Source organism: Bradyrhizobium sp. LB13.1 (genome assembly GCF_054056815.1).
Window position 1 is genome coordinate 2,562,276 of the sequence record NZ_JBSRYQ010000001.1, and the last position, 56,202, is coordinate 2,618,477.

At 60.4% G+C, this 56,202-nt stretch carries 51 protein-coding genes and 7 pseudogenes (2 of these 58 running past the window's edge); 34 read left to right on the top strand and 24 right to left on the bottom strand.

The features are described 5' to 3' along the window. The 8 genes from ACVWYI_RS12130 to ACVWYI_RS12165 all read left to right on the top strand — a co-directional run. A protein-coding gene (locus ACVWYI_RS12130) for an FAD binding domain-containing protein (RefSeq protein WP_456662118.1) crosses the window boundary here: on the top strand, nt 1–542 show its 3' portion. 289 nt of this gene lie to the left of the window's left edge; the window shows 542 of its 831 coding nt (coding positions 290–831); its start codon lies off the left edge, out of view; the stop codon is at nt 540–542. Further along, nucleotides 539–1,039, top strand: coding sequence for a (2Fe-2S)-binding protein (locus ACVWYI_RS12135; RefSeq protein ID WP_456662119.1), 501 nt, complete (start codon nt 539–541; stop codon nt 1,037–1,039). Before ACVWYI_RS12130 ends, ACVWYI_RS12135 begins: the two co-directional genes overlap by 4 nt. Continuing rightward, complete coding sequence (locus ACVWYI_RS12140; RefSeq protein ID WP_456662120.1) at nt 1,036–1,641, top strand: SRPBCC family protein; 606 nt, start codon at nt 1,036–1,038, stop codon at nt 1,639–1,641. Before ACVWYI_RS12135 ends, ACVWYI_RS12140 begins: the two co-directional genes overlap by 4 nt. A gap of 117 nt (nt 1,642–1,758) precedes the next feature. Then, entirely contained in the window at nt 1,759–2,814 is a 1,056-nt protein-coding gene (locus tag ACVWYI_RS12145) for an ABC transporter substrate-binding protein (RefSeq protein ID WP_456662121.1), read from the top strand. Nucleotides 2,815–2,876: 62 nt separating this feature from the next. Beyond that, nucleotides 2,877–3,749: a branched-chain amino acid ABC transporter permease gene (locus ACVWYI_RS12150; protein WP_456662122.1), complete on the top strand. Its 873-nt coding sequence runs from the start codon at nt 2,877–2,879 to the stop codon at nt 3,747–3,749. Beyond that, on the top strand, nt 3,749–4,786 hold the full coding sequence (locus ACVWYI_RS12155) for a branched-chain amino acid ABC transporter permease (protein WP_456662123.1): 1,038 nt from the start codon (nt 3,749–3,751) through the stop codon (nt 4,784–4,786). The genes ACVWYI_RS12150 and ACVWYI_RS12155 overlap by 1 nt, the downstream gene beginning before the upstream one ends. Then, nucleotides 4,779–5,534 carry an ABC transporter ATP-binding protein gene (locus ACVWYI_RS12160; RefSeq protein ID WP_456662124.1) on the top strand — a complete coding sequence of 252 codons (756 nt, stop codon included), beginning with the start codon at nt 4,779–4,781 and terminating at the stop codon, nt 5,532–5,534. Before ACVWYI_RS12155 ends, ACVWYI_RS12160 begins: the two co-directional genes overlap by 8 nt. Continuing rightward, nucleotides 5,531–6,253: an ABC transporter ATP-binding protein gene (locus tag ACVWYI_RS12165; protein ID WP_456662125.1), complete on the top strand. Its 723-nt coding sequence runs from the start codon at nt 5,531–5,533 to the stop codon at nt 6,251–6,253. Before ACVWYI_RS12160 ends, ACVWYI_RS12165 begins: the two co-directional genes overlap by 4 nt. A 356-nt stretch (nt 6,254–6,609) precedes the next feature. Here ACVWYI_RS12165 and ACVWYI_RS12170 read toward each other — a convergent pair whose 3' ends face one another. From ACVWYI_RS12170 to ACVWYI_RS12180, 3 genes are all read right to left on the bottom strand, one after another. After that, complete coding sequence (locus ACVWYI_RS12170) at nt 6,610–7,176, bottom strand: hypothetical protein (protein ID WP_354053232.1); 567 nt, start codon at nt 7,174–7,176, stop codon at nt 6,610–6,612. Between the two features lie 535 nt (nt 7,177–7,711). Then, entirely contained in the window at nt 7,712–8,248 is a 537-nt protein-coding gene (locus tag ACVWYI_RS12175) for a hypothetical protein (RefSeq protein ID WP_456662126.1), read from the bottom strand. A gap of 469 nt (nt 8,249–8,717) precedes the next feature. Then, nucleotides 8,718–10,223: a DUF5939 domain-containing protein gene (locus ACVWYI_RS12180; RefSeq protein WP_456662127.1), complete on the bottom strand. Its 1,506-nt coding sequence runs from the start codon at nt 10,221–10,223 to the stop codon at nt 8,718–8,720. A gap of 791 nt (nt 10,224–11,014) precedes the next feature. On the opposite strand from ACVWYI_RS12180, the gene ACVWYI_RS12185 reads away from it, so the two are divergent. Next, a complete protein-coding gene (locus tag ACVWYI_RS12185; protein ID WP_247447013.1) occupies nt 11,015–11,182 on the top strand; it encodes a hypothetical protein in 168 nt (55 codons plus the stop codon). 1,010 nt (nt 11,183–12,192) lie between these two features. Here the strand turns inward: ACVWYI_RS12185 and ACVWYI_RS12190 are convergent. The 3 genes from ACVWYI_RS12190 to ACVWYI_RS12200 all read right to left on the bottom strand — a co-directional run bounded on the left by ACVWYI_RS12190 (nt 12,193) and on the right by ACVWYI_RS12200 (nt 16,185). Further along, on the bottom strand, nt 12,193–14,586 hold the full coding sequence (locus tag ACVWYI_RS12190; RefSeq protein ID WP_456662128.1) for a peptidase domain-containing ABC transporter: 2,394 nt from the start codon (nt 14,584–14,586) through the stop codon (nt 12,193–12,195). A gap of 3 nt (nt 14,587–14,589) precedes the next feature. Continuing rightward, complete coding sequence (locus tag ACVWYI_RS12195; RefSeq protein WP_247447011.1) at nt 14,590–15,840, bottom strand: HlyD family efflux transporter periplasmic adaptor subunit; 1,251 nt, start codon at nt 15,838–15,840, stop codon at nt 14,590–14,592. A gap of 150 nt (nt 15,841–15,990) precedes the next feature. Beyond that, entirely contained in the window at nt 15,991–16,185 is a 195-nt protein-coding gene (locus ACVWYI_RS12200; protein ID WP_247447010.1) for a hypothetical protein, read from the bottom strand. A 787-nt stretch (nt 16,186–16,972) separates the two neighbouring features. Here ACVWYI_RS12200 and ACVWYI_RS12205 point away from each other — a divergent pair. The 7 genes and pseudogenes from ACVWYI_RS12205 to ACVWYI_RS12235 all read left to right on the top strand — a co-directional run bounded on the left by ACVWYI_RS12205 (nt 16,973) and on the right by ACVWYI_RS12235 (nt 27,401). Further along, nucleotides 16,973–17,584, top strand: a complete 612-nt coding sequence (locus tag ACVWYI_RS12205; protein WP_354068638.1) for a sigma-70 family RNA polymerase sigma factor — start codon at nt 16,973–16,975, stop codon at nt 17,582–17,584. Between the two features lie 132 nt (nt 17,585–17,716). Beyond that, nucleotides 17,717–18,268 (top strand): hypothetical protein, encoded by a 552-nt coding sequence (locus tag ACVWYI_RS12210; protein WP_247447008.1) that lies wholly within the window; start codon nt 17,717–17,719, stop codon nt 18,266–18,268. A 73-nt stretch (nt 18,269–18,341) separates the two neighbouring features. Beyond that, a complete protein-coding gene (locus ACVWYI_RS12215) occupies nt 18,342–22,466 on the top strand; it encodes a hypothetical protein (protein WP_456662129.1) in 4,125 nt (1,374 codons plus the stop codon). A 55-nt stretch (nt 22,467–22,521) separates the two neighbouring features. Next, nucleotides 22,522–23,304 carry a hypothetical protein gene (locus ACVWYI_RS12220; RefSeq protein WP_456662130.1) on the top strand — a complete coding sequence of 261 codons (783 nt, stop codon included), beginning with the start codon at nt 22,522–22,524 and terminating at the stop codon, nt 23,302–23,304. Beyond that, nucleotides 23,231–24,343, top strand: a complete 1,113-nt coding sequence (locus ACVWYI_RS12225; protein ID WP_456662131.1) for a type I secretion system permease/ATPase — start codon at nt 23,231–23,233, stop codon at nt 24,341–24,343. Before ACVWYI_RS12220 ends, ACVWYI_RS12225 begins: the two co-directional genes overlap by 74 nt. Before the next feature lie 18 nt (nt 24,344–24,361). Beyond that, nucleotides 24,362–25,726: an HlyD family type I secretion periplasmic adaptor subunit gene (locus ACVWYI_RS12230; protein WP_247447005.1), complete on the top strand. Its 1,365-nt coding sequence runs from the start codon at nt 24,362–24,364 to the stop codon at nt 25,724–25,726. A 327-nt stretch (nt 25,727–26,053) separates the two neighbouring features. After that, nucleotides 26,054–27,401 (top strand): annotated as a pseudogene (locus tag ACVWYI_RS12235) (IS5 family transposase). A 439-nt stretch (nt 27,402–27,840) separates the two neighbouring features. On the opposite strand, the gene ACVWYI_RS12240 reads toward ACVWYI_RS12235, so the two are convergent. After that, nucleotides 27,841–28,155, bottom strand: coding sequence for an ANTAR domain-containing response regulator (locus tag ACVWYI_RS12240; RefSeq protein WP_456662132.1), 315 nt, complete (start codon nt 28,153–28,155; stop codon nt 27,841–27,843). Nucleotides 28,156–28,180: 25 nt separating this feature from the next. On the opposite strand from ACVWYI_RS12240, the gene ACVWYI_RS12245 reads away from it, so the two are divergent. Further along, on the top strand, nt 28,181–28,414 hold the full coding sequence (locus tag ACVWYI_RS12245; RefSeq protein ID WP_456662133.1) for a hypothetical protein: 234 nt from the start codon (nt 28,181–28,183) through the stop codon (nt 28,412–28,414). Between the two features lie 11 nt (nt 28,415–28,425). Here ACVWYI_RS12245 and ACVWYI_RS12250 read toward each other — a convergent pair whose 3' ends face one another. The 3 genes from ACVWYI_RS12250 to ACVWYI_RS12260 all read right to left on the bottom strand — a co-directional run bounded on the left by ACVWYI_RS12250 (nt 28,426) and on the right by ACVWYI_RS12260 (nt 31,139). Continuing rightward, complete coding sequence (locus tag ACVWYI_RS12250; protein ID WP_456662134.1) at nt 28,426–29,004, bottom strand: transporter substrate-binding protein; 579 nt, start codon at nt 29,002–29,004, stop codon at nt 28,426–28,428. Between the two features lie 637 nt (nt 29,005–29,641). Next, the gene (locus ACVWYI_RS12255; RefSeq protein WP_456662135.1) at nt 29,642–30,046 is read right to left on the bottom strand and encodes a hypothetical protein; all 405 of its coding nucleotides are present in this window, start codon (nt 30,044–30,046) and stop codon (nt 29,642–29,644) included. 70 nt (nt 30,047–30,116) lie between these two features. Beyond that, complete coding sequence (locus ACVWYI_RS12260; protein ID WP_456662136.1) at nt 30,117–31,139, bottom strand: aldo/keto reductase; 1,023 nt, start codon at nt 31,137–31,139, stop codon at nt 30,117–30,119. Nucleotides 31,140–31,384: 245 nt separating this feature from the next. Here ACVWYI_RS12260 and ACVWYI_RS12265 point away from each other — a divergent pair, with 245 nt between their 5' ends. Further along, complete coding sequence (locus ACVWYI_RS12265) at nt 31,385–31,717, top strand: hypothetical protein (RefSeq protein ID WP_456662137.1); 333 nt, start codon at nt 31,385–31,387, stop codon at nt 31,715–31,717. A gap of 18 nt (nt 31,718–31,735) precedes the next feature. On the opposite strand, the gene ACVWYI_RS12270 is transcribed toward ACVWYI_RS12265, so the two are convergent. The 3 genes and pseudogenes from ACVWYI_RS12270 to ligD form a co-directional block, all read right to left on the bottom strand. Further along, complete coding sequence (locus ACVWYI_RS12270; protein WP_456662138.1) at nt 31,736–32,188, bottom strand: hypothetical protein; 453 nt, start codon at nt 32,186–32,188, stop codon at nt 31,736–31,738. An 82-nt stretch (nt 32,189–32,270) separates the two neighbouring features. After that, nucleotides 32,271–32,975 (bottom strand): annotated as a pseudogene (locus tag ACVWYI_RS12275) (hypothetical protein); the annotation flags it as partial. Continuing rightward, nucleotides 32,941–33,915, bottom strand: coding sequence for a non-homologous end-joining DNA ligase (ligD, locus tag ACVWYI_RS12280; protein WP_456662139.1), 975 nt, complete (start codon nt 33,913–33,915; stop codon nt 32,941–32,943). The gene ligD and the pseudogene ACVWYI_RS12275, both read right to left, overlap by 35 nt. Before the next feature lie 472 nt (nt 33,916–34,387). Here ligD and ACVWYI_RS12285 point away from each other — a divergent pair, with 472 nt between their 5' ends. From ACVWYI_RS12285 to ACVWYI_RS12305, 5 genes and pseudogenes are all read left to right on the top strand, one after another. Then, complete coding sequence (locus tag ACVWYI_RS12285; RefSeq protein WP_456662140.1) at nt 34,388–34,582, top strand: hypothetical protein; 195 nt, start codon at nt 34,388–34,390, stop codon at nt 34,580–34,582. 138 nt (nt 34,583–34,720) lie between these two features. Further along, complete coding sequence (locus ACVWYI_RS12290; RefSeq protein WP_456662141.1) at nt 34,721–35,755, top strand: AI-2E family transporter; 1,035 nt, start codon at nt 34,721–34,723, stop codon at nt 35,753–35,755. Continuing rightward, nucleotides 35,752–36,249, top strand: coding sequence for a hypothetical protein (locus ACVWYI_RS12295; RefSeq protein WP_456662142.1), 498 nt, complete (start codon nt 35,752–35,754; stop codon nt 36,247–36,249). The genes ACVWYI_RS12290 and ACVWYI_RS12295 overlap by 4 nt, the downstream gene beginning before the upstream one ends. Before the next feature lie 613 nt (nt 36,250–36,862). Continuing rightward, a pseudogene (locus tag ACVWYI_RS12300) lies at nt 36,863–37,093 on the top strand (ATP-binding protein); the annotation flags it as partial. A gap of 41 nt (nt 37,094–37,134) precedes the next feature. Then, nucleotides 37,135–38,100 carry an ABC transporter substrate-binding protein gene (locus tag ACVWYI_RS12305; RefSeq protein ID WP_456662143.1) on the top strand — a complete coding sequence of 322 codons (966 nt, stop codon included), beginning with the start codon at nt 37,135–37,137 and terminating at the stop codon, nt 38,098–38,100. A 346-nt stretch (nt 38,101–38,446) separates the two neighbouring features. Here the strand turns inward: ACVWYI_RS12305 and opgC are convergent, their stop codons facing one another. Beyond that, nucleotides 38,447–38,755 (bottom strand): OpgC domain-containing protein, encoded by a 309-nt coding sequence (gene opgC / locus ACVWYI_RS12310; RefSeq protein WP_456662144.1) that lies wholly within the window; start codon nt 38,753–38,755, stop codon nt 38,447–38,449. Between the two features lie 333 nt (nt 38,756–39,088). Here opgC and ACVWYI_RS12315 point away from each other — a divergent pair, with 333 nt between their 5' ends. Both ACVWYI_RS12315 and ACVWYI_RS12320 read left to right on the top strand, forming a co-directional pair. Beyond that, entirely contained in the window at nt 39,089–39,442 is a 354-nt protein-coding gene (locus ACVWYI_RS12315) for a transposase (RefSeq protein ID WP_456662145.1), read from the top strand. Nucleotides 39,443–39,699: 257 nt separating this feature from the next. Then, a complete protein-coding gene (locus tag ACVWYI_RS12320) occupies nt 39,700–40,683 on the top strand; it encodes an ABC transporter substrate-binding protein (protein WP_456662146.1) in 984 nt (327 codons plus the stop codon). A 1,171-nt stretch (nt 40,684–41,854) separates the two neighbouring features. On the opposite strand, the gene ACVWYI_RS12325 is transcribed toward ACVWYI_RS12320, so the two are convergent. Continuing rightward, complete coding sequence (locus tag ACVWYI_RS12325; RefSeq protein ID WP_247445146.1) at nt 41,855–42,964, bottom strand: SMP-30/gluconolactonase/LRE family protein; 1,110 nt, start codon at nt 42,962–42,964, stop codon at nt 41,855–41,857. 129 nt (nt 42,965–43,093) lie between these two features. On the opposite strand from ACVWYI_RS12325, the pseudogene ACVWYI_RS12330 reads away from it, so the two are divergent. Next, a pseudogene (locus tag ACVWYI_RS12330) lies at nt 43,094–43,521 on the top strand (IS66 family transposase); the annotation flags it as partial. Between the two features lie 696 nt (nt 43,522–44,217). Next, nucleotides 44,218–44,445 (top strand): hypothetical protein, encoded by a 228-nt coding sequence (locus ACVWYI_RS12335; RefSeq protein WP_456662147.1) that lies wholly within the window; start codon nt 44,218–44,220, stop codon nt 44,443–44,445. Nucleotides 44,446–44,523: 78 nt separating this feature from the next. Here the strand turns inward: ACVWYI_RS12335 and ACVWYI_RS12340 are convergent, their stop codons facing one another. From ACVWYI_RS12340 to ACVWYI_RS12350, 3 genes are read right to left on the bottom strand one after another with little or no spacing between them, the layout of a single operon-like run. Further along, nucleotides 44,524–44,766: a hypothetical protein gene (locus ACVWYI_RS12340; protein ID WP_456662148.1), complete on the bottom strand. Its 243-nt coding sequence runs from the start codon at nt 44,764–44,766 to the stop codon at nt 44,524–44,526. Between the two features lie 40 nt (nt 44,767–44,806). Continuing rightward, nucleotides 44,807–44,959: a hypothetical protein gene (locus ACVWYI_RS12345; RefSeq protein ID WP_456662149.1), complete on the bottom strand. Its 153-nt coding sequence runs from the start codon at nt 44,957–44,959 to the stop codon at nt 44,807–44,809. Between the two features lie 8 nt (nt 44,960–44,967). After that, entirely contained in the window at nt 44,968–45,186 is a 219-nt protein-coding gene (locus tag ACVWYI_RS12350; RefSeq protein ID WP_456662150.1) for a hypothetical protein, read from the bottom strand. Between the two features lie 1,106 nt (nt 45,187–46,292). Between ACVWYI_RS12350 and ACVWYI_RS12355 the strand changes: the two genes are divergently transcribed. The 3 genes from ACVWYI_RS12355 (at nt 46,293) to ACVWYI_RS12365 (ending at nt 49,234) form a co-directional block, all read left to right on the top strand. After that, nucleotides 46,293–47,045 carry a Crp/Fnr family transcriptional regulator gene (locus ACVWYI_RS12355; protein ID WP_456662151.1) on the top strand — a complete coding sequence of 251 codons (753 nt, stop codon included), beginning with the start codon at nt 46,293–46,295 and terminating at the stop codon, nt 47,043–47,045. A gap of 32 nt (nt 47,046–47,077) precedes the next feature. Then, nucleotides 47,078–47,311, top strand: a complete 234-nt coding sequence (locus ACVWYI_RS12360; protein WP_456662152.1) for a DUF6894 family protein — start codon at nt 47,078–47,080, stop codon at nt 47,309–47,311. Between the two features lie 1,014 nt (nt 47,312–48,325). Continuing rightward, nucleotides 48,326–49,234: a formylglycine-generating enzyme family protein gene (locus ACVWYI_RS12365; RefSeq protein WP_456662153.1), complete on the top strand. Its 909-nt coding sequence runs from the start codon at nt 48,326–48,328 to the stop codon at nt 49,232–49,234. A gap of 145 nt (nt 49,235–49,379) precedes the next feature. Here ACVWYI_RS12365 and ACVWYI_RS12370 read toward each other — a convergent pair whose 3' ends face one another. The 3 genes and pseudogenes from ACVWYI_RS12370 to ACVWYI_RS12380 form a co-directional block, all read right to left on the bottom strand. Continuing rightward, on the bottom strand, nt 49,380–49,853 hold the full coding sequence (locus ACVWYI_RS12370) for a hypothetical protein (RefSeq protein ID WP_456662067.1): 474 nt from the start codon (nt 49,851–49,853) through the stop codon (nt 49,380–49,382). A 124-nt stretch (nt 49,854–49,977) separates the two neighbouring features. Beyond that, nucleotides 49,978–50,633 (bottom strand): annotated as a pseudogene (locus ACVWYI_RS12375) (hypothetical protein). Nucleotides 50,634–51,019: 386 nt separating this feature from the next. Next, nucleotides 51,020–51,307 (bottom strand): hypothetical protein, encoded by a 288-nt coding sequence (locus ACVWYI_RS12380; RefSeq protein ID WP_456662154.1) that lies wholly within the window; start codon nt 51,305–51,307, stop codon nt 51,020–51,022. Nucleotides 51,308–51,685: 378 nt separating this feature from the next. Between ACVWYI_RS12380 and ACVWYI_RS12385 the strand changes: the two genes are divergently transcribed. Further along, nucleotides 51,686–51,931: a hypothetical protein gene (locus tag ACVWYI_RS12385; RefSeq protein ID WP_456662155.1), complete on the top strand. Its 246-nt coding sequence runs from the start codon at nt 51,686–51,688 to the stop codon at nt 51,929–51,931. A 213-nt stretch (nt 51,932–52,144) separates the two neighbouring features. Here the strand turns inward: ACVWYI_RS12385 and ACVWYI_RS12390 are convergent. Beyond that, nucleotides 52,145–52,327, bottom strand: a pseudogene (locus ACVWYI_RS12390) (hypothetical protein); the annotation flags it as partial. Between the two features lie 765 nt (nt 52,328–53,092). On the opposite strand from ACVWYI_RS12390, the gene ACVWYI_RS12395 reads away from it, so the two are divergent. Continuing rightward, nucleotides 53,093–53,338, top strand: a complete 246-nt coding sequence (locus tag ACVWYI_RS12395) for a hypothetical protein (protein WP_456662156.1) — start codon at nt 53,093–53,095, stop codon at nt 53,336–53,338. Between the two features lie 166 nt (nt 53,339–53,504). On the opposite strand, the gene ACVWYI_RS12400 is transcribed toward ACVWYI_RS12395, so the two are convergent. After that, nucleotides 53,505–54,911, bottom strand: coding sequence for a carbohydrate porin (locus ACVWYI_RS12400; protein WP_456662157.1), 1,407 nt, complete (start codon nt 54,909–54,911; stop codon nt 53,505–53,507). 185 nt (nt 54,912–55,096) lie between these two features. On the opposite strand from ACVWYI_RS12400, the pseudogene ACVWYI_RS12405 reads away from it, so the two are divergent. Together ACVWYI_RS12405 and ACVWYI_RS12410 are read left to right on the top strand one after the other, a co-directional pair. Beyond that, nucleotides 55,097–55,294 (top strand): annotated as a pseudogene (locus ACVWYI_RS12405) (hypothetical protein). Nucleotides 55,295–55,309: 15 nt separating this feature from the next. Then, on the top strand, nt 55,310–55,732 hold the full coding sequence (locus ACVWYI_RS12410; RefSeq protein ID WP_456662158.1) for a hypothetical protein: 423 nt from the start codon (nt 55,310–55,312) through the stop codon (nt 55,730–55,732). Between the two features lie 356 nt (nt 55,733–56,088). Here the strand turns inward: ACVWYI_RS12410 and ACVWYI_RS12415 are convergent, their stop codons facing one another. Further along, nucleotides 56,089–56,202: the 3' end of a DNA topoisomerase IB gene (locus ACVWYI_RS12415; RefSeq protein WP_456662159.1), read on the bottom strand. The gene runs 762 nt beyond the window's last position; 114 of the gene's 876 nt are visible here — the last part of the coding sequence; the start codon falls outside the window, past its right edge; it ends in the stop codon at nt 56,089–56,091.

Below are 56,202 nucleotides of genomic sequence, written 5' to 3' on the forward strand. Positions count from 1 at the left end.
TCGGCGGGCAAATCGCCTATCGCGCCGTGCGTACGCGGGGCACGATCGGCGGCGCGCTGTCCTTGGCCGATCCTGCTGCTGACTGGCTCACAACCGTGATCGCGCTCGAGGGTGAAGTGGTGCTGGTCGGCCCGCGTGGCCGTCGGAGCCTCGCCGTCGCCGATTTTGTGACGGGGCCCTACATGACGGCGCTCGATCAGGCTGAGCTGCTCGAAAGCGTGGTCATTCCGCGCCGGCCGAAGACCGAGCGCTGGGGCCACTACAAGGTGACGCGGAAGACCGGCGAATACGCGGACGCGATGGCGATTGCGCTGTTCGACCCGGACTCGCGGAAGGCGCGACTCGTCGTCGGCGCCGTCGATGGAGCGCCCATCGTACTGGCGAAGGCCGCGCTCGAAATCGGCAAGGGAGCAAATGAAGAGCGGATCCAAGCGGCTATCAGCCACGAGCTCGCCGCGAGCGACCGCGCCTTCTCGCCCGCCAAGCTGCAACTGCACGTCACAGCCGCGCTGCGCGCGATCAGGAAAGCCGGCCTGTCATGAAGACCGAAATCACACTCACCGTTAACGGCAAGCAACGCAAGGCGCTGGTCGAGCCAAGGCAGAGCCTTGCCGATCTGCTGCGCGAAGACATGCGCCTGACCGCGACCCATCTCGGCTGCGAGCATGGCGTCTGCGGAGCGTGCACCATCTTCCTCAATGGCGAGCCGGCGCGCGCCTGCATTGCGCTCGCAATCACGCTGGACGGCAGCGAGGTGCGGACGCTGGAAGGGCTGCAGGATGATCCGCTGATGGGCGTCCTCAAGCAATCCTTCCACGAGGAGCATGGCCTGCAGTGCGGGTTCTGCACGCCGGGGATGCTGATCAGCAGCCATGATCTGTTGCAGCGTAAGAAAGGTCTCGATGAAGAGCAGATCCGCGTCGCAATGAGCGGAAATCTGTGCCGGTGCACGGGCTACCAGGGCATCGTGCGGTCCATCAAGGCCGCCGCCGACAAATGGGCAGACAAGACAAACGCCAGTGAGGAGGCCGCCTCGTGAAGATCGAGAAGACCTTCGAGATCAAGCAGCCGCGCGAGCAGGTCTGGCAGAGGCTGAACGACGTACGCTTCGTCGCCGAGTGCCTTCCCGGCGCATCGATCGTGAGCGAGGTCGGCGAGAACCGCTACAAGGGCAGGATGTCGGTCAAGGTCGGACCGATGGCCGCCACGTTCAGCGGCGACATCGCCGTCGAGAGCCGTCCCGAGAACTGGAGCTGCGTCGTGTCCGGGAAGGGCGCGGATTCGGGATCCGGCTCACGCGCCTCCGGAAGCATGACCTATTTGCTCGCCGACGGCAGCGCGGCGGCGACAACGCGGGTCGACATCGTCTCCGATATCAATCTCGCGGGCCCGCTGGCGCAGTTCGGCAAGGGACCCATCGTTCAGGAAATTGCCAACCGCATCACCGCGGCCTTCGTCGCCAACTTCGAATCGAGGCTGACGGCGGCGGCCGCGGAATCCAGCGATACGGCGGTAGCGTCGCCGGCCGCGCCCACGCCTCCACAGCAACAGCCGCTTGATGCCGGGGGCCTGCTGTGGGCCGTTCTGCGCGACCGCCTGCGTTCCTTCTTCCGGGGATTGTTTGGCAAGTCCCCGGCCTGACCGTGAAGTGACTTTAGCCCGTAAACGCACAAGGAAGTTCAGATGTATTTGCGAAAGAGCTTAGCCCTCGTTCTCCTCTCAGTCCTGCTGCCCGCTTCGGCATACGCCGAGGACACCGTGAAGATCGGTGTCATCCAGCCGCTCACCGGTTCGGTCGCTTACAACGGCACGACCGACGTTAACGGTATCAAGCTCGCGCTCGGCGAAATCAACGCCAAGGGCGGCGTACTCGGCAAGAAGGTCGAACTCGTGGTTGAGGACGGCCAGTGCAAGCCGGCCAACACCGTCAACGCGGCCGAGAAACTGACCCAGCGCGACAAGGTGGTCGTACTCATCGGCGCATTCTGCAGCTCGGCCACGGCAGCCATCATGCCGGTCGCGCAAAGCGCCAAGGTGCCGCTGGTGACCGGCGTCTCCTCAGCCGCGAACCTGACCGAGAAGGGCAACACCTGGTTCTTCCGCGCGACCGAAACGGACGCGCTGCTCGCCAAGTCTTTTGCCAAGATCCTCGTCAACCAGCTCAAGCTGAAGAAGGTCGCGTATATCGGCGTGAACGACGATTTCGGCCGCGGCGGCGTCGAGGAGTTCGAGAAGCAGATGAGCGCGCTTGGTGCTACGACCGTGATGAAGGAGTATTTCGAGCACGGCACGTCGGATTACTACACGCTGCTCACCAAGCTGAAGGCGTCCGGAGCCGACGGCGCATTCGTGGCTGCCGAGACCCAGGACGGCTCGACCCTCGTCAAGCAGAAGGCCGAGCTCGGCCTCTCGATCAAGGTGTTCGGCGTCGGCTCATGGGCCACGGCCGATTTCATGCAGCTCGCCGGCCCGGCCGCGAACGGTATCTACGCGGCCGTGCCCTATGCCTCGACCATGAAGACCCCGAAGAACGAGGCGTTCGTGAAGGCCTATCAAGACCAGTACAAAGCTGCGCCGGGCAAGTATTCTGCCGCAGGCTACAACACGCTTAATATCGTCGTCGATGCGATTGCGCGCGCGCAGTCAACCGATTCCGACAAGGTCCGCGAAGCGTTGCTTAGGACGGACTATGAAGGCCCGAACGGGCACTTCCGCTTCGACGAAAAGGGCCAGGCCACGGGCTTCACGGTGGTGCTGGTTCAACTTGAGAACGGCGTTCCGGTCGTTGTCGAATCCAATACCGTAGAAAAGTGACGTCCGGGGCGGAGGCAGCGCCGGCTGTCTCCGCCGCTCGATAGCCAGGACAATAGATCGCGATGGACCTCTTTCTTCAGCTTGTGGCCAACGGCCTTGTCGTCGGGGCGTTCTACGCCCTGTCGGCGCTGGGACTGACACTGGTGTTCGGCCTGATGCGGGTCGTGAACTTTGCGCATGGCGAACTCTATGTCATCGGCGGCCTGTTCGGCTGGGCGCTCACGGTGGTGTTCGGCTGGAACTACTTTCTCTCGCTTGCCGTCGTCGTCATCGCGCTCGGCATTCTCGGTTACCTCATCGATCAGGTGCTGATCGCGCGGGTGCGCGGGCAGGGCGAGGAGCCGACGATCCTGCTCACGATCGGTCTCTCGATCTTCATCGCCAACACCGCGCTCCTGATCGTCGGCACCACGCCGGTGACGGTCGCCTCGCCATTCGCGAGCAAGCCGCTGTTTCTCGGCCCGGTTGTGATCACGCAAGCCCGCCTCGTGCTTGTTGTGATCTGCGCGGTCCTGATCGCGGCAGCGAATCTCCTTATCCAGAAGACCACGCTCGGCCGCGCCATGCGCGCGACGTTCCAGGATCCGATGGCGGCCCAGCTGGTCGGCATCCGGACCCCGCGCATCTACGGCTTCACCTTCGCGCTTGGTGCCACCCTGGCGGGCGCGGCCGGGATGCTGCTCGGCTCGATATACGTCGTGGAAGCGAGCACCGGCGGTGTCATCAGCCTGAAGGCGTTCGTGGTCGTCATCCTCGGCGGAATGGGCAGCTTTGCCGGCGCGGTGGCCGGCGGCTTGATCCTTGGTCTGACCGAGGCGCTGTGGGGCGGCTACGTATCGACGGGATATGTGGATGCCATCGGCTTCGCGCTCGTCATCGTGACCTTGCTGGTCCGCCCCTATGGTCTGTTCAGCCGAAGAGCCGAGCGCGCGTGATGAAGTTCGAACGCAATGTTCTCCTCGCTGTGGCCGCGCTGGGCGCGCTGACCCCGCTCGCAGTCCACAACGAATACGCCTTGCACATCGGGATCATGATCATGTTCTCGGTGATGCTGGCGACGAGCCTGAATTTGATCGTCGGTTACGTCGGTGAGTTTCCGCTCGGGCACACCGCGTTCTTCGGCATCGGAGCCTACACTGCCGCGCTGCTGTCGGTGCGGTCCGGGCTGCCGATCTACCTCACAATCCCGCTCGCCGGCATCGTTGCGGCGATCTTTGGGCTCGCGATCGGTGCGGTGACGCTGCGCCTGCGCGGGCCGTTCTTCGTCATCGTGACGCTCTGCTTCGCTGAGGTGCTGCGGCTGGTTGCCAACAACTGGATCGATTTGACCAACGGGCCGATGGGCGTCTCGGGAATTGGCAAGCCGGCTGCCATCGCGGGCGCGACCGGCGTGCAGCAGAAGCTCTGGTTCTATTATGCGGGCCTCGTGCTGGCGGCCATATCGCTCCTAATCAGCTATCGTTTCGTCTATTCGAATATCGGGCGCGCGGCGGTCGCGGTGCGGGAGAACCGGTTCGTCGCGCAGTCGATCGGGATCTGGCCGTTCTACCTGGGCCTCGTCACCTTCGTGCTGGCGGCGGCGGTGGGCGGCCTCTCCGGCGGCTTCTATGCGCATTACATCTCTTATGTCGGCCCCGAAGTGTTCGGCTTCTCCTTCATGATCACCATGATCATCATGGTGCTCGCGGGCGGAAAGGGCACTCTGGCCGGCCCGGTGGTCGGCGCGGTGCTGGTGGTCGTCCTCGAAGAGTTCCTGCGCGATTTCAAGGATCTGCGCTTCTCGATCTTCGGTCTCATCGTCGTCGCCGTGGTGATCTTCCTGCCGCGCGGCCTGATGGGATTCATCAGCCGCCGGCATGAGAGCTATGAACGAAAGCCGGAAGGGCTTGCCGAGGGCGGCGCGAAGCTGGATCGCCTCGCGCCGGCGCTCGAGCCGGCCGGCCTGAACCGGGGAGGGGCCGCGGATGCTTGAGGTGAACGGGCTATCCAAGCAATTCGGGGGACTGACGGCCCTCTCGGATGTGAGCTTCTCGATCCGCAAGGGCGAGATCATGAGCCTGATCGGACCGAACGGCGCCGGCAAGACCACCTGCCTCAATCTCGTGACGGGGTTCTTAAAACCCAGCGCCGGGACCGTGCGCTATTGCGACGAGGACATCACGGGGCTCCCGCCTTATGCCGCCGCCCAGCGGGGCCTGATTCGCACCTTCCAGAAGACCAACGTCCTGCGCGGGCTCACCGTCTTCGGCAACGTGCTGACCGCCCGCTACCGTCATGGCGAGAGGTCGCTGTGGCGGACCTTCTTCGCTGGCGGCCGCCAGCGCGAGCGTGGACTTCGCGACGAGGCGGCAGCGCTGATCGAGACGGTCGGCCTCGGTGCGCGAATGAACACGGACGCGGACTCGCTGTCCTGCGGCGAGCTTCGCCTGCTCGAAGTGGCCGTCGCGCTGAGCGCCGGCCCGAGGGTGCTGATCCTCGACGAGCCTGCGGCGGGGTTGAACACTCACGAGGCGGATCGCCTCGGCGATGTGCTGAAAAGGATAGTGAAAGAGCATGTCGAGGCCATGCTGCTTGTCGAGCACAACATGGCGCTCGTGATGGCCGTGTCCGATCACATCGTCGTCCTGGACTTCGGCCGCAATATCGCCGCGGGGACACCGCTCGAGGTGAGAACGAATCCGGACGTCGTCACCGCGTACCTGGGTAAGCCCGCCGCATGATCGCCCAAAACAACGTTCTCGAATTGCGCAACCTCGAGGTCTGCTACGGCAAGCTGCGCGCCCTGAACGGCATCAATCTGGAGGTTCGTAAGGGCGAAATCGTCGCATTGCTTGGTGCCAACGGTGCCGGCAAGAGCACGGCCTTGCGTGCGATTTCAGGCCTGCTGGCCCCCACATCGGGCGACATCCTCTATTGCGGCAAGTCGATCGCAAAGCGCCGGCCGGATCTGATCGTCCGCGACGGTATCGCCCAGTCGCCCGAGGAACGGCATATCTGGCCCGAACTGAGCGTGCGCGAAAACCTCGGCCTGGGCGCATACTGCTGCTCGGATCGGGCCTTGGTAGAACAGCGGTTCGAGCGTGTGCTCCAGCGCTTTCCGCGGCTGCGAGAGCGGCTGTCGCAGCTTGCAGGCCTGCTGTCGGGAGGCGAGCAGCAGATGCTCGCGATCGGCCGTGCCCTGATGTCGGGGCCAAAACTGTTGCTGCTCGATGAACCAAGTCTCGGGCTCAGCCCGCTGATGTCGCAGGAAGTACTCGGCGCACTGCGCGAACTTTGCAAACAAGGCATTACGATCCTGATCGTCGAGCAGAATGTGCATAGCGCCCTCTCGGTGGCGAGCCGCGCTTACGTATTCGAAACAGGCCGGGTTGTTGGAGAAGGCCGCGCCGCCGATATGCTTGGCAATCCAGATTTACTCCGCGCTTATCTCGGCGCTTAGTCTGATGAAAGATCAAGGAAGCGGAATCACGCAGCGTGCTTGTATCCTGGTCGCAAAAGTGGAAACGGTTCTAGACTGATAAGGAATGTCGGCAAAGCTTATCAGTCGGCAAAAATTCCATAACATTCATTCGCGAATCCCCGTTCTTGCTCGCGCAGCAGCTCGGATGTTCTTCAAACGAAGCTGAATGCTTGCTCGCGAGACGCCAAATGCGTCAGCGACCGAACCCGTCAAGGCTCTGGAGCCGCTTGCGCCGCAGGCCGGCTTTCCGCACGGCAAGGAAGGCCGCCAGTGCGTGCGCAAGCGGCGACCAACGCTTTCCGGCTCGAAATGAGCGTTGTTCTGTCAGGCCGTTTTCAGCCCTGACCCGGGCCACGTCCGAGGCGCCGCGGCAGAATGTACTCGACGTCAATGCTAATGCCGTCCCCGCTCAGGGGGGTCGCTGTGTAGACCGCAGAGACGGCCAATTCGAAGAAGCTCCCGATCGTGAGATAGCCGATCGTGAGCGCCGACTCTCCGCTTGGGGGGCCGCCGAGCAGCAACTCCGCGATGTGGCAGCAATCGTCCATCGTCGCCGCCAGCGGTGGAAGGGTGATGAGCTCGCCAGTGCGCTGAGAGATTTTGGCTGGATCGGCGAATTTGGGCTCGCGCCCAATAACCGCGCCCGCGTTGATCAAGGGTACGAAGAATTTCGCGACCTGCGCCGGCTGACCGGTGATATTTTGAATGTTGACCTCGGTCGCGTACACGCCCGGCCGGGCGCCTGCGGTACAGCAGCAGTTCGTCTCGGTTTGTCTGCCGCACACGACCTTCACGCTGTGCACGAGGAACTCGGCTTGCGGCGGTACGGTGGCGGCGGCGAGCAATTCGCTGAACGGATGCGGGAGACGGTCACTTGCAGAGCCCGTCGGATTTTTGGCCATTTCGATCTCCACGATGGTTTGCGGAAGGCGACCTACACGCCGAACTTACGCCAGACTCGACGCAATCTTGTGAGAGATGGCTCACACACTTGGAAGAAACCGCGACAGGCCAAAGGGTCTCGCAAGCAGTGCAACGGATCGTCAGGCGGCGATCACTCGATTATCCTTTGAAGTGCGACAAGAGAGACTAAGACGAGCACCAGGGCTCCGGCGAACGTGATGCCAAGGAAAACATTGTGCATGGCGCCGCATCTCCTATTCATCGCTCCCCCAGTCACCTTGTTGGCGACGGAGACGAGATCATCAAATGATCCCCTCAGCCGTCGTCATTGGTTGCGCGCTTCAGTTCGACGACGGACCCCTCCGACAGATCGTCGGGATCGGTGCGCTCGCAGGCTGGAAAACACAGCCTCGTGCTGGTGCAGTATCTCGCTCGAGGAACGCTTGCGCCCCTTCGGGTGCCTCATCTGTCGTGTTCGGCATTTCTGTAGGTGCGATCGCGGTCAGCGCCCAACGACGAAGTTGGGTAGTAACATCATCGCCGTTTTTCGAGCCGGGACTTCGAAGCGTTGGCAGCCAGGGGTTCGAGGCTTGCCATCAGTTTTTCCTGCGCTTGCCCCAACCCTTCCTTCAAGCTGTCCAACAGAGACAATTCAGCGACTGCAGGCGGAGTCGTGGCTTTGTCGTTCCTCGAAGGTTCGATATTCGTTTTTGACGCTGCATGATGAACAGCAACCTTTTTCGAACGTTCTCGGTTTGCGAGATTCGGCCTTATCGGTACGTCACCAACCGGCGCCGGAGTTGCTGTTCTGGGAGGAGGGACGACAGCTGCAACAGCTGCTTGTGGCCATCGTTCAGCAAACTCCACGCTCGGCGGCGAGACAATCGTCGGCAAACTCGTGTCGATAATGACCCGCTCGGGTAACCGTTCGGCCGAGGCGATTCTTATGGCTGGCCTGTCGGTGGAGCCACCGGTAGGTTCCGCCACTTGCTGCGGCAAACACCACCCCAATCCGATCAGCAATAGGACAAGGGCGCTGCCGACAAACCCGAAATATTTCGTCAACGGCATGGGTCGCCTCCCATTTGAGGCGACCTTGAAACCGGAATTCTTAGTAGATCGCTAAAGATAGATTAAAAATGGAAACGTGGTTATCAGCGATGTTGCGATGCACAAGCGACGCCATTCGACCGAAGAGGGAGACGAGCCTTATGCGCATGGAAAGGATTCGCACTCTCAGGCACGCAAAGGTCGGCGTCACCTCCGCTCACTTGCAAGCTAATGGCTTCTATGGCGTACAAATGCGAATGTTGCGCTGCTTACGTGTGCGGCTCCTGGAGCGAGCCTAATCACCCGAAGGCCGACTTCCTCCATAACATTGGATACCCGAACGATCCCGCGGCTTGGGAACGCAGACACGCTGATGCCTGGTGGCGTCGTCCGCCCGGGATAAACAGGCACCCACCGCCGCAGCGCGAAATCGGCGCACAAACCGGCAGCCGAGATCCGGTCTGCCGCTGCGCAGGACGCGCGCGGTCGTTCATTTCTGCGCCGGAGGAATTTTGATCCGATGTATTTCCATTTTCTGCCCGATGCCCTTCAAGTTCTGGTAGTCGCGCGACGCCGGGCATCCTTTGACGATGTCACTGACTCCGGGAGCCTCCATCACCATTTCTGTCAGGCATATTTCGTTGACACCGGCTAGACCTTGCACACGGGCGGCGATATTCACGTCCTGTCCGAAGTAGTCGATCCGGTCGTTGAGCCTTACGGCTATGGCCCTGCCTCTGTGCACGCCGATTTTGAGGCCGAGCGGCTGCGAAGCGGTTTTGTTGAATCGCGACAGCTCTTCGATCATCTCGACGGATGCAAGAACGGCATCCTGTGGACGCTCGAAGCCAGCCATGACTGCATCACCGATCGTCTTCACGATCGTGCCAGATCGCTTCCTAATTATCTTATTCAAGATGTCGAAGTGCTGACGGACGAGAAAGTAGGCATTCACATCGCCGATGCTTTCGTACAGCGGAGTCGAATCCTTTAGATCAGTGAACAGGTAGGTGATGTCGGAAACGGCTAGACTATCGCGCTCGTCCACCAGTTGGGTCTTATAGAGTTCGCCGAAGCAGGGCGTGAGCAACAATCGCTTACCGGAAAGAAACGGCTCATACTCGACCAGATGGGGCTGGAACTGGGAAGGGTACTGGAGAAACCAGAAGCGGCCCCGATCCTTGGTACGGTTCTCAATCTGGATAATATGCTTGCCTGGGCTAAGATCGGCCGTCTGTCGAAACGCAAAGCGTCCGTCGCCAAGGATCATATTTCTCGGCCCAGTGGGCCGATCCGCAACTACGAACCGGCCCGATTCGAGCTGGACCAGCGTTTCTTGGCATTCCGCCGGTTCACCGTTCGCGAAGAAAACCAGAAGAAGCTTATGGCTAAGATCGAGCACCTCGAAACGGCCGGCTGTTACGTCGAATTCGAAGTTCAACCGCTGATCCGCCTCGATATCGGCAAATCCCCGCGAGAGTGCCGCAACGAGTTGCTCGTGTGTCATTCCGTGCGGAGGCTTGAAGTCTTTGGAGAAGTTGTAACGCAGGTAGTAGTCCTGGACGGACAGCATGTCCGGATGACGATATATGATGTCGCGAACCGAACTCGAGACGGTAAAGGTGACCTGAATGTAGTCGTCAAGGGCCGCCTCATTGAGGGCGTTGCAGAAGTCGCATTGGAAACGGGGGTGAACCTGGTCTAGCTCACGAAAAGTGCCTGCGACCTGCGGACAATAGGCGCAGATGAGCAGCCACTGCATCTCGAATAGGCCAACCTTCGCGGCGTGCACAAACAGCTCGATTCCTTCGGCTTCACTTAGGCCGTTGGCAGTCGCGTAGCGAACAGGATTGACGCGAAAGAGATCATAGTCGCCGGAGGCGCGAATAAAACCTTCGAGATCCGGAAGAATCCGCGGCGCCCAGCTCGCTGCCGACCCGAGCTCTATGAGGCGCTGATTCAGGAGGTCTTCGTTGACTGGGGAGGGCCCTTGCATACCAGTATGATACCTCGCTCCATGCCGGCAATACTGGTTGGTCGGCCATTCGATTAGCCACGCGACAATCGACGCGGACGCTCTTTTGCCCAATTGTTTTAGTCGAACCGAGCCGGATAAGAAAAGTCAGCTCTATTGGCCTGTATCAGTCGGCAATGCGACACTTTGATCGAATAGGCAATGTCTGGTCTTCGTCCAGCATGTCCATGAGAGCGGTGCAGTGCGGTTCTGGAGTTGAAGTCTAGAGCGGGCCGTCGGCGCTACGCTATGAAATAAGCTCAAGGCCCGGGCAGATGCCCCTCCCGCCCATTTCCGTCAACATTGATCGCCATATGAGCTAGATAGTCATTAGCTTGGCTCGGAGGGTCATGCGTCAACGGGTCAAACAAAGCCGTTTGAAGGACGCGGATGAAAAGCGTGACGCTCTTGGTCTTGGCATCGTGTCTGCTGGCGTTTGGTTGCAGGGCAGCGCCCAGAGGCCGGACCTTAGTCGCTCCGCCGCTTTCGCTTGCTCCGCCCTCTACTGAATAGGAGCCGGCGCCTCCGGCCACCCCTAAGAACGCTTGGCCGACAACGGCAGCGGGCTAAAGTGTCGCCGCCACGAGCGCTCGCCAAAAATTTGAGGCCTTCGGCAAAGACCAATGGCGGGCCGTTATCGCGGACGGACGCTCTCCCGCCGGGAGCGTCCGACAAGGCTTGGTCTACACCAGTGATCGGTGCGCCTTCGTCGGTCCTCAGCCCAGCCGTGGACTACGATGGCTTTAGCGTCGGCACGGTTCGACGATATTGACATGTCGGGTTATGCGGCGCGAACCATGAAGTCCCGCGTAGCAAGAGGTTCCAAGCCCAATTCGAGGGCGGATAGCATCGTGGCGCAGCACCTGGTCGAACAAGAAGATGAGGCATTAAAACGCAAGCTTTACGATCTGCCGCGGCTGCAAGCAGGCAGTCGGCAATGACGGCAGGCGCTGTTGATCCATAGCAAGCGCATTTTGATTCTCGCGCAGGCCTATTGTCGGATGAAGACCTTGGCATGTGGAGGTCGCGGAGCAACGTAAAACCGTGCCTCACAGGCGAGGCACTCCAAGTGCTCCGCAATGTCAACCCGCAATCCAGATGACATTCTTCTGGACCAGCAATCCGGGCATTCTCTCTTGTTCAATGCGTCAAGAGTAACTGCGTCAGTCATTTCGAGCTCGTGGAAACTAGCTGCATCAGACACCGAAAGAGCGACTGATGTGCTTCGCCATGACGATGGCAACATCCGTATAGCGGCCGTTTGACCAGAACTGATCGCAAATCAGCAAAAAGAATAGCGCAATAAGCGAAATCAGAATTCCCTTGCACATAGCGGACTTGTCCCTTGATGAGACTGCCAACCGAGCAGGTATGAACTGAGAGAGACGATATGATTCTGAAGTCGCTGCTGCGACGATCTGCAATAGTTACAGGCTGGCAAGAAGCCGTTACTAATCCGTTAACTGACCGATCCGACCAATCTCTGCCGAAGGTTTGGCCTCTGGTCCGACTGCTGATCCCGGATGTCCGCTATTCGATGGCTACCTCTGAACCTTCGCGTGCTCTTCCTGGGCGTCAACAACTATACATTCGTGAGTCGTAGCGGTTGCCATGTTATTTCTAGTCGGAAGCTGACAATCCGGATGCACCGTCGCGCAAATTTGGCCATTCGCAACCGCATACTGAAGGTGCGGCGGGGACGCCTTTCGCAGCCCAACTCCAGAAGCGGTCTGTATGGTGATCTTTAATGGCGAGACCGAGGTTGGTGGGAGTGGAGCCCAACTTGGTGCGCGCAAGCCCCATCTTCTGTGGCAACGGCCATTATCTCGATTGCCCTCCAGAATCTGGCCATCACGGTATTAATCAGTCTCGCGTTTGGCCGGCCGATGGCACCTCCGAGCGTCGTCGGACGACATCGAAGCGAGTGCGCAGTGCATATCGCGAGCCGAAATCAGCGTCGTGAGAAGTCGATCTTGGCCAGCGCTTCACCCGGGTTGTCGCCTTTGCCGCAGTCGTCAGACGGCTTGGGGTTGCACTCTTTCCGCGGCTGGCAGTAGTCCTTGTGTGGATGGCAGTCGTCGTCCTCGGCGTCCTTCCAGCCATTATTGCGCTTCGAGCAATCGCCCGTGGCGTCAACGAGGCAGTCATCGTGTCCGTGCGCGGTCTCGACCGATTTCGCACCTTCGGAAAACTCGGTGACCGCGACATCTCGCGCAGGCCCCGCTTCTGGTCTGAGGCTCGTCATTCCGACCTGAAACGGCCCGGCCGCCGCGGCAAGATGGAAGATGATATCGGCTCCCTGGGTAATTTCGGGTCGGTGCGCTACGCTCACGCGCGTCATATTTAGGTGCCGGAGATTCGCATTGATTTCTTTTTCCTTCTCGGTGTCGAGATGGGCCGTGCCCTCGTCCAGAAACAGGATCTTTGGTCGGCGATAGAGCGCGCGAGCAAGCAGTACTCGCTGTTTCTGCCCGCTAGACAACGAGCTTCCCATGTCACCGATGAGGCTGTTGTAGCTCATCGGCATTGCCATGATGTCGTCGTGGATGCCGGCAATCCGCGCGCACTCGATCATCCCTTGCAGGTCGAATGTTGTGTCAAAAAAGCAGATATTGTCGGCAATCGATCCCGACAGCAATTGATCCTCCTGCATCACCGCGCCAATTTGCTCGCGATAAGCGCGCGGTCCGATCTGGCCCAGCGGAAGGCCGTCGATCAGGACCTCTCCGCTCGTTGGCTCAAGCAGCCCAAGCATAATTTTGACAAGGGTTGACTTGCCGCAACCTGAGGGTCCCATGATCGTCACGAATTGTCCCGGAGCAACGCATAGGTTGACGTTATTAAGAATCAGAGGCTCTCTTTCTGCATACCGAAAGCACACCTTGCGCAGTTCGATCGCGCCGCGCATCTGTCGGACATATGACAGGTCCCGGTCGTGCCCCCTCTCGATCGGGGTGAGCGCAATGTCGGCGAGACGCTCGAGGTGCAGCCCGAGAATGCGGACATCCACCAGCTTCTCGATCAGCAGCGCTGTCCGTCCAGCGAACTGCAGCTTGTAGCTGACGAACGCGAATATCATGCCAACCGTGATGAGGTTGTCTAGTGCGAGGCGAGCGGCGAGGTAGATCGTGATTACGTTCTCCAACCCGAATATCGTGTCGTTCATCGCTTTGAAGCTGACCCTTGCACGACCAAGCCGCACGTTGGCATTTATATACGCAGCATAGCGGTTCAGCCACTGGCTCTCCCGTTCGTTCTCTCGGTTGAGTAACTTTACGCTTTGCACCGCTCGCACGGTTTCGATGAAGGCGGAGTTCTCGTCTGCCTTGCTGTGAATGGCCGCTTCGCTCCGTTGCCGGAACAGCCCGAAAAGAGCGAGCCGCAAGGCGGCGTACAACGCGAACGCCAGCAGTACGACAAGTCCGAGTTGGACGCTGTAGGTGAACATTAGCGCCAGCATTAACACTGACATGAGACCGTCGATCAACCCCGTGATCAGTCCCTCCGCGAGCACGTTGCGAATGGGCTCGATCGAGTTGAAGCGAGAAAGGATGTCGCCGATGTGCCGCTTTTCGAAGAATGAGAGTGGCAAACGCACCAGATGATGGAACAGCCGGGCGCCGATTTGAAAGCTCAACGTGTTTTGCAGAACAAGTATAGTGAACGAGCGGGTAGCGGTCGACCCGACCTGTATCAGGAGAAGGAGAGCGAACCCTAGCCCGAGTACGACCAGGAGATCGACGTCCCCTCTCGCGATGACCTCGTCAACGGTGAGCTGCATATAGAAAGGGGCGGCTAGGAGAAGAATTTCGATGACTACTGACAGAACCAATATTTGGGCGAGGGCATGAGTGTTGCCGTTCATTCCGCTCCAGAATATCGAGAACGGCAATCGTACTCGCTCGTCTGTGCGGCAGAACTCTTCAGTGGGCGAGAGTTCGAGCGCGACCCCGGTGAGATGTCTAGATGCTTCAGTGAGGGGAAACCATTTTTCGCCGGCTGCCGGATCGTGCACCACGATCCCTTTCTTCCTGTACGCTTTCAGTACAACGAAATGAGCCATGTCCCAGTGCAGAATAGCCGGTAGGCGCAATTGGCAGAGGTGGCCGATCTCGATTCGCAGCGGTCGACATGCCAGCTCCAGGTGAGCTGCTATCTCCATAAGGTCGCGGAGAGTGACACCTTTTAGGGACACTGGATGCCGGCGACGCAGTGTGTTCAAGTCAGTTCGATGACCATGATAGAACGCGACCATTGCGAGGCATGCGAGCCCGCATTCCGTCGCCTCCGTCTGCCTGATGAGCGGGAGGAATCTGCGTCCGCTGAAATTCAATAGTCCCTGCATGCGCTACATCCTTGCGCTTAGCACCGGGTCAAGCAGCCACCTCATGAGGGACCGCTGCTCAAGAATAACGTCGGCCCTAAGCAGCATGTCCGGCTGAAGCGGCATCTTACGGCCATGGGCGTCGATGTCGGGCCGTTCGAGAACCGCAGTCACACGGTAAGCCGGTTCCTTGAGGGTGATCGGCCCGGTCGTTTCGTTGCCGGTCAGGATTGTGTGAGAGACTTTTGTCACGCTGCCGCGGTAGGTGCCGAATTTCTGATAAGGAAATGCATCGTAAAGTATCCTAACCTGCTGGCCGGGGCGCACAAAACCAAACGCGCGTGTCGGAAAGAACAGCTCCGCCTGCAGGTGCGCATCAAGGGGAATTATTTCGAGCTGCATATGCCTTGGATCAGCGATCTGGCCAACAGTCGCCTGCAGCGTGGACACGCGCCCACCCGTTGGCGCCTTGATAACGTAAGCCTGCCGCCCGTTCACCTCGGCCACGCGCTGTTCGATCGAGGAGAGATCATTACGCAGTACTCGAATCCTCTCTGCGGCGACAGTTGGAAGTTGCTCGAGTGTATGCCGAGCATCTGTCAATTGGGTGCGTCGCGCGGTGATCTGCTGATCGAGTGACACCACGCTCTGCTTTTGCTCAAGTGCAGCCTGCTCGCGGCGTTTCAGCTCAATCGTTGGCAATGCACCGCTTGCGGTTAGCTTTGCACCCGTCGATACAAAACTCTCGGAAAGCTTCAGTCGCTCGTTTTGGATGCTTCGCTGGTCCTCGAGTTGAACAATTTCTCCTTCGATCCCCTTGATCGTGGCAGCGAGGCGATCCTGTTCCGAGGCGGTTCGGCTATCTTCCGCATCGATCTGTCGCTCCACCACATTGCGTTGCTGCGCCAACACTGCAAGTACGGTGGAATTGACGTCATCGCCATTGGCGGTGATTTGGGAAGTGACTACGGTCAGGAGCGGGTCACCCTCGGCAACCTCTTGCCCTTCCTTCACTTGTATCGCCTTGATGAAACCGTGTTGTGGTGCGAAAATCTTAGCTGTGCCGGAGGTCGGCGTGAGATACCCGGACACGGTCTCCTTGCGCGCGTATTGCGCGATGGATAGAAAACACAAGATGACTCCAACGAGCGCAGCCAGGCTCCAGCTAAGGAGCGTGCTTGATAGCGGCTGCAGCAGTACGACCTCACCCCAGCTGTGGCGCTGGCGCAAAAAGTCGATAGCTTCCTTGCGAAATAGAGCTGGCTGACTCGCCATGGACGCACCTTGCTGTGCTCTTATTCATATTTAAGCGCTGCTTCATATTTAAGCGCTGCGCGAAGTATCTTTCCGCCACAGCAAGACGCGGATGTATACCGATGAACCGCTCCCCCTTATGGAGAAGCGGTTCGCCGGTGCATCATGCCCTTATCCCACGAAGGTTTGGGATTGGTTGGACAGCACGCCTACCTGAACTTGGTTTCCGCTGAGAACATTGATGTCGCCAGTTCTGATCAGTGATCCGCCATCATGGCAGCCACAGCCGCCGTTGCCTGCGGCCACGAGGTCGAGCTCTTCATCAGACAGTTCGATCGGGTGAGTAAAAGTGGTCATCTCTAGCATCTTGGTCTCCTTTCGATGTAGTGGCAGAACGGTGATGTAACGGTTGCCACGTCATCACTAGTTGCAAGAGACCAATCTGGATGCACTGTCGCATAAATTTTCTGTGCGGCACGTGTTTGACGCTTGTTTGCATCGTGATTGTGCAACGTCGTATGCAAGGTGTCTTACAGTGAGGAGCCAGTGCGGTTTCGTCATAGTGAGTTGGACTCTGATCAGTTCGGTGCGGCGGAGATGGAAAGCGCGCTGGGACGCCATGGGGCGGAGCTCGATCCAAGGTGCGCTTTAGTTTGTTTCGATGGCGCCAGTCGCCGCGCCTGTTGGCACGACAAAGCTTCCAGCTGATCGCATTGCAGGCGGGTTGGATAGAGGCAGGAAAGTGAAGGGTTGGAATTTAGCTTTTTTGAAAGTGCTCCGAATGACCCTTGATGGCGTTACACGGCATATCAAGGAAATCGGATCCGATGCATGCCCCGAAGTTATAGATGCGACTTTGCGCCCGTGTTGAAGCCTCCCATCTTCGAAGGCGGCCCGAGGAGTTGCGTCGCTGCTCAGCGCCTCGACCTGGCAAGCGAGCACGACGCGTTATGGTCCGCCACCCGTCGCGGCTTGGCGATTGGCAAAAAAGTTTGAAAACTTCGGGAACGAAGGCGCTGCTGCTGACTTGAGTTCGCCGACAGCCGATTTCGTATTTTTTTAAAAGAGATCATTTAAATACATTTAAATGCAGGGTGTTTAAATTAGCAGGCAGTGGCACTGCGCGTGAAGATAGGACCGGGGTGACTCGACCATGCCCCATCAATGCGTCGATTTAACGAAGGCAAAGATTCGCCCCGGCGCAGCGCGGCATGATAGCTATTGCGAGACGGCTCTTAATTACGAAACAGCTCTGCTTGAGTGCGCCTCCGGATCGCGATCGGCCGTCGGCAAGATTTACGCCCGGGAAAGGGAGCAGTTGCGCGCGATGGCGCACCGTATCGTGCACGACAGATCCCGCTCCGAGGACGTCATCCACGACGCATTCGCGCAGATTCTCCGATATGCGAAAAACTTCGATCCTGCACGCGGATCTGCCCGGGGCTGGATCTACGCGATTGTCCGCAACACGGCGCTCAAGATGCGGCGGAGCGCCAGGCGCGAACTCGCGCTCGAGGACGACGCATTGAATGCCATCTGCGCGCGGGAGCGGCCCGTTCCGAACCCTGCGTCCTGTATCCCAGACAGTATGACGCTGCGAACCATACTCGATCAACTCGAGCCACAGCGCCGCGCGAGCCTGCTTCTGGCAATCGTTGACGGGCGCACGCACGAGGAAATTGCCGAATACCTCCGGGTTCCCGTAGGAACCGTCAAGGCGTGGATCCGGCGAGAGCTCGTGGCGATGCGCCGGCAGCTCGAATGAGGCGTAAACTTATTTTTTGCCGCTGCATCCAAAGGCGTGCTTCGGCGACAGTAGGAGTGACGGCGTGGTGCCCAGGCAGGGCGCGCGCATGATGCACGTGCCTTGTTCGTCGCCTGAGCGAGGAGCGAAACAATGTCTTTCCTGAGCAGCGTTGCAAGCATTACCGGGCTGTTAAAGCTTGCGGGAACCCGCGTCCCATCCGACGAATCTACGTCAACCAAGCCCGACGACTGCGGTCACGGCAAGCTGTCAAAGTGGAATGACGATCACAGCGGTAACGACGACTTCTTGAGAACCGACGACGGCAAGGACAATCATTCCAAAGTTAGCGGCATTGCCGCGTACCCGAAAGACGGCAAGGGTGACTACCCAGAGCACGATGGTGGTTGGAAGGACGCCAAGGACGGCGAATACCAGCCCAAAGACTACGACGACGGCGGCAGGGGCGAGACCGATCGCAGTCCTGGTGAAGTGCTGGCCAAGTGCGACTTCTCCCATGGTGATTTCCCCGGTGATTTCAGCTCGCACGGTCCCGATCATTCGGGTGACATACACGGTGCGCTCGCTTCGATGTCTTCCGACGATGCGCTCGAATACGCCATCGGTTTGATGGGCCCAACGGATTACTTCGACGTAGGGCATTTCGACACGGCGACGGATACGTCGCACGACACGGACGCCTGACATGCCGAAGAGACTCGCTTGGCAGTGAAAGCTGCCGGGCGAGAGTGGTTTTTGAACGAGAAGGACGGCGGTCATGCACCAGGTAGAAAAGCGCGAACTGTTCGACCAAGGGCGGAAGATTTTCGAAGCCGGAGTGCAGCGTGCTGACAAGCGATCCGGCTCTTTCAGTTTCTTGACCTGGTCATTCTTCATTGCCCCGCTGATTGCCTGCGAAGAGTTTCTTGCCGCCCCGTTCAAATCCGCACTGGCCGAGCAAGAAGACGCGACAGCCGCTCGGGCAGGTGCGGGGCCGCAAGCGACGAACGACGAGCTCCCTGCGAGCGATCCCGCGAAACCGGGCGCGGAGAATGAAAGGCCCGAAGGGCGGGCCACCTCGTTGGAGACGCATGCGGCTCAGCTCGATCCGACCGGGCTCCTGGCGGAGCCGCATGAAGACGCGCCCAGACCGAGCACAGCTCGTGGCGAAGCAGTCGCCGCTGCGAGCTGGGGGGATGGGGGCGGAGGTGGCGAAGATGCCGATTTTTGCAAGTTCCATGCTCACACCTCGGCCCACGTTAGTAGCGTCAATTGCGTCAACTCGCTGACAGCGGATTCCGACCTCGGAAGCACTCAATTGCCCGGTGGGTCAACGCTCGAATCCATTTGGTCTAATGTACCTTGCGACTCGTTTACCCCGTCGATCGTCACCTCCCTTCCCCTGCTTGGAATGGTCGGCGATCTGAGCAATGACGTGGTGGTAGTGATTGCGCCGGTCGAGGCGGCGGTGCCGCCGGCGTTCGCGACGGCGACCGACACCGTCAGCACCCTGCCCAACGACGCGGCCGGCACCATTGCGCCGGTCGAGGCCGCGGTGCCGCCGGCGCTCGCGACGGCGACCGACACCGTCAGCACCCTGCCCAGCGACGCGGCTGAAACGATTGCGCCGGTCGAGGCGGCGGTGCCGCCGGTGCTCGCGACGGCGACCGACACCGTCAGCACGCTGCCCAACGACGCGGCCGGCACCATTGCGCCGGTCGAGGCCGCGGTGGCGACGGCGACCGACAACGTCAGCACCCTGCCCAACGACGTGGCTGAAACGATTGCGCCGGTCGAGGCCGCGGTGCCGCTGGTGCTCGCGTCGGCGACCGACACCGTCAGCACGCTGCCCAGCGACGCGGCCGGCACCATTGCGCCGGTCGAGGCCGCGGTGCCGCCGGTGCTCGTCGCGTCGGCGACCGACACCGTCAGCACCCTGCCCAGCGACGCGGCTGAAACGATTGCTCCGGTCGAGGCGGCGGTGCCGCCGGTGCTCGCGTCGGCGACCGACACCGTCAGCACCCTGCCCAACGACGTGGCTGAAACGATTGCGCCGGTCGAGGCGGCACAGCCGACGCTCACGACATTGGCCGACACCGTCAGCACGCTGCCCAGCGACGCGGCTGAAACGATTGCGCCGGTCGAGGCCGCGGTGCCACCGGTGCTCGCGTCGGCGACCGACACCGTCAGCACGCTGCCCAACGACGCGGCCGGCACCATTGCGCCGGTCGAGGCCGCGGTGGCGACGGCGACCGACACCGTCAGCACCCTGCCCAGCGACGCGGCTGAAACGATTGCGCCGGTCGAGGCGGCGGTGCCGCCGGTGCTCGCGACGGCGACCGACACCGTCAGCACGCTGCCCAACGACGCGGCTGAAACGATTGCGCCGGTCGAGGCGGCACAGCCGACGCTCACGACATTGGCCGACACCGTCAGCACGCTGCCCAGCGACGCGGCTGAAACGATTGCGCCGGTCGAGGCCGCGGTGCCGCCGGTGCTCGCGTCGGCGACCGACACCGTCAGCACGCTGCCCAGCGACGCGGCCGGCACCATTGCGCCGGTCGAGGCCGCGGTGCCGCCGGTGCTCGTCGCGTCGGCGACCGACACCGTCAGCACCCTGCCCAGCGACGCGGCTGAAACGATTGCTGCGGTCGAGGCGGCGGTGCCGCCGGTGCTCGCGACGGCGACCGACACCGTCAGCACGCTGCCCAACGACGCGGCTGAAACGATTGCGCCGGTCGAGGCGGCACAGCCGACGCTCACGACATTGGCCGACACCGTCAGCACGCTGCCCAGCGACGCGGCTGAAACGATTGCGCCGGTCGAGGCCGCGGTGCCGCCGGTGCTCGCGTCGGCGACCGACACCGTCAGCACGCTGCCCAGCGACGCGGCCGGCACCATTGCGCCGGTCGAGGCCGCGGTGCCGCCGGCGCTCGCGTCGGCGACCGACACCGTCAGCACCCTGCCCAGCGACGCGGCTGAAACGATTGCTCCGGTCGAGGCGGCGGTGCCGCCGGTGCTCGCGTCGGCGACCGACACCGTCAGCACGCTGCCCAGCGACGCGGCCGGCACCATTGCGCCGGTCGAGGCCGCGGTGCCGCCGGTGCTCGCGTCGGCGACCGACACCGTCAGCACCCTGCCCAACGACGTGGCTGAAACGATTGCGCCGGTCGAGGCGGCACAGCCGACGCTCACGACATTGGCCGACACCGTCAGCACGCTGCCCAGCGACGCGGCTGAAACGATTGCGCCGGTCGAGGCGGCACAGCCGACGTTCACGACATTGGCCGACAACGTGGGCACGCTGAGCAACGACGCGGCCGGCACCATTGCGCCGGTCGAGGCCGCGGTGCCGCCGGCGCTCGCGACGGCGACCGACACCGTCAGCACCCTGCCCAGCGACGTGGCTGAAACGATTGCGCCTGTCGAGGCGGCACAGCCGACGCTCACGACATTGGCCGACAACATGGGCACGCTGAGCAACGAGGTGGTTGGCCCGACGACGGGTTCAGAGAGTCAGTCGACCGCGTTGTCGCAAACAGCTGCATCGGACAGCACCGGTGTTCACACCCTTAATAGTTCGGCGCCTGCTCTTGAGATCGCGGAGTCGGCACTGGTTACGGAGAACGGTGCGCCTGGTGATGTACCACAGCCCCCGGATGTGGCTGGCGATGCTTTGGTCAGTGCGGCGCCGGTCGCGGACACGGGCGAGCCGGTGCTCATTACAACAGCTGCGGCTCCGACCGATGCGCCGAGCGATCTGTCGCATCCGGCCGACACGGGCAGTGTGGCTGGCGATGCTTCGGCGAGTGCGGCGCCGGTCGCGGACACGGGCGAGCCGGTGCTCGCCACAACGGCTGCCGCTCCGACCGATGCGCCGAGCGATCTGTCGCATCCGGCCGACACGGGCAGTGTGGCTGGCGATGCTTCGGCGAGTGCGGCGCCGGTCGCGGACACGAGCGAGCCGGTGCTCGCCACAACGGCTGCCGCTCCGACCGATGCGCCGAGCGATCTGTTGCATCCGGCCGACACGGGCAGTGTGGCTGGCGATGCTTCGGCGAGTGCGGCGCCGGTCGCGGACACGGGCGAGCCGGTGCTCGCCACAACGGCTGCCGCTCCGACCGATGCGCCGAGCGATCTGTCGCAACCGGCCGACACGGGCAGTGTGGCTGGCGATGCTTCGGCGAGTGCGGCGCCGGTCGCGGACACGGGCGAGCCGGTGCTCGCCACAACGGCTGCCGCTCCGACCGATGCGCCGAGCGATCTGTCGCAACCGGCCGACACGGGCAGTGTGGCTGGCGATGCTTCGGCGAGTGCGGCGCCGGTCGCGGACACGGGCGAGCCGGTGCTCGCCACAACAGCTGCGGCGCCGACCGATGCGCCGAGCGATCTGTCGCAACCGGCCGACACGGGGAGTGTGGCTGGCGATGCTTCGGCGAGTGCGGCGCCGGTCGCGGGCACGAGCGAGCCGGTGCTCGCCAGCGCCGGAGATTCGCTCAGCAGCCCCGCGACCGAGCCGGTACAGCCGGCCGCGCCGGACACCAGCAGCGCTCAAACTCCTGGATCGGCCGACTCGACGCTCGCCACCACGACTGACGCATCGATCGAGAGTTCGGGATCCCGTGACCAGTGCCCCGGAGAACGTTGTGACGGACACATCGAATGCTGCGACAACCGCCGTCGCGGGCGATGTGATCGCGTTGAACGATGCGCCACCGCCTCCGGCAGATCCGCTGTTCAACGGAACCCAGTATACAGACTATGGCGTCGCTCTAAGCAGCGACATCGCGCCCCCCCAGACTGCCGTGTCTCAGTCGGACGCCGTATCGGCTCAAGACATTTCGGCGCCGGTGGCCGCCGATGTCCAAAAACCCGCGCCGCCGCCTCCCGACAGCGTGGATAGTACTCCGATCGATCACGTTGGAACTCACGATGCCATCCTCTAGTAGGAGGCAAACATGACAGCTGTCGAGACACTGGACGATACGCCGCGCAACCAGTCCGGAGCTCAATTTCGCGTCGTATCCAACGACCAGGCCCGCGACAATGTCGGACCTGTCAACGCACTGGCCACTTGGCGTTCGGTCGCGCGCACTAGCTTGATAGCGGTCGCGGCATTTTCGGTCGTTGTGAATCTGCTGATGCTCACGTTGCCGATCTACCTTTTTCAAATATCCGATCGTGTGCTGACGAGCCGCAGTCTCGAGACACTGCTGATGCTCTCGGCCCTCGCGCTGACGTTCATCGGTATCCTCTCGATCGTCGACATTCTGCGTCGGCAGGTCCTGGGACGTCTTGCGACCAAGATGGAGGCAGTGCTCGGCGGCGCAGTACTGGCGAGCAGCATCAACAACGCCAGGGCTGGCGAGGGCGGAACCATCCAGGCGATCCGCAGTCTTCACCAGGTGCGGGGCTTCATCTCGAGCCCTATCATGCTTCTACTGATGGACGCGCCACTCTCGCCCCTCTACTTCGGAGTCATATTCCTCGTTCACCGACATCTGGGCTGGATCGCGGTCGTATCGGGCTTGGCGCTCGCACTGATTGCGCTAATCAACCAGAAAGCGACCTCGGAGCGTCTGAGCGAGGCAGGCCTGCATGCCGCCGAGGCCGATGCGGCGGGCCGAGTCCCTGGCGCGAAATTCGCAAGTGATCAATGCGATGGGAATGCTGAGCGAAAGCATTCTCCACTGGGGGCGCCGCCAGGCGCCAGCGCTGACGGTGCAGAGCCAGGCCCTTGATCGGAATTTCTGGATCAGCGGTGCGTCGAAGTTCGTCCGGCTCGTGGCCCAGATCACGATCCTCGGCACCGGCGCCTATCTGGCCCTCCACGCCGAGATCACCGGGGGCATGATGATCGCGGCTTCGATCATCGCCGGCCGCGCTCTGCAGCCGCTCGAGGGTTTGATCGAGGGATGGCGCAGCTGCGTTCAGGCGCGATCGGCCTATGCCCGCGTAAAGCAGGCGGTCGAGTCATTCCAGCGCGAGGCGCCCAAGCTGCGCTTGCCCAGACCGCAAGGGCGCCTGAGCGTTGATCGGGTCTTGTATCTGCCGCCGGCCTCGAAGGAGCCGGTGCTCAATGGTGTGTCGCTTGAGCTCGCGCCCGGAGAATCTTTGGCCATCGTCGGACCGTCCGGATCCGGCAAGTCGACTCTCGCGCGCATTCTGGTGGGTTGTCTGGTGCCGACAGCCGGGAAAGTCAGGCTGGACGGAACAGAGCTGCGCAACTGGGATCGCCGCCAGTTCGGGGAATATAGCGGCTATCTGCCCCAGGAGGTCGAGCTATTTCCCGGGACCATCAAGCAGAATATCTGCCGCATGCGCGACGACTTGCCCGACGAGAGCATCTATGAGGCGGCGATGTTGTCGGGCATTCACGACATGGTCTGCCAGTTGAAGCAAGGATACGAGACCGTGCTCGACCGCGGCGGTGGGCCCCTCTCGGGAGGACAGAAACAGCGCATCGCGCTCGCCCGGGCTTTCTTCGGTAATCCGTCCCTTGTCGTGCTCGACGAGCCCAACTCGAATCTCGACGCGGCGGGCGAGCAGGCTCTGACCGAGACCCTGCAGCGCGCCAAGAGGCGGGGGGTCACCGCGGTGGTCGTAACCCTGCGACCGGCGCTACTGAACAGTGTGGACAAAGTACTCATACTGCGGGCCGGACGCGCGGAAGCATTCGGCTCTCCGAGCGACGTGTTGCATCGCCTGGTTCGGTCGCCCGGCAGGGCCGGCGGAGATGAGCCGGAGCAGCCGCAACGCATCGAATCCTCGGGCGGGTGACCGGCGCGGGAGGACAGCATGAGAGCGGTAAAGGACGACATCGGCGAGTGGTACCGCGGTGTTCCTCTGAGCGCCAAATGGCCCATCTTCACCGGCCTCGCCATCCTTGTTGTTTGGCTCGGGTGTTTCGGCGTTTGGGCCGCAGTCGCCCCACTCAATAGTGCGGTCGTCGCCTCGGGCACATTCGTGGCTACCGGGCAAAACAAGCTAGTCCAGCACTTCGAGGGCGGCATCATCCGCGAGATTGCAGTCAAGGACGGGGATGTCGTCGAGGCCAACCAGATCCTCGTTCGCATGGACGATACCGCTGCCAACGCCAAGCTGAAACGGCTGGTTTTGAAGAAGCATCGACTGCTCGCCATGAAGGCGCGTCTAGAAGCCGAAATGAGCTCTTCGGACGCAATCGAAACTCCGGCTGCATTCAGCGAGAGCGCGCGTGATCCGGAAATCAAAGCGATTCTTGATCGGCAACGTGCCGAACTTTGGGCACGCCGGGCCAGTCGGGTGGCCGAGGAAAGCGTACTCTTAAAGCAAATCGCTGGGCTGGAGGAAAGCATCCGCGGATATGAGGCGCAAGTGCAGTCCACCAAAGACCGTATTGCCTTGTTCGCCGAAGAGCTGAAGGACAAGAATTCGCTTCTTGGTCAGCAGTTGGTCCGCAAGTCGGATGTGCTAGCGTTGCGACGCTCAGAGGCGAGTCTCGGGGGCGACCTCGGCGAGTATCTCGGCCGCATCGCCGATTCGAAGGAGCGGATCGCTCAGGCGAACGAAAGAATAGCGCAGCTCCACGCGGCGGTGCTTCGGGACGCGATCAAGGAGCTGCGCGAGACCGAGGCGGAGCTGGACGATGCGGAGGAGCAGATTCGCGCCGCTCAGGATGTGGTCGATCGGGTCGATGTCCGTTCGCCGGTCCGAGGTATTGTGGTGAAGAACAACTTCCATACACCGGGCGGCGTCGTCTCTCCTGGTGCCGTGATCCTTGAGCTCCTGCCGATCGGGGACGAGCGCCTCATCGAGGCACATGTGAATCCTAAGGACATTTCGCATGTGAGCGTAGGTCAGGAGGCGCTGGTACGACTGTCGGCGCTCAACCAGCGCGTCACACCCATGGTGGGGGCGAGCGTCATCTACGTGTCAGCGGACGCCTTGTCGGAGCAAATGCAGGGGAAGACCGAAACCCGTCCCGACGGTGACACCCGTCGGGAATTCTATGTGGTTCGGGTGCGCCTGGACCAGGACGATATTCTCAGGCGAATGCCTGAATTCATCCCGACGCCCGGAATGCCCGCAGACGTTTACATTAAGACCGGAGAGCGCACGTTTTTCGAGTACATCATGAAGCCTTTCCTCGACAGCTTCTCGCGCGCGTTCCGCGAAACCTGAAGAGAGCGAGCATTTTGGACGTCAATGCTGAGCACTCGCGAGTACGGTGCCCTCAAGCCTTTCGGATCAGGGCACTGACATTCAGCAACCCGGTTGCCTGGCGTATAAACCCGCGAAGCGCAAGAATGACGGCCGGTCCTTCCCGGGACGCCTTACCTAGTCGTCCGTGAAGAGCGGCTAAGCGATTGAGCTAGAATCGCATTTGTCGTTGTGGACTGTTTTGCGATTGCAGGGTTTTGATGCTTGGGGCATCGGAACCTTGCAATTTGATTTTCAGGATTCCGTCGAATCGCCAGTCATGATTCCCTCGTCGCATCGGAGGTGGCGATGCGACCGAAGAAGCACAGGACGACGGGATCGGGCGATCTGTTCCGGGCCAAGCTGGACCAGATCATCAATATGAAGCACGAGCTGGTTCAGCTTGCCGGCAAGGTCGATTGGGACTGGATCGACGGCGAGATCGCGCCGCTCTATAGCGAGAACGGTCGGCCGGGCATCGCAACCCGCTTCGTGATCGGGCTACTCCTGCTCAAGCACATTTACGGCCTGTCCGATGAGGGGGTGTGCGAGCGTTGGGTCCACGACCCCGTATTTCCAGTACTTCACCGGCGAAGTGTTCTTTCAGCACGCGTTCCCGCACGAGCGCTCGGACCTGAGCCATTGGCGCAAGCGGCTCGGCGACAAGCTTGAGCTGTTGCTGGCCGAGAGCTTGCGGGTGGCGCACGAGGCCGGTGCGTTACGCGGCCAGGACCTCAAGCGGGTCACGGTCGATACCACCGTGCAGCCGAAGGCCATCACCTTCCCGACCGATGCCAAGCTGCTGCACGCGGCGATCAAGGGGCTCAATCGACTGGCGAGGAAGCACGGGGTCAGGCTGCGGCAGTCCTATCTTCGCATTGCCAAGACCGCGGCAATGATGGCGGGGCGCTACGCCCATGCCAAGCAATTCAAGCGGCATCAGCGGCAGTTGCGCATTCTGCGCAGTCGACTGGGCCGGATCATCCGCGATATCCGCCGCAAGATCGAAGGTCAGACCGTGCTCGAGAACGCGTTCGCCCTCCCGCTTGGCCGGGCCTCGCAGATCCGCTCGCAGCAGCAGCGCCAGCGCGGCTGGAAGCTCTATTCCTTCCACGCCCCGGAGGTGGAGTGCATCGGCAAGGGCAAAGCAGCCGCGCCTTACGAGTTCGGTGTCAAAGCCTCCTTCGTCACCAACAACCGCCGTGCTCCCGGTGGCCTGTTCGTGCTGCACGTCAGGGCGCTGCCCGATAACCCGTACGACGGTCACACCTTGCGGGACGTCATCGACCGCACCGAGACGCTCACCGGCTGTGCGATCGAGCGGGCCTATGTCGACAAGGGATACCGCGGCCACGACACACAAAATCCCCGCCGAATCTTCATCTCTGGCCAGAAGCGCGGCGTCTTCGGTGTCATCAAGCGCGAGCTGCGCCGCCGCTCCGCCATCGAACCCATCATCGGACACCTGAAGACCGATGGCCACCTCGGCCGCTGCTATCTCAAAGGCCGCGCTGGCGATGCGGCCAACGTCATCCTCTCTGCCGTCGGCCACAACTTCCGCCGCATCCTCGCCTGGCTCAGAGAACTCTTGTGCCTGTTCCTGACCCAGCTCTGGCGCACGCGCGCCTGTCCGGCCCCGCTCAATTCCGCTTCTTAACGGACGACTACCTCACAAAATTATTTGGTTTTAACCCCAGTCTGAGATGGGCGTCCTTTGATGGAGCGGAGAAGGTTCGAGGCCAGGTTCTCTCCCTCCATCGAGTTGCTGCTCTAAACTCGGATGACCCGCAATACTCGACCGCGTTTCCGACTGATAAGCTATCATACGAAAGCTTATCAGTTGGGCGCTGGACGGGAGATGGATGCCTGATTTGTCTCAAATAGCAGACCGCAGCTACAGCCGTTGGGATGTCAACTATGCGGCCAGAAGCCGAAACCAGAGTTTGCCCGATGGTGTCAATCAGTTGAGAGCTCATCGATCGCTATGCGATGCGCGTGCTACGGCTCATCTTCTCGATGTGACGATGCAACACCAACGAGTCCAGCGGGGCATAGGAGATTGCGGCCTGTCACGCCCGCCCGCAGCTGGAGGCGATCTAACCCGTTGCGCGCGGTAGCAGGCCCCTTGCCGTAATCTCCGCCGAGAGTTCTTCGATTGTCTTGCGTTGCTCCATAGCGGCTCTGCGGATCAGCGCAAACGCGGCAGGTTCGGCGAGCGAATGCGAATGCATCACCTGGAGAACGGCTGCAAGCACGACGCGACGTAACCGCAGGCGCTGCTCGAGTTTGAGGATCTGCTGCTTCAATTCGGTTGTGCGTTCGTTTCGCTCGAATGCCATGACGAGCGCGGCATAGATGCCGGCCGATCGTAACGGCTTCACTAGGAACGAAGCTGGGTCGAGTTCGAACACCAGCTTCAGGCGGCTTGGGGTCTCGGTGCGCGAGCAGCGCGATGACAGGGGATCGTGCCAGGAACGCGCGTTGCGCCGGCTGCAGCAAGGGCAGGAACTCGTCGTCGATCAGCGACAGATCCGGTGCGAAGTCGACGGGCTCTCCTGGTGTCCATGCAACACACTCGATCCCGAGGCGCTCGAACTGGCGTCGCACGATGGTCGCATCGCGTTCGTCCTTAATGGCGACGAGCGCCTTGCGTCCGCGCAGCGAAAATGAAGACGGTCTGCTCATTTCACAACCCGCAAATGCGGCGCATTCGGCAATGCGCCGCCCGCCGAGGTTTCCCTCGATGGACTGGCGACAACGTCGAGCTGCGTCAGGTAAGGATCAGGCTTAACAGGCGCGTCGGCTTCCCAGAAGATATCAAATTGTCCGTGCGGATTGGATACGGCCAACCGCGGTGTAAGGACGCAATGATTGTTGCCGCCGTCGATCCACACCGGTCCTTGCGGCGAATTGTAGCGATATCCCGCCGCGGCGCGCTGCACCTCGGCAATGTCGGACGTGCCCGCGCGCTGCAGCGCGCGCGCCAGCAGATAGACTGCGACATAGGCAGATTGCCCGTCAACGGAGGGGCTGCTGTCCTCGCCATAGCGCGCCTTCCAGCGCGCTACGAAGGCGCGGTTCTCCGGCAGCCGGATGCTCTCGAAATAGGCCGACGACGTGATACAGCCGGCCGATGCCGCCCCGACGATCGCCAGTTCCGGCTCGCACAGGCTACAGCTCAGCATGGGAATCTCCAGCCCGGCAGCCTTGGTGCCGGCGTAGATCGGAATCCGAAGCCGGGAGTAGATGAGGCGACTCACTGTAGGATTGAAGGGCGCGGATAGGACGGCCAATCGAAACGCATTCAAGCATGGTCGCTACACTGGTGAGTCGATTGGAAACACGCGAAAGTTAGGCTCTCGAGGTCCAGACCGGCCGTCGTGATGTTCTCGCCAAGATCGCCTGAGCCGAGATCGTAGCCGTCTGTTCGAAGCTCGGCGAAGAGTTCACTGGGAAGAAGATGGACCTGGCGAAGATTGGGAGTTCGCGGATTTCGTCGCGCCAGATAGCGATGCTTCACGAAAGTCCCGAAATGAGCGTCGCCTTCGACGCCGAGGCCTGCGATGAGGGTCACCGAAAGGCGGGGCGTCTTGCCGAAGCGATGCTTGTCGTCGATCGAGACGGCAACGACGGTACCTTGAAGCGGAGCCCGTCGTTTGTTCGCTGCTATGCTTTCCTGAGATCCCAAAATCAGTCGTCGCGATTGAGGTCTCGTCCATGCCGAGCGTTCCGCCGTCGCCGTGAACGAGATCGCGATCTTTGCCTTCCGTCTTGTCGGCGTCTTCGACGACGACTTTGCGCAAGTCGCGCTCCTTGTCCTTTCTTGGCGCAGAGGGCGTCATTTTCGGCTTGCCTAGCTTCAGCGACATCTGCCTTTCCTTCCCGATCGCCGGCCCGCTATGCGAACCGCGTCGGCGACGGTGGATGTGCAGTTCTCGGATGCCGGTCGTGCAGGAATTCCGCAAGATCGTTCGCGATCACCCCATCGTCGACCGCGGCCGCGAACAGGCGCTCCTGCGCGTCCCGGGGAAGATCCGCCCAGACCTTGAGGGCCGCGAGTCCGAGCAGAGCGACGAACCTGTTTTCCTCACCAGACGATGCCTCAAAGCGAGCGGTCGGCTGGTCTCGAGGTGCGGCAGTCTCCGTCTGGGGTGCTGCACGACCCGCCTCTTCCGGGGCCGAGGCTGCCCTGGCAGCGGCGGCCTGGCGAGAGCCCTCGGCCGCGAGCTTGCCGTCGCCGACGATCTCGGCGAGGAGTTGCTTGGCCGTGCCGGCCAGGGAATCCTTATCTCGATCTGTCATCCCGTTCTCCTGAGCCACAAGGTGCCCAACGAACCGATGCCGGGAGCGTTCCTCCGCGGCCGACCGGCCGTCATTCCGGGGGAGATGGAACGGTTGCCTCCTTTTCGATCAATCCTTGCGCCTTCAACTCCTGCCAGAACTCCGGCGGCATCTTGGCCTGCAGCGAATTCCAGTCCTCCAGGATCTGCTTGCCGCTGCGCGCGCCGACGACCAACGAGACTGCGACGTCGACCGCCGCGGAGAACTGGAGCGCGGCGGTGCGCAGGTCCACTCCGTGTCGGTCGGCCACGGCCTGGAGCTTGGCGCGTTTTGCGATGACCTCGGCGGGGATCACGTAGTTCTTCTTGCCGTAGTTATAGCGCGGACTGCCCGAGATGAAGCCGGCGTTGAGCGAGGAGCCGATCACGAGCGAGATGCCCTTCTTCCGGACGGCGGGGAAGAGCTCGTTCACCGCGCTGGCATGGTCGATCAGCGAATACTGGCGCGCGCAAAGACAGACGTCCGGATCCGCGTCCTCCATGACCTTCAGTATCGGCAGCGGCGTGTTCACGCCGATGCCCCAGGCCCGGATGATGCCCTCATCGCGCATCTTCGACAGCGCGGGAAAGGCGCCTTTGCGGGAGATCTCGTACTGTTCTTCCCAGCCATTCGGAAAGAACGCGAAGTCCGGTGATATGTCATGCACGAACGCGATGTCGAGGCTGTCGACGCCCAGCCGCTGCAGGCTGTCCTCGATCGAGCGGCGCACGCCGTCGGCCGTGTAGTCGAACACGATGTCGTTGGGAGAGTCCGACAACGGGTAGATCTCGGCGTGCCGGTTGTTCTTCGACGCCTTGAACAGCTTCCCGACCTTGGAGGAAAGCACGTACTCGTCGCGCTTCTTGCCGTGCAGCAGGCGTCCGAAGCGCCGCTCGGCCAGTCCGAAGCCGTACCATGGCGCCACGTCGAAGTAGCGGACGCCGACCTCCCACGCCGCTTCCAGCGTGTCGTCTGCTTCCTTGTCCGTATGCTTGTTAAATTCGTTCCCGAGCGATACCCCGCCGAGCCCGAAGCGGAACTGCGGCTGAAAGATCCCCTGTGCGATATCCAGCATCTGCTTTCCCCGCTGTCTTCGATCCGGGAAAACGGCCGCAGGCCGATGCCGTTCCTTGGCGGACGGCGTTGTGGGCAAAGCTGTACGCCGCGACATAAGGAACGATGCCTGACCGGTTCGGCGGCGGACCGAGGCGAAGGAACGCGAGCGTCGGCGGCCGGTGATCAGCCGCCAAGGCCCCTACCGAGGCACTGCATCGGTGCATTGGCGTAAATGTTCAAAAGGAATACGTCCATCCGAGCGATATGGCCGGCATCAACCATCCCGTGACGCCCGATGGGCGATATTTCGTCGTGAAGGGAAAGCTCTGGCGCTTGAGCGATCCGAATCTGGACCCGCGCCAGAGGGCGCGGCCGGTGAAGGCTCTGATGGATGCGCGCCGCGCGGTGAAGGCCGCAAAGGCAATCCGCGATCGCGTTGCCGAGCTCGAGGCTCATCGCATGGTCGACGAGACGAAGCGCGCCTTGGGCGAGCGCGGGCCGGTCCGGTGGAACGACGGCGCGCCCGACCTCAATCGACACGCCGTGAAGAATACTCCCTATGCCGAGTGGTATGCGAAGGCGAGACGAGGAGGCTGACCGATGCGATGCTTTCTTCTATGCTGCCGGCTTCAGCGCCTTCAGCCTTTTGTGCAGGAAGGCGAGGACCATGATCTCGTCCGAGGTCAGCTCCGCGTATTGTCGCTTGAACTTCTGCGCGATCTTGGCGTCGAGCATCTTGAAGAGATCGCCGGACATGTAGGCGCTCAGGATCTCCGGGTGCACGTAGCTCTTCCGGCAGATTGCCGGAGTGTTGCCCAACTGCTTCGCGACCCGCTCGATGGCGGCGACGACGTTGCGTTTCGCCTCGGTCTGGCTGTCGTACCTCTTGAATTCGGACAGCGCGAGGGCCGCCAGTACCGTGCCCGCCCAGGTCCGGAAGTCCTTGGCCGTGAAGTCCTGCTTGGTGATGTCTTTGATGTATTCGTTCACGTCGCCGGAATCGACCGTGCGCGGTTGATCGTCGTCGTCGAGATATTTGAAGAGCTCGTGCCCAGGTATCTCCCGCACAGCGCTTGGCGATAGCGGCGATCCGCCTGTCGTCGACCTGCAGCTTCCACTGCTTGCCGGACTTGCCGGTGAAGTCGAAGCGAAGCACGCCGCGTCCGATCTCCACGTGCTTGCGCCGCATCGTGGTGAGCCCGTACGATTTATTCTTCTCGGCGTATTCGGCGTTGCCGACACGGATGAGCGTCTTCTCCAAAAGGCTCACGATCGTGGCCAAAACCTTCTCGCGGGGAAGGCCGTCGAGCTCCATGTCGGCGGCCACGCGGGCGCGGAGCTCCGGCAGGGCGGCCGCGAACAGTATGACGTGCTCGTACTTGTTCTGATCGCGCAGCTCGCGCCATTTCGGATGATACCGGTACTGCTTGCGACCGCGCGCGTCGAGACCGGTCGCCTGGATATGACCGTTCGGCGAGGGGCAGATCCAGACGAATTCGTAGGCGGGCGGAATGCCGATCGACTTGATGCGACGGATGACGGCTGCATCGGCGATGCGCTTGCCGTCCTTATCGTAATAGGTGAACGACGTTCCGGTGCGCTTGCGGCGATAGCCGGAAGAGGCGTCGCTCACGTAGCGCAGCCCTTCCTCCGCGATGGCCGAGGCGACCTCCGCGGTGCGGTCCTGGATGTCCTCGTCCCTGCTCTGCCGAAGCATCACGAATCCTTCGCGCCTCTCCAGTCGTTGTGGAGGCAAGGAAATAAGGGGCGGATGCCTGTATTGGTTCCAGCAGCATGGGTCGAGATTAACGGTGAACCCGCTATCGCCGGGAGCGCGGCCTCTCGCGCGCCACATCCTTGGCCTTCTTGTCGGACCGGAGACCGAGATAGACCGGCTGGCGCAGTTCTCCCTTGCTGGTCCATTCGGCGAACTTCACCTCCGCCATCAAGGACGGCCGGACCCAGGTCGTGACGGCTTCGTCCTTTACTTTGGCGTGGAAGGGCGATTTCGCTGTCTTCAGTTTCGTCAGCTTGCCGTGAAGATCCTCAAGGGTCTGATGACTGAATCCGGTCCCGACGTGGCCGATGTACCGCCAAGCGTCGTCTTCGCGCACCCGCCAGCACGAGCGCGCCGAAGAACGGCCGGGTGCGCCTTGGCGCCGTGAACCCGCGATCGCCACTTCCTGCCGCTGTGCGGTCTTCACCTTGAGCCAGTCGGAGGATCTGCCTCCGGACGCGTAGGGGCTGTCGGCCCGTTTGGCCATGATGCCTTCGAGATGCCGCCGCTCCGCCTCGGCAAAGAACTTTCTGCCGGTCGCCTTGCGATGTTTGCTGAAGGCGATCAGCTTGTGGCGAGGCAGGATGGCCTTGAGCCGCTTCTTGCGCTCCAGGAGCGGCAGCGCGCGCAGGTCCTCGCCATCCGCGAACATGAGGTCGAACGCGCAATACAGTAGCTTGGCCTCGTGGCGCAACGCGTTCTGCAGCAACTGGAAGTGCGAGACGCCGTCCTTGCCGATGGCGACGAGCTCGCCGTCGATCACCGCGTCGCACTTCACGCCTTCGAGCGACTGAGCGACCTCGATATAGCTGTGGCTGATGATCTTGCCGTTTCGGCTGTAAAGAGCGACCTTGCCGCCGCGGATCTCGCAGACCATGCGGAATCCGTCGTATTTGTCTTCGAAGACCCAGTCGGGATCGTCGAACGGCGCATCGGTTAGCGTCGCCAGCATGGGCTGCAGACGCTTGGGCAGGGTCGACTTGCGGCTCATTTCGCTGCCGACCGTGGATTCATGCATCTCTCGCCCGTTCCGTCGGGCGACAAGCGAGATGGATAAGAATCCCGATTTTTGGAGTGCTCGATCCAGCCTCCGACGAGCTGCGACGCACGCGTCCGGATCGACCGAAATGCTTCCCAGAGCTTCGCGAACCACGGGATCGTAAGAAGCTTCGGTTGGACGATCACGAAGAGGCGATGGACGACGAGAAGGCTGAAACCGTAGCGGGCTACGATCATGGCCGTTCCGGTGATCCAATGGCCTTTGCCGGCCACGGCTACCGCGGCGTAGCTTCAGCGGCTCGACAGTCGCCGTCCGCACCCCAAGCAGAAGCAGCAATGGGTAGGGTCCGAGTCCTTCGATCGACCGACTCAAGCTCATGCCGATGAGCCTCCTCCGGCGGAGAACGGCGGCGGGCCACAACCGGTTCCTGGCGTCGGAACATCTCGCGCTCGATCCCGTTCTATGCGCGCGGCAATAGAGGATAGCGAAGATGAGTGCGTCCAACGACGTCACGGCCGAAGCCGGAGCTTCGAGCCTGGAAGCCGAGGTGGCGGCCTGGCGGAGCAGACGTGCCCTGCGGCCCGAGGCCTCGACCGGCAAGGTCCGCATCGTTCGCATTCGTAAGCGGGTGATTTTGCCTGCCGGCCCTCCAAAGAGCGGCGCACTCTCGACGGCCGAATCCTAGGCGGCCCGGATGGGAGCCTCACTTCGTATGACCGGTACTTCCAAGTCCGCATCGAGGAAGCTCCATTCGACCGGTTCGCGTGCTGAAGCGTCTAGCCCGGACGAGCAAAAGCCACTCCCCTTAGGCGCGAGAGCGCGCATGAATGCCAGGATCGTTCTGGTGCTTGTGCTGGCCGCGCTTGGACTGTGGACCGCCGCAAGCTTCCTCGCCGCCCTGATCTGGGCGACCATCCTCGCAGTCGCCCTGTGGCCGCTCTATCTGGCGTTCGCCAAGCGCTTCATGGCCGGTCCCTCCCCGGCAGCGGCCTTCGTCTTCACCGCTCTCGTCGCGCTGATCATGGTGACGCCGATTTCGCTTGCGCTGTACGAGGTCGCCCAGCAGAGCGATCTGCTCGCCGACTGGCTCAAGAGGGCTCGCGAGGGAGGAATTCAGGTGCCGGACTGGATCGCGCGTTTGCCGATCGCGGCCGAAAGCATGGAGCAATGGTGGCGCGCCAATTTGTCGGATCCGAAGGCGGCGACGGCGTGGCTGAAGACCGTCAATGCCGACAACGTCTCCGACCTGTTCCGCACGTTCGGCGGTCAGCTTCTTCACCGCTTGTTTCTGCTGTTCTTCTCCTTGCTGACCCTGTTTGCTTTGCTCCGGAGTGGACGCTCGGTCGCGAACCGCTTCCTCGAGACGTGCGACCGGATTTTCGGAGATGCCGGAGAAGGACTAGTTGAGAAGATGATCGACGCAACCCGCGCGACCGTGAACGGCACGGTGCTGGTTGCCTTGGGCGAGGGAGCCGCGATCGGCATCGGCTATTTCATTGCCGGCGTACCGAACGCGCTCATGTTCCTGATCTTTACCACGGCCTTCGCGCTGATCCCGTTCGGCGCCTGGTTGGCCTTCACGGTTGCGGCGATCGTGACGATTTCCGAACACGGCAGCGGTGTCGCGGGGACGTGCGTGTTTCTGTGGGGCTGCATCGTCATGCTCGCCCGCGATCACTTCGTCTGGCCCACATTGGTGAGTGGCTCGGCGCGGCTTCCGTTTCTGCTCGCATTCGTCGGAATCTTCGGTGGGCTCGCGGCTTTCGGCCTGATTGGTCTGTTCGTGGGACCGGTCATCATGGCCGCGCTGCTTGCCGTATGGCGCGAATGGATATTCCGTCCCGCTCCTCAGGCGTGAGGAAGGCGATGGCCAGAAGACTGAATACCTACGTCACTTCGCTCGGGTTCTTCCAGGCTATCGCCGCGCCCTCGATGAAGGCTGCGCTCGAAGCTTGGGGGGCGGACAGCAATCTATTCCACCAGGGTGCTGCTCGCGAAAGCGATGATCCGGATGTGATCGCCGCCACGATGGATAAGCCTGGCGTCGTGCTCAAGCGGCCGGTCGGCTCCGGCGACCCCTTTGAGGAGCACGCCGAGGTACCGAAAAACATAATCGATGACCAAGGGCGCAAGACGGCCGGCCGGAAGTCTGGGCCTCCCAAGGCTGCGAAGAAGCCCAACGCGGCGGCGAGGCGACGGAGCGCAAAGCAGCGCTTGCCTACGAGCGCGAGCGGAAACGGCGCGACCGCGACCGCGCGCGCGAAGAGGCGGCTCAGGAGAAGAAGCGCCGGCGGCGACAGGATGCCATCGAAAGGCGCAGCAGGCGTTGGACGCCGCTCGCGAAAGACATGAGCAGGGCGCGGCGGAAATCCAGGGGCAGATCGAAAAGCTGGAAGCGAAGTCGCGCGACGAGCAAGAGCGTTGGGACAAGGAGAAGTCCCGGCTGCAGGCGGCGTGGAGGCACGGAAGACGGCGCGATTCAGCGATCGACTGTATCATTACCATCGATCATGAGGATCCATTACCGAGTTCAATCCGGGCGATGTGGTGTACCCGGAGGTAATCGGCCCGGAATCTACTCGGCCGTGAGGGGCGCGCGAAACCGCGCGGCGCACGATGCGGGACGGCAACCGCGCATCTGATGTCATCGTTCGGTTGTGTGCGCTCTTTGGCAAGAGGCAAGTTGTATTCGAATCGGTTGACGTGAGTGAGGCCGCGCAGGAGGTGATTGCGCTGTTGTTGGGTGTACTTCAAAAAAGACCGTATCCAGATTCAGGCCGAATTTTCGGATGGGCTTCCACTTGTCATGGGCGATCGAGTTCAGCTGCAGCAGGTTATCTTGAATCTGATGCGAAACGCGTCAGATGCCATGAGGGATATTGAAGATCGTCCGAGGCAGCTAGTTGTCAGAACAGAGCGAGATCCTGATAATCAGGTTCGCATGACTGTTTAAGACGCAGGAGCAGGATTCAATCCTCAGGATACCAACAGGCTGTTCGATGCGTTTTACACGACCAATGCTGGCGGCATGGGGATCGGCTTGTCGGTTAGTCGCTCCATTGTCGAGAACCATCGTGGCCGTCCTTCGGTAACACCGAACGAAACTCATGGCGTTTCATGCGCGTGCCCCGAAGTTGCCTCCTGCGCCGATACCCTGGATCTACCCGCGGTGAGTGCACCAACTATTGAGACGTGATACCCTGTGTCCCGTCGTCCTCAGGCTTCGATGAGGATTGAATGAAGCGGCGGGAGTTCATAGCGGGCACCGCGGTGTTGCTCGTTTCGCCAGGGCGTTTGAGGGCCCAAGGCACGCCTCGCCGAATCGGTCTCTTGGGCGGTTTCCTAGATTCTCAGAGTCGCGACGCGTGGCGCAGTGGCTTGCGCGAGAAGGGCTGGATCGAGGGGAAGAACCTGCTTGTTGAATATCGCTTTGCTGAAACCCCGGATCGCATGGCAACCCTAGCTGCGGAGTTGGTGGCGCTAACTCCCGATCTGGTAATTGCCCTCGGGCCGTCACCAGCCCTCGCCCTTAAATCGGCAACTTCCACCGTTCCGATTGTATTCGTGGTTGTCGCCGATCCCGTGGGGCTCAGCCTCGTCCAAAGCCTCTCGCGTCCAGGCGGTAACATCACCGGTCTTGCGAGCTGGGTGCCGGGAGATTGGACCGCCAAACAAATACAAATTCTGCAGGAACTGGTTCCTGGCGCGCTAAAAATTGCGCTCTTGGTCAATCCAGGCAACCCCATGCACAGGCTGATGGTAGCCGAGGAGGCACCAAGCGCAGCGCGGAAGCTGGGCGTGGCTCTGCCGATAGTTGAGGCGACCACGGACGAGGAACTTGATATCGCCTTTGCGTCGGCCGCCGCCCAGCACGCCGATGCAATGATTGTTTTGGGCGATGTTCTGATCATTCGCCAAGCCCCACGAGTTATCGCGCTCGCGGCCAAACATCATCTGCCCGCGATGCATTTCTTCCGACAATTCGCGGATGGCGGCTTGGCCGTCTACGGCCCCGATATATTCGATCTGTTGCGTCGTGCTGGCAGCTACGTCGATAAAATCCTCAAAGGCATCAAGCCTCCCGAGTTGCCGGTCGAACAGCCGACCAGATTCGAGTTGGTGATCAACATGAAGACGGCCAAGGCGCTCGGCTTAACAGTGCCGCCCTCACTGCTCATTCGCGCCGATCAGGTGATCGAATAGAGCTATCTCGCTGCGATGCAAGAGTCCGTTCATGGCCCATCGCGACCGTTGGGGCGTTGCCGCGACATGTCGGCTCAGAGGGGTAGACCGGAAGTTTGCAGTGGAGTGCTAGAGCGACGCGTCTGACCCACGGCGGACGCATTGATTTAGATCAACAGAGCCCACTTGGCATCTTCTCTCTTGTTGCCTGATGAGAGCGCCAGAGCATATAAGATTCAACGTTACGCCTGCGGCACGTCGCGCGATGATCGCGACCAATGACCAGAAAGTGTTTCGCGTTTTCGGGCCCGACGGTAGCGTCTGGAAGTGCGAGCGCAATGGCGTCTCGCCGCGCATGCTCTGGAAGCTACTCGCGAACGACCTGATAGAGGACGAGCCACAGACAGCCATCTTCACGGGCCCCAGCTAGAAACTGGCCGGCTTTGACCGCGGGTCCGTAGGCAAATCCGATCGAATATCCGGAGATGAACACAAATATTTCGGCTGCGTCACTGAAGCCGTAGTTGCGAAGGGTGAACCAGTTCAGGAAGTTGTACGGAATATGGTCCAGGAAGACCATCCACTGGCCGATGCCTCGCAATAGATCAAGCCGCAGGTCACGTTTACCAGGGCCTACTAGAACAGCGGTGCGGGCCTCGCCAAAGTTCTCGTGCATGCTCTAAACCTTTCGCAAAAGCGCGTAGGCAAAACAAGGTCACGCAAAACCGACACCTAGTTCGTAACTGCGATTGAGCAGATGCTCATGCTTCGATCCTTCCATTGATGCAGATCAAAGATGCCGCCGCGACTAGAAGGACCTCACCGACCTTTCGATCATCCGGTAAGGCTTCTCAGTTGGCGTCCTCTTTCAGTCCGAATGTCGGCTGCTGGCTTTTCGGACCTGACAGAGCGGCTGACGATGTCGATTCTTGCTAAAACGGACTTCTAACTGCGCAAACTCAGACTTCTAGCAGTCTGCTGAAAAACCCCTCGCCAGGAAGGGGACTTGATGATTCACTTTATCATCTCGAATCGGCGGAGACGATCATGCGCGGCAGGTTTACGGATCAGGGCGGCCTGTTTTCGTACATCGCGCCGGATAAACGTGTGCCAGCAGAACCAGGCCATCACCAAAACCGGCAAGAACCGTAACAGCGCGATCGACGAACGAACCACGCGGCATCCGGGATACGGCATGTCGCAATCGCGCCGGGCGATGGTCGAGTGCATTTTCGGATGGGGCAAGCAGCATGGCACCATGCGCAAGACCAAACATCGGGGCATCGCTCGCGTCGCCGCCGACTTCCTGCTTAATCTGATCGCCTATAACCTGATCCGAATTCCCAAACTGCTCGCCGCATAGCCACCCCGCGCCGGGGCACACTCAATAACAAGCTAGAAATTACATCCAACTCTACCGCGCCGCTCCAAAAACGACCGGCGGAAAAATGAAAATTCTCCATTTCAAGGTTTTTCAGCAGACTGCTAGGTTTGATCCACCGCGTCACATTGTGATCCACCTGTCGGCCTATAAGCTGTTAGGAACTCAGCCCTCTCGGGGCCAAGGCCGAAATCGGCCGCACTGCGAAATCCTCCTCGGCGCGCCGACATGGTGATCGAATGAAGCGATTTACCCCTACCATGCCTGTCCTTCTGGTTGTGCTGCTTGTATTCGCGTCAGCAGCCGCAACCCAAGCGGTGCCGAAAGTGGCGCGGATCGGAATGCTCTGTGCCCCCAAGTGCGACACCGTCTACAACACCGCCTTTTTCGACGAGCTTCGAAAGCTCGGCTGGATCGAGGGGGCTAACCTAGTCGTCGAGCGCAAGGACCCGGATAATCGCCTCGACCAGCTTCCGGCGTTCGCTGCCGACCTCGTGCAATCGAAACCCGATCTCATCGTTGTCGTCGCTGCTCAGGCTGCGCTGGCAGCAAAGAACGCCACTTCAGACGTACCGGTCGTCATGCTGTTCGTCGGCGATCCCGTCGGTTTGGGTTTTGCCGCCAGCCTCGCCAAGCCTGGCGGAAACATGACGGGTGTCACCGCACTGGTTCCCGGCGATTTCGCTGGAAAGCAGCTTGAAATTCTTCGAGGGGCTTTGCCACAGGTGAGGCGCGTCGCCATTATCATCAATCCTGCAAACCCAAACCATCGGCGGCTATACCCGGAGACGGTAGCTCCTGCCGCCAAGCTCGGCTTTGAGATAGACCTTTTCGAAGTGCGCGAAGCCGATGGAGTTGCCGCAGCGGTTGCCGCCGCCAAAGCTCGGGGTGCCGAGGCTTTGTACCTATTCGCTGACACGATCTTTTCCTTCCCGCCGAACCGGGTACCCGATCTCGCGGCGCGAGCGGGCTTGGCGTCGATGAGCCTGGAGATCAGCTTTGCTAAGGCGGGCGGATTGTTGGCTTACGGGCCGGACTTTTTCCACATGGCTCGACGTGGGGCGCACTATGTCGATCAAATTCTGAAAGGCGCTAAAGCGGGCGAGCTTCCTGTCGAGCAACCCACCAAATTCCTGACCGTGATTAATCTCAAGACCGCAAAATCGCTTGGTCTCGAAATCCCGGCCTCGCTTGTTGCCACCGCGGACGAAGTGATCGAATAGAGTGGGCCACTTCCGCCTTTGGCCCTTCTCGGACCTGATCTGATGCCTGCATAGCATCCGCAGCGTAACCATAAGCGGGCTTCCGCCCGCGTATTCGCTGCGCCGAATGTTTGAGGTCGCGCTCATTACTGAACTCAACCGGGTCGGCATTGGCTTTGCCTGCTGCGTTCCCTGTCTGGTCTTGAACGAGCTCTCGATAGGGGCCGCCGCAAGAATCGCGTGGGTAGGGGCCCAAAAAGTGTGGCCATGACTACCCTTTGGACCGGATGGTCCAACCGTACGCATTCCCGCAATTCAGAAGTCATTTTAGAAAACGAATTTTAGGAAGGTTCGGTTAGGATATCCCAAATTTCCGCCATCAAGTACGTCAGGTTCACCAGTTTGAACCGACATCCGCAGACATTCTCCGAAGGTACAAGGAGGAGCCCATAGGCTCTTTTTACCGGAGAGATCCGTTTGAAGAACAGGAGATAGATACGCACGGTCGGCGTGCCACATCGGCGACGCCGCAAGTTTCTAAGACACAAAAAAGCCGTCCTAACCAGGCGGCTTTTTCGATACATCGGCACGATCCGTCCGAACCGGTGGCACTTCCCCGTCCAGCCATTTCTGCTCTTCGGCCAAAGACCGCCACGCCTGTTCCATGCGCCGGTACCGCTTACAGGCCGGGCTATTCCTGGAGGGCTCTCCTGCGTTCTCCTTGTAAATCTCTGATGGCTTCATGACAGGCTCCTTCGCCACGAAAGTAGTCCTGGGCCGTAAATTTCGATAACCGGAAAGTTCTGGAAGGTTCCCGAAGTGGTAATAACTCAGAAACCAGAGTAACGCAGTCCACCCCGGCGAATTGGCGCTCAAAGAAGATAAAATACCGGTACAGCGTACGCCCTGTTGCGTTTAATCAACTTGGTCGTTGAGCGCCGTATCCTCAAAAGAAGATTGAGGAAATATTTGAGAATCTCCCGCCTGGAGCGCTGGATCAAATTCAAAGGCGAGACGAACCGAAGGGCAACTAGCGCTTCGGTTTCTTACCCTTCTTCGCAAGCTGTTCCGAGTGAACAGTGGAGTTGGCGTGGCCGCAGCGTCGGTCGCTTCCGGCATGTAGACTTGGTCGTGGACGTGGTACGGCGGTGCGCGCCAACGCGGTGCGCGCCACCGCAGCCTCACGGCGAACTCAGGGTTGCGCCGCCAACCGCACGCCATCTGGCCCAATCAGTCCGGGGTAGGGCGCCTTGAACTTGTAGACGGTTCCGCTGACGGCACCTTCCATGTAGATGTATTGGTTATTCTCGCCGCCAAAGGCAAAGTTCGTGGCCGAGGAATCACCATTTGGCAACGGTACGTAACCGATGATGAAGCCACGCGGATCGTACTCGATGACTCCGCCGATGCCGCACGCCGCCCAGAGATTCCCATGCACGTCATAGTGGATGCCGTCAGGCCCACCGTTGCCGGGATTGTAGCTTCCGGCCGTGGCGAAGAAGAATGTCGTGTGCGAGGGATCGTTGGCGCAGTCGGCGCAGGCGGGATTCGGCCCTCGCAGGAACGAATAATACAGCATCCGGTTGCTCGCATAATCCGCAACAGCCAGCGTGCCGTCATCCGGCGAAACCGCTATGCCGTTAGGAAAACTGCCCGTAGTGATGATGCGCCGGAGAATCCCGTCCTTGGAATATTGATAGACCGCGCCGGTCCGATCAGCCGCATCGGGTCCTGGTCCTGTTCCCCATGGGTCGGTGAAATATAGGTTGCCCTCGGCGTCGAAGTCGAGATCATTTGGACCCTTGAAGAGTTCGTTATGGAACGTGGAAACGAGCGAGCTTAGTTTCTTCGTCTCCGGATCATAGACCAGGACGCCGAGGTGGCGGGTCGTGACGTAAAGCTTGCCGTCATGCCAGCGCGTCCCCTGCGGTTCGCAAGCGGGACCGAGGTCTCCTTTCGGGTTGCAGTTGAACCCGGGGACCAGCTTGGCGTCTGGAGTGAGATAGGACACCCAGCCGCTGCCAATCGCGACAAACCAGAAGTTGCCTGCCTTGTCGAAGGCCCCGCCCTCGAGAAACTTCCCCTGGGGTTGATCATGGATATCCGCAAACAAAGTAACCGGTCCGATGCCGGGCGGCGGTGGTGGCAGACCCCACGGCTGCACTTGCTCCGGCGACGGCGGACCGGCGAGCGGGGGCGCGGGGATGGACTGCGCTTGCGCCGATGCAATATGAACGGTTGCGGCCGAGCCCCAGAGTACGAGCGAGAGAATACAGACGGCACTTGCCAACTTCGTTGTCATGACGGCTTCCTCCGACGCTTTTGTCAATTGGTTTGCTTTCTGCCCGTGCTTCAAGCATCAGCTTAAAACGTGGCACGAACATGGGCGTGAGGATTTCTTTCCTGGTGAACTCATCCGTTTTGAAACGGCGTGGCAACAACCGAGTCGTTCTTGAGCGCGCAACGCGCCAAGCTTTCGCGCAGCAATGATGTCGCCAAAACCATGGATTACCTGCTCAACCGCGTTGGGGCGCATTCACCCGCCTCCTCGATGACGGCCGCATCTGCCTGTCCAACAATGCGGCCGAGCGTGGCGTGCGCGGCATCGCTTTGGATCGGAAGTCGTGGTTGTTCTGCGGCTCGGATCGCGGCGGCGAGCGTGCCGCGGTGATGTACAGCCCTGATCGTCAAAAAGCCTGGCTCGCCGACGTTCTCGCGCGCATCGCCGAGCATGCCGTCCAAAGGCTCGACGACCTGTTGATATGGAATTGGCGCTCCGGCACCCGGAACGTTGATCAAGCCGCCTGGGCGGAAAATGACCCGCGCGCGGTCTTCGCCGGATGCTTACCCGCTGTCTAGGCCGAACTGTAATGTGAGAGCGGGCGGCGATAGATTAGTCAACTGTGCACATAATAGCGAAAGTGTATCGAGGCAGCTTCTTGAGAGTTACGTGCTGCCACATCAAAAGCAGAGTTGCCAATGTGTGTTCAGCGGAGGCCGCAGATCCCGACCTTCGCGAGGGCGTACAATAAACGATGCGGGTTCAGGCTGACCCGCTTTCAAAACAATATACGGCCTTGGGTCTTATTCTTAGGACTGTCACTGACCACTCCTGACCGCGTGTGCACGAACTCGGCGCTGCATACGGCTGACTGTCGAGCAGCCGGCGTGGCCCCCGTGCGTTTCTGGCCGTGCATAAGAAGGATTCGATAGGCTGATCCGCCTTGTCGAAACACACGCAGCCGATCTTTCTAGAGGCCTCGTGGGTTGCTCTGGAACCCCTGTGGGTCTCGCGGCGGCCTCACTGTACTTAGAGAAATACCTGGAGAAGGAATAGTTCTAGGCTGGGGCGTTCCGACCTGATGTTCACTGATCCTGCGGACCACGATCCCGTTTCACGACGGCTGCGGACTGCGTAGGTGCAAGATTTGGCTAAGCTATTGGCCTCACTGGTATTACCTGGGCCAACCGTGGTGGATCCGTTCCGAGTTGCCACATATCCCTCTCGAAAGCGCCCATTCGCCTACCATATTAGCGGGGCGGTTAGGAGCAAGTATGTCAGACCGGCGAGAACTATATCGCAGCCCAAATGGCGACACTTGGTTCATCGGGCGCGAGCCTACTAACGGTCATGCTTTTATTATCCATCAGCCCAATGCCCCTTCTGGTGGCCGCCTTTCTCACATTGAATTGGGCGACTTCTTGCGTGACGGAAAGGGACCCGAACAGCAAGCGTTGTTGCGACTGATCGGAACACTGGTCGAGGTGCCGCCGTTTGCCTAGACTAGGTCCGGAAGTGCTCCCCAAGCTTAGCAACAGACCCCGCCGTTACTCAGTTCGCCAAGTTTGAACGGCTTTCAACTAGTTCGGGAGTCTCGCTCGCTTTAACTGCTTGGCGCTCTGAACAATCTCACCTTGCTGAACGGCGGCTTCCATGCGCTTGTATCGGTTGTAAGTTGGATCCTCGGCAGCGCGCTCGGCAAGTTGGGCGCAGTTCTCTGCATTTTCTAAGAAATGCTGCGATTGCTTCATGATATCCTCCGTTAGGATGGACATGTGATTGGCCTCGCGATCAATGCGGTCCGGCGTGACAATTGTCCACATGACGGGCTGTAAAATCGGCCGAGCTAAAAGCAACTCGACACTAGGTGCGGAAGAACACGAACCAGACAACGGCCATAGCGATCACCGCGACACTTACGCTGATGAGAAGCAGCAAGAGGATCGAGGGCCCGGGTTCGGCTTGGCGCGCTTCCGTGGGTGTTTCGATAATGATGCCATGCTTTTTTCTCACCATGATTGCACCTAAATTTTGGGTGCTAAGTCGGCGCGGTCAAATACCGGGACAATTTCAAGATTCTCCGGCAAGGCACCCGATGGCGTGTCTTCCGCAGCATGGCGCAACGCTTCGGTGCTTGCATCTAATCCATCGGTAGTTTCGTTCGCGCCGCTACCGGCGTCGTGACGACGTGGCGGGACTTGATGGCCCCCATCGGCTTCTGTCTTCGCTACCTGTGTGGACATAAGATATCCTTTCGTTTTGGATACCAAGCTGTCCCAACGGGGATAGTTCCTACCCTGGCTGAGCGTCGAGCAAGCGCAGGCGTCTTTGCGAATCGGGTACGCACAAGGTTAAGTACAATTACGTCTCATGGCACCCCGTTGTGCGACGCCCGCGCACGATGGAGGTCAGGTTGTCTACCGCCGAAGAGCAGTTCTTTATTGGCAAGCAACGCGTCTTGTATCTGGATCTCGATGGATAGGCCGACTTTGGACCAAACGTTAGCAGGAAGAAAAAAGAGGGCCGAAGCCCTCTTTGAAGATCAGTACTGACGATAGCTCCGATGGTATCCGTAGCCGCGACGTACATAGGGGCGGCGGACGACGTAGGCCTCGGCCGATACACGGGCCTTGGCGGACACAACCGCGCGGACCGCAGACCACTGCAACGTTCTCGACGTTCGAAGACTGGAACTGTCCCAAGGGGGCCAGTGGCATTGCTGAAGCGGTTCCGGTCGAAAGCGCTGCGCCGCCTATCGTGGCCAGTGCGAGAAGTGCGAATCTAAGTTTCATCTAGTTTCTCCTATCGAGCGCAGCCTCCGGGGCAACGTAGAGGTTCCTCTATGAGCGAAGGATGAGCGCCGCGTGAAACTGAGGTTCGCTCAGCGAACTGCATCGCTGGGCATTTTGACCTGCATTGGGGCAAAACAGCTATGTTCGTACCCAACGTTTGTTCGCTCTCGCCCGAAGCGGACATTCGTATCGGCGGAGGGCCTCGGCCCGCCAATCCAGCCGAGGTCTTGCTACGGGCATCTTCGAATGGTGCTCTCAGCAGCGCAATCAGTCCGACGGCGCAAAGTTAATTCCGCCCCCTGGTCAGCCTCATCAGCAATAATTTGCGAGGAGTCCAGTCAAGCTTCCGACGTCCCTTCCCTGCAGGACAGACAGCCCGATGCGTGCAAACGCTGCTCCATCTGGCTGGAGCGCGAGAAAGCGATGTTCGTTGCCGAAGAGTCTAGAACGCTGGCGAATTTAATGCTTTACTGAAGCATCATCGGCCGAGGCTTTGTCCGTAGGCGTCGGTGGCTGAGAGAGGTCGCGCTCCCGCCTGCATGTGCAAGGGAGCGATCATGCCGCACCGCAAGCTAATAGCGCGCCTACAGGCAGTCGGCGGTCTATTCGAACGAGATAAGCTTAGACTCGCGCGCATTCCATATAGGGTGAAGTCCCTGGCTGATGGCGAATACGCGGTGCGCGAGGGAGACAAGCCCATCAGCTGCATCGTTGTGATCGACGGCTTTCTAGCTCGGCAAAGAGTGGTGAATGATCGAAATCAGATCTCGTCGTTCTATCTGGCTGGGGACATGCCCGACCTGCCTACCCTGCATTTGCCGATCGCGGATTGTGATCTTTGCAGCGTAGGCAATTCGACGATAGCCGCTGTGCTTCATTCATCTCTCAGAGAGATGATGACCGACTCTCTCGGACTTACACACGCTTTTTGGCGCGAAACGCTGATACAGGCTTCCATCTATCGCGAATGGGTTGAGAATCTCGGAGCACGCCAAGCCTTAGGTCGACTCGCGCATCTTCTTTGCGAGCTTACCACTCGCATGGAATTCGTTGGGCTGGGGGACAACGGCAGCTTCCGGATTCCGCTCACGCAGCAAGATGTTGCCGATGCATGTGGACTTTCGATAGTTCACGTGAACAGGACGATCCAGGAACTCAGGGGTTTGGGCCTCATTGAATGGGAAAACCACACCGTTACAGTGCTCCGCCCACAGGAACTGCAAGCTGTAGCCGAGTTCAGCCCTGAATATCTGCATGAGTTGAACCCAAGCGCAGGATCAACGCTCAGCAAATCTGGTTCAGGATTTTAGGAACGTCCGGGCATTTACTAACTTAGCGCCAAATGCCGCGTTTTCATTTCGACTATCATGAAGCGGAACGGGTCACTCTCGACGAGTTCGGCCAGGAAATGCACAGCGTTGTTGCAGCTCACAGGATGGCCATGATTGCCCTAGGCGAGGCCGTGCGCGATTTTACTTTTGCTGCTCGTCCGGGCACCATCGCGATTGTCGTTAGGAATGACGGCGGCGTTCTCCTGACAGTCTCTGCCACTGTTGAGCAGACTGAAAGCTGGTGAACCGGCGGCGAGACTTGGACGAAAGAGGCCGCCGACCGCCGCGGCCCTGAAGGCTTACTCCGTCGCGCCTTGTGCGGTCCGGATTTGCTCCGCGCAGCAGGCGAGGTCATCGTAAGTCTGGGCGATATTCCGCAGCGTTTCCCTCACAGGCGGGTGTTCTGCGTTGTCCGCCTTAGTCCGAAACTCCTCTGCTCGCATCTGCCAGTACCTAGGCGGGTGCATGCGCTCGATTCCCATCTCCCTCTCCGCCACGTTGCGTCCGGGAACAACTACGCTACAGGCCATTTTGTTCACGTTGGAACGAACAAACCCGCGCTTAGAAAGAGCCGTCGGTCTGCGCAGGCTCATCCACCGGCAGTGGCTGCTAAGGTCGTGTGCTGCTAAGCCGTTGATCGGTTTCGCTGGTGCAGGCTGACCGTGCTCGAAAGCGGCATGATGCGGCCAGAACTCAGAGCTTATCGAAACGACAAAGAGTAGGGCCGCCTCAATTGAAGGCGTCTTTACTCCGAAATCTGCTCATGGCCCATCAGCGAAGTAGCTGCGCACCTCCTTGAGGTCCGCGTAGTGAGAAGGGCGGACTAGATTTGCTCACGTTGAGTTCTTCGCACTTTGACCCGTAAGCGACCTCTCGCAAGACTATCGGCAAGCCCCCGAGGCAGAAGCGAGCGGTGCAGTTATATAATCACGCGCTTGGACTAACGAAACCAAACAAAAACTGGCCGTTTGGCGTGCGGGTCTCATCACGCACCAAGGCAGCTTTTTTCGTCACGCGTCTCGACTGGCCGCGAGTGAAGGGCGCTGTTTCATCTCTTCAAGCCGCGAAGCAATTCAGATTAGCAACGGAGCCGTCTTGTTGGCCTGCGCAACGAGATGTATTGTAGGCGTAGTAGGATGGCGGGTGAACGGCGGTCGAGGAAGACGCCGCAAGCCGTTCTGTCTTATGATTGAAACAAATTGCCTGACGCGCCGCCGCCAACCGAGTGTCGACCACCGTGATGCGGCTGGGAGCCCTGGATGGACAGGTTTGTTCACTTATTACCTCTGTTGCTTGCGCCGCTGATTGTCCAACTCCAGGTAGCGAGCGCCGGTGCAGAAACGTTGGATCAATCCACACCGGCGCTCTCGATCTTAGAGCGCCCATCGCCCCTGGATTTGCGGCTTTTCCGGCTGCTATCGCGATCTGAAGAAAGCGCATTGGTACCGCTTGATCGCTTTAAAGAGTGTGATCTCTGTCCGGTGATGATCGTCGTTCCTGCCGGCCGGTTCACCATGGGCGCAAGCGCGGGTGAAGCAGGCAGCACAGCGGACGAACGGCCGCAACACCAGGTGACGTTCCCGAGCTTCTCGGTTGGACGTTTTCCCGTTTCTCTCCAGGAGTGGAACGCCTGCGTCATGAGGAAGGGTTGCAGCTTTCGATCGTCGGATCCGACCAGCAGTAGCGAATGGAAACCCGTCACCAATATTCAATGGGCCGAAGCCAAAGAGTACGTCGACTGGCTGTCGCGTGCGACCGGAAAGCCATATCGGTTGTTGAGCGAATCGGAGCGGGAGTACGTCGCGCGCGCCGGAACGACGACTGCTTTCTGGTGGGGCGATTCCTTCGCTTTTGATCCGGCCGAAGAACGCCAAATCGCCGGGACGAAGTCTCCGCCGCCAAGACGGTCGCCTCCTAATCCTTGGGGGATCTATGAAGTCCATGGTAGCGTCTACGACTGGGTGGAGGATTGCTGGCACGACACTTACCAAGACGCACCGGCGGACGGAACGGCATGGATAGAAGGAGATTGCAGCCGACATGTCCTGCGCGGCGGCTCGGTTAGTCGAGCGGTGCAAACCCGCCGCGCTGCGGCGCGCATTTGGTTCGGCTCATCGAATCGGATGGATTACATGAGTGTTCGTGTTGCAAGGACGCTACTGCGATAGGCAAGATGGGCCCGTTTCGTCGACCACAAGCGCGGCTGCGTCAGGGCGGCGAGATGCAGACGACAGAGGTTGACCGAAAACATGATCCGAAAAAGCTAGGTGTTGATCGACTCGGAAACAGCCTCGTCATTTGACATCGGCTATTTCACCGTCGCGATCGAACCCCATAAGCACGAACAGCCTCGATAAACGCGCCCCAATCCTTTACGGAGGAGATCGTGGCTTCGGTGTCATCCCACGTAAGGGTTGTCTCGGCGTCTAGCTCTGTCGCTCCGCGGCCCTGCAAATCCTCTTTTGCGGCCAGGACGGCCAAACGAGAGGCAACGAAGTCGCGATCAAGGTCGAGCAGAGATAGGTTTTCCGAGATTGATGAAACCTGAGCACCGCTCCGATCACGGATATCGAGCAATCCGAGCTCCTCTCGTCTGATGGCCGCTGTCTCATCACGCCAAATCTTTTCGGCCCGCTGCGCCAACTGGATGAGCCGAATGTAGAGGCTCGTAGGGATCCCGGATGACTGCGCTTGGGTCTGCGTGATGGCATGGATCCGGTGAGACTGGAAATCGAGCACCTCACCCGATTGTACGTGGGAGCGATCCTTGCTTTCGTCAGTCGGCATTGTAGTCTCCGCGACGACCATTATAGGGGCAGCAAAAACAAGTCCGAAAATGCCTCGATGGGCGAGCGCCAGCACTTCTACGCTTCGATTCCTCGGCCCAGAAAACAATTGACCAAGATGCCGCTCAATTGGTGGCGAAGCAGTAAAGCAATCCCGCTCCGCCGACGCGCTGCAAGTTCGCCGGGGAACAACCCGGCGTCTTGTGCGAATAGTTCCAGAAATTGGGACCCTGAGCGTTGCCGATCAGATCATGGTGTCCGACGATCGCGCTACCCTGTCCGTCAGTGCTGCTCGTCCAGTTGCTGCAAGTCGCGTCGGCACCCGGAATGGAGCCGTGCCATCGTGTTGTGTGCCGGTGAGCATGTCATGTTGATTGGGGTTGTCGCCACGTCCCTTGACCACCATACCCTTCTCATCGAGGCCGGTCTCTTTGTTGATCTTGTTGTTGTCGCTGTGCAGGTCGGCCACGTTTGCCGCGATCTGGATTCCCTTGGCGTTGGACCAGGGACCGTTACCGATCCGATCCTTGGCATTGATAGCGCCCGGCCCCTGCGTCGAAAGATAGGCGTGCCATGTTTTGCCGCCCGCGCCTGCGGCCTGGGCGAGGGTCTCGCAATGTCGATCCGCCCCGTCCAGCCCACCGAGGTCGCCGCCCCTCTCAAGCCCGACACTGGTTATGAAGAAACCCATGCTGCCTTGCTGGGCTTCGGCTGGTCCCCGCGCACTCAACGTCAAGATTACCATGAATGAGAGTAGAGCCAAATTCGCTATCTTGGTCATGCGGTTGGTCCTTGCCAATGTGGACTCTCGTCCCCACAATCACGCGCCGCTGCAACACTGCTCCAACCGGGTATCCCGGCATTCGCTAAAACCTATTATACGATCAGATTATCCATAATCACACTTCGTCTTTCACCCTATGGAAGTAGAGGCATATCGTCATGGGCGGCGTGACCGTAGCGCATGCCGCTGCCGCGGATGGATTTAAACGGGCTTAAAATGACTGCGGCCCTGGGTTTCGTGGACGGCAACGTATTCAGAGCATTCCTGTCTCTCGCCAACTCCTTACGCCATTCTAAAGTCCAGCGGGGTCGCCTATTGACCCAGAGCAGAAGTAGTAGATGGATGTCCCTCTCTTCTTAGAAGGCGCGACACAGGGAAGGTCGCTACGCTCGATCTAACTCGACCAGATATGCTAGGACCAAGTCTTCGGTCTGAGCTTGGATAGCAGCATTTCGATAGATGACAATCTCGGCTTCGTCAGCTCTGCGAACTGTCAACTTGGCCGTCGAGGAGCAAAGCGGGAGGCCGTTCGATGTAATCGTGGTCAAGTCATCACGAACCCACTCCTCTTTGCACAACTCGAAGGCTTCCCGGAAATTCTTTGCCTCGAACGCGAAGATAGCTTTGCCGTCAACGTCCATCGCGAATACCGAGCCCGAGAAAACAGTCATTGACACTCACCTTTCATCAGTATCGACAACCGACGGCGCCGCGAGCGTTTTGCTTCGCTTCACATTTGCTCACGAACTGGCCGCATTTCGCGAGGCGTCCAGTTACTGTAACCGGCCTCTTTCGGCCCGCAAGCAACGTCCGCTTCGTGGTTAGACGTCCGGCGATACAAGGTCGATGACGGCTGTTGACGAAAGAGAACCTTGATGTGGCGCAGCCGCGGTTCGCAATCCGTTCTCGTTGCCGACTTGTTCTCACTCGCTGCCCCGGTACTGGCCTCTTTCCGAGCGCGGTGGCTTAGCTTAATTTCAGCAGTGGCCTAGTTTGCTCTATGCTATTTTCGCTTGCGTCCCGGAACAAGCTGGCCTGAACGTCCATCAATGAAAATGAATGATCCAATCAAGGGGCGTTGGTCATGGGCATCGCGAGAATGCACTCTCCGAAGTCACTCGCGGGACCGCGCGGAGGAATTACGCGCCAAGGCAAACAACTGCGCATATCCTGAAACGCTGACGAGCCGCGTGCAGCTCTTCATCGACGGCGAGGCCGCGGTGCTCGGCGTAAACGGCGTCTCCGAATTTAACGCGCTGCATTCATGGAAGCACGACGCGGAGGTGCAGCTTTAGGCCTTCGATATCATTGCGCTCGGCGGCGAGGATCTGACCAGGTGTGGCTACTACTCATGTCGCCTGCTGCTGTCGCTCAGGCCCGCCGCGCGTCGCATCATCCCTATTCATCAGCAGAGCATTCATCAGCAGAGCGGCAGGGGCGGGCGCGCATCACTCAGGCAAGGGCGGTACTGCGCTCGATCCAAGCCCTGAGTTTGCCAAAGCGATTGTTTAACGTTTCGCAGGCGGGCCGCTCTTGTTTCCTGGAAGTCCCTTGATGTTAGTCGGATCCTGCTGTTGCACAGTAGGGTCACCCGCTGAGCCGACAGTGCCTTGCCCGGGGGGCGGTCCGCTCTTACCGCCGGGCGCACCGCTGATGCCGGCGCCTGAGTTTTGCGCACTAGTGGCGGTTGCAGCACCACCTACGCCAGGTTGCCCAGGCGGGTGCGCTGCGGCGCCAGGGGACTCCTGACTTCCGACGTTTCCAGACGCGCCAGAGTTGTGTGTCTTTACGCCCTTATCTGCCTCGGTTTGCAAATTCTGGTTGGGTGCCGCTTGCTGGGCCATGGCGGGGCCTGCGGCCAGGGCAGAGGCGACGATTACAGTCGATAATATCTTCATGCGCTTCCTCCGTCGTTATCTCCTGCCTAACAACCCGCGGGTGGCCCAACATTTCCCACCAACGGCAAATAAGCCGCGTGCTCCGCCCCTGTAACTCCTTTAGATGGGGCGAAGCCCTTGTCCAAATTGGTAATCCAGATCGTGCAACGATGACCGAGCAGTTGATCGGTCATTTACCGCAAGGAAGGTCCGGTCGTGGCCCGTAGGCGAAGTCGGAGGCGGCGTTCAGCGCGACCGTAGTCGGTAGCAGACCGGACATCGCGGGCACGCGGCCAAACCGCCGCTTCTGACCCGGAACGGACATCGGGAATTCTGCAAGTGCTGCTCCTGTCGCATTCCGAGGATGACCTTGGAGGTTACAATGACTCATTCATGGTGCTTGGGGCGGACGTGAAGTTGCGCCCATTCATGCCTCTTGATGGCCGTGCATCTGATGGCGGTGCGGGTCCGTGAATGTGATCGGCGCAACGATGGGAGCGCCTCCGGAAAACGCCAATCCGCCGGACGCGACCAAGGTGTTGGCGGCTCTCAAAGGACCAGATCGTGTTGGAAGGGTAGGTGTCCGGCCTGGCCAGCAGCCTCCTGCTCGCCGAAATGCCAAGCCGCCGGCGCCGCATCGGCCGGATGGGGCCATGCGGCCGCGGCGGAATCGTGCTCCGGATTGAGCTCGGCGACGAGGACCGAGGAAACGACCGCCGGGGCCGTCGAGCTGGCATGCTGCTGTTCCGCACCCGCCTCGAAATGGAACGCGGGCTCGGCCCGGTTGTGAAAGCCTTCGTCGTCGGCGCCTTGGACGTCTGTTGATCAAATTGCCCGAGGCTTGCGCGAGCGCGAAGAGGCTGAAAAGGATCAATGAGATATCCGCCCCAAGTAAGCCGACATGACGGTTGCCTTGATGCCACCGCGATCGTCTTCATCTACACGAGCTAAGCCTGAACTTCCTCGAACAGAGCCCGCGATGCGGACGGCGCTAGAATTTGAGCGTGGTCCTGAGCCCGAATACTGAGGCGTTTTTAAGGACCTTTCCGGCGAATGGCGTCGCCGGTCCCGCGGCGCCGCCTCCCGGGTGGATGATGTATTGGAAGTTTGGCTGCAAGGACCAGCCGTCCTTTATCTGGTATTGGTAGACCGTCGTCAGCAATCCCTCGAAGTTTCGCAAGGGCCAATTTGGATTCACCAACGTGCGGTAGTCGGCGTCTAGCGCCTGCGCCCGTTTGGACACATGGGCATAGCCCGCGGCGATCCCGAACTTGTCGTCGGGCCGGTCGTCACGTAGCCCGATGAACTCGATGCCGGCATCAGCGTAGAGATCGATCAGGTTGCGATCAGCGGGTGCGCTGGCGGCCCTTGCGAACACACCGATCCCGCGATCGTCGCTGTGAGGCACGCGATAGATCTGTTGCTCGAAGACCGCCCAACCACCGATGTCTCCTGCCAGCAATAAGGGCTCGCCGCTGCTACCGGAAGCGGCGAGCGAGACGCCGTTCGACGCGAGCTGTTGATCGGCGAAAGAGCCGAAGTGCCGCCACCCGCCGAACTTGATTTGGCCGGTCAGGTTGGGATCGCCCTTCTTGTTGTTCCAGGCGTACTGGATCTGACCTAGAAGCAACGGCGGATCGTTGACGCGGAAATTGAGGCCGTACCGGTTGCGCTCCTGCGGGTCGCCCGATCCGGGTCCGGCTTGGTCGCCGTCGAAGATCGCACCCAGGAGGGAAAGCTGGTCGGTCACGTTGACCAGTAGCCTTGCGCCCATAGCCGCCAAAGGTGGCGAAGGTCCGCCGCTGGAAAGATTGAGCGACGTGATCGCGGGCCAACCCATTGAGGCGCTGGTGAACACGTCTGTATATTTGGTGTTGAAGAATTCGCTGTCGGCGGCGAGCTGGCCGACTTTCAGCGAGATCCTCTTCGCGCCCCACTGCTTCTCGAAATAGGCTTCGTAGAGACGCGTTGAGGGCAGCGCCTCGATTCCGCTGACGACGAAGAAGTTCTGAAGATTGCTCCGGGACAGGCCATCGCCATGGATCTGGAACATGTTGGCGTGAAAGGTGAGCTTGTCGATGCCGACGAGTTTCTGCAGATCGACATCCACCGCAAGGTTGAGACGGCCCTCGTAGATAGCGCCCTGTTTCAGGCCGCCGGAAGCGTTACCAAACGCCTCGCCGATGTAAGTGGCAGCGAACTTCACGCCGTACTTCTGCAGCGGGTTGGGAAGAAGGCCGAGCGTCTTTTCCTCTACGGTGCTCTCACCCGTATCCGGATCGGCAGGCTTGTCGTCGTCGGTCTTCTTATCCTCCTGAGCCGCGGCGCCGGCTGCCAGAACTAAGACAACCGATGTCGAAAGAACGACCTGCCTATAAAATCGCTGAGGTCTCCACATGCGAGTTCCTGATCTCGAAGATAGCCTTACGAATTGCCCGATCTTGCAAGGCAAGTCTACCGTGGAGGCATCTTGCAAAGGTACGGTCAGACCAGCTGGCTTGGCCTATCGCGATCGAAACTTTGTTGAGTCGCGCCGTGCGAAATGTTGGCTATAGTGGGACTTTCGCTTTCTGGGGAGCATTGATGTTCGATGCGGCAACCACTGCGCTATTGCACGCGGTCTTGGACGAGGTCTGCGAGCGTTTCGCAGCGCGAGATCGGACCGCGTAGCCATATCGCCTCAAAGATACTGGAGGCGGCGACCAGAGGCGAGGTATCGCAGGACGAACTCACGCAGCTGGCCGTGACGCCCTTTGGCGGGCGCCCACGATGTGGCGCTGATCGGTCGAGGCGGGCGTGAATTTCCAGGTCACGGTGCTGAAGATCCTGGTGAGCTATCCGGACGGCTTCGCCGTCATGGATGACCTCAAGCGCGATATGGCCATTCTGGCGACCAGCGGCCGCGATTGGGCGGACCGGACCAAGCGCCTCGCCGCACGGGTGCCCGATCTCGACATCTTTTCTCAAGGCTTAGTAGAACGCATCAGCGGGGGCTGGAAGATCACGGCAAAGGGTCGGGTAGTGCTTGAATTGATGGAAGTCCGCCCGGAGGCATCCGAGCCGGCCCAACAGGCCGCAGCCGATGAGGCTCCACAATTGGTATCCGAGACAGCGCCGGTTCCTCCGCTGCGGCAACCTGCCGATCGTGCCAAGCGGCGGCGCGAACGCCGCCAACGTCGTCGTGAGGGGCGCGAACGCGCGAGAGCGAACGCCTCTTGAGGTGGATCGAAGCCAAGGAACAGCCGCCGGCTGGGCGCGGCCGTTGCAATAGTCCCGGACTGTCGATTACCTCGTAGCCCCAAGCGTACCGCCGTTACGTTGTTTGCGGCCAGGCTAGTCCGACTTAAGAACGGTATTACTGCGAGTTGTGCACAGGTCCTTCTACCGAGCGGGCAGGCGCGAATGGCGAGGACGAAAGCCGAACCCGCTCGGTAAGCGACCGTCCCGCCGGACCGCACCTCGCCCAGCACCTCGGTTTTGAATGGAAGGCCCGTTTTTGCCGACGAGAGCACCAGCCGAGGCGTGCCTGGAGGCATCGAGGAGGACGCAGGCGCCCAGAGACCGGGTACGCGAGGCTAGGCGGGCACCTTCAGAGAATTGAGACGCTTGCGCAGAAATGCCAGCACCACAATCTCGTCTGAAGTGAGCTTGGCGTACTGGCGCTTGAACTTCTGCGCGATCTTGGCATC

Coding starts and splice junctions, on each gene's coding strand:
- ACVWYI_RS12135 (WP_456662119.1), top strand. CDS start 539: ATGAAGACCGAAATCACACTCACCGTTAACGGCAAGCAACGCAAGGCG.
- ACVWYI_RS12150 (WP_456662122.1), top strand. CDS start 2,877: ATGGACCTCTTTCTTCAGCTTGTGGCCAACGGCCTTGTCGTCGGGGCG.
- ACVWYI_RS12155 (WP_456662123.1), top strand. CDS start 3,749: ATGAAGTTCGAACGCAATGTTCTCCTCGCTGTGGCCGCGCTGGGCGCG.
- ACVWYI_RS12160 (WP_456662124.1), top strand. CDS start 4,779: ATGCTTGAGGTGAACGGGCTATCCAAGCAATTCGGGGGACTGACGGCC.
- ACVWYI_RS12165 (WP_456662125.1), top strand. CDS start 5,531: ATGATCGCCCAAAACAACGTTCTCGAATTGCGCAACCTCGAGGTCTGC.
- ACVWYI_RS12170 (WP_354053232.1), bottom strand. CDS start 7,176: ATGGCCAAAAATCCGACGGGCTCTGCAAGTGACCGTCTCCCGCATCCG.
- ACVWYI_RS12175 (WP_456662126.1), bottom strand. CDS start 8,248: ATGCCGTTGACGAAATATTTCGGGTTTGTCGGCAGCGCCCTTGTCCTA.
- ACVWYI_RS12180 (WP_456662127.1), bottom strand. CDS start 10,223: ATGCAAGGGCCCTCCCCAGTCAACGAAGACCTCCTGAATCAGCGCCTC.
- ACVWYI_RS12185 (WP_247447013.1), top strand. CDS start 11,015: ATGTCGGGTTATGCGGCGCGAACCATGAAGTCCCGCGTAGCAAGAGGT.
- ACVWYI_RS12190 (WP_456662128.1), bottom strand. CDS start 14,586: ATGCAGGGACTATTGAATTTCAGCGGACGCAGATTCCTCCCGCTCATC.
- ACVWYI_RS12195 (WP_247447011.1), bottom strand. CDS start 15,840: ATGGCGAGTCAGCCAGCTCTATTTCGCAAGGAAGCTATCGACTTTTTG.
- ACVWYI_RS12200 (WP_247447010.1), bottom strand. CDS start 16,185: ATGCTAGAGATGACCACTTTTACTCACCCGATCGAACTGTCTGATGAA.
- ACVWYI_RS12205 (WP_354068638.1), top strand. CDS start 16,973: ATGCCCCATCAATGCGTCGATTTAACGAAGGCAAAGATTCGCCCCGGC.
- ACVWYI_RS12210 (WP_247447008.1), top strand. CDS start 17,717: ATGTCTTTCCTGAGCAGCGTTGCAAGCATTACCGGGCTGTTAAAGCTT.
- ACVWYI_RS12215 (WP_456662129.1), top strand. CDS start 18,342: ATGCACCAGGTAGAAAAGCGCGAACTGTTCGACCAAGGGCGGAAGATT.
- ACVWYI_RS12220 (WP_456662130.1), top strand. CDS start 22,522: ATGACAGCTGTCGAGACACTGGACGATACGCCGCGCAACCAGTCCGGA.
- ACVWYI_RS12225 (WP_456662131.1), top strand. CDS start 23,231: ATGCTGAGCGAAAGCATTCTCCACTGGGGGCGCCGCCAGGCGCCAGCG.
- ACVWYI_RS12230 (WP_247447005.1), top strand. CDS start 24,362: ATGAGAGCGGTAAAGGACGACATCGGCGAGTGGTACCGCGGTGTTCCT.
- ACVWYI_RS12255 (WP_456662135.1), bottom strand. CDS start 30,046: ATGACAGATCGAGATAAGGATTCCCTGGCCGGCACGGCCAAGCAACTC.
- ACVWYI_RS12260 (WP_456662136.1), bottom strand. CDS start 31,139: ATGCTGGATATCGCACAGGGGATCTTTCAGCCGCAGTTCCGCTTCGGG.
- ACVWYI_RS12265 (WP_456662137.1), top strand. CDS start 31,385: ATGGCCGGCATCAACCATCCCGTGACGCCCGATGGGCGATATTTCGTC.
- ligD (WP_456662139.1), bottom strand. CDS start 33,915: ATGCATGAATCCACGGTCGGCAGCGAAATGAGCCGCAAGTCGACCCTG.
- ACVWYI_RS12285 (WP_456662140.1), top strand. CDS start 34,388: ATGAGTGCGTCCAACGACGTCACGGCCGAAGCCGGAGCTTCGAGCCTG.
- ACVWYI_RS12290 (WP_456662141.1), top strand. CDS start 34,721: ATGAATGCCAGGATCGTTCTGGTGCTTGTGCTGGCCGCGCTTGGACTG.
- ACVWYI_RS12305 (WP_456662143.1), top strand. CDS start 37,135: ATGAAGCGGCGGGAGTTCATAGCGGGCACCGCGGTGTTGCTCGTTTCG.
- opgC (WP_456662144.1), bottom strand. CDS start 38,755: ATGCACGAGAACTTTGGCGAGGCCCGCACCGCTGTTCTAGTAGGCCCT.
- ACVWYI_RS12315 (WP_456662145.1), top strand. CDS start 39,089: ATGATTCACTTTATCATCTCGAATCGGCGGAGACGATCATGCGCGGCA.
- ACVWYI_RS12320 (WP_456662146.1), top strand. CDS start 39,700: ATGAAGCGATTTACCCCTACCATGCCTGTCCTTCTGGTTGTGCTGCTT.
- ACVWYI_RS12325 (WP_247445146.1), bottom strand. CDS start 42,964: ATGACAACGAAGTTGGCAAGTGCCGTCTGTATTCTCTCGCTCGTACTC.
- ACVWYI_RS12335 (WP_456662147.1), top strand. CDS start 44,218: ATGTCAGACCGGCGAGAACTATATCGCAGCCCAAATGGCGACACTTGG.
- ACVWYI_RS12340 (WP_456662148.1), bottom strand. CDS start 44,766: ATGTGGACAATTGTCACGCCGGACCGCATTGATCGCGAGGCCAATCAC.
- ACVWYI_RS12345 (WP_456662149.1), bottom strand. CDS start 44,959: ATGGTGAGAAAAAAGCATGGCATCATTATCGAAACACCCACGGAAGCG.
- ACVWYI_RS12350 (WP_456662150.1), bottom strand. CDS start 45,186: ATGTCCACACAGGTAGCGAAGACAGAAGCCGATGGGGGCCATCAAGTC.
- ACVWYI_RS12355 (WP_456662151.1), top strand. CDS start 46,293: ATGCCGCACCGCAAGCTAATAGCGCGCCTACAGGCAGTCGGCGGTCTA.
- ACVWYI_RS12360 (WP_456662152.1), top strand. CDS start 47,078: ATGCCGCGTTTTCATTTCGACTATCATGAAGCGGAACGGGTCACTCTC.
- ACVWYI_RS12365 (WP_456662153.1), top strand. CDS start 48,326: ATGGACAGGTTTGTTCACTTATTACCTCTGTTGCTTGCGCCGCTGATT.
- ACVWYI_RS12370 (WP_456662067.1), bottom strand. CDS start 49,853: ATGCCGACTGACGAAAGCAAGGATCGCTCCCACGTACAATCGGGTGAG.
- ACVWYI_RS12380 (WP_456662154.1), bottom strand. CDS start 51,307: ATGACTGTTTTCTCGGGCTCGGTATTCGCGATGGACGTTGACGGCAAA.
- ACVWYI_RS12385 (WP_456662155.1), top strand. CDS start 51,686: ATGAAAATGAATGATCCAATCAAGGGGCGTTGGTCATGGGCATCGCGA.
- ACVWYI_RS12400 (WP_456662157.1), bottom strand. CDS start 54,911: ATGTGGAGACCTCAGCGATTTTATAGGCAGGTCGTTCTTTCGACATCG.